The following is a 57,671-nucleotide window of genomic DNA, read 5'->3' as shown; positions in this document are numbered from 1 at the left end:
CAAACAACGGCGGCACAATCCGATTTAAAAGAGCCGGTATCTATGAGCTGGTGGCGAGAGTTACCGATGAAACAGGACGGGTATTTTTGTATGAAAGCAAGGACAGGTGCGAGGTGCTTCCCGTTCTGACCATTGACTTTGAGCTTCCCGCCTTTGCCTACACCGATACCGACCTTGACATCAGAACCCACGGCAACAACAATGTTCTGCCGGTAGAGTGGTCCGTCAGCAAGGACGGCAAAAATATTCCGCTCTCAGAGGCATTCAGCGGAAGTCTCACCCCGCAGGGAGGAAAAATTACTTTCCGAAGCGATGGCGAATATGTTCTAACCACCATGATGACCGATTATCTGAAACGCAGTTACTCCCACAGCGAAAGTATACGCATCCTGCCGGTGGTGCAGTATACATTCACCATGCCGCAGACCGTTCACTACGGTGCGGAGTTTGATGTTGTCGCAAAAGATGTTCAGCATATCGGCAGCTATACCGTAGTTTGGACGCTGCAAAAGGACGGCAATGCGGCACAGTATCAGGGAACGCTGGACAATGACGGCGGCAGGATCGCCATCCGTGACACCGGCGACTTTATCCTGACCGCTTCTGTCATAGACAGCAAAGGGCGTGTAACCACTCATTCGGAGAGCATCGCGGTAACCAATACTGCGCCGAATGCCCCTGTGGTAACGGCAATTCCCTCTCGTACCGCCAAGGACGGCAAGTTCCTTGTAGACATTACCGCCAGTGCCGACGATCCCGATGGCGATTCGGTGACATTGGAGTATGAGGGTACTGCGGCTGACAGCTACTATGCGCCGGGTACCCATACCATCCGTGTCAGAGCCAAAGATATCGCCGGAGCTTATTCCCCGTGGACGGAGAAAACCTTCACCGTGACCAATTCCGCTCCCACTGTTACCCTGACAGTTGAACCAACCCGCACGGTCAAGGACGGCAAATTCCTTGTCAATATCAGCGCTGCAGCCTCTGATGCGGATGGCGACCCAACCACGCTGGAATGGGAAAACAAGGCGGCGGACAATTATTACGCCGCAGGTACTCACACCGTGCGTGTCCGTGCAAAAGACATTGTCGGAGCTTATTCCCCCTGGGCAGAAAAGACATTTACCATCACCAGCTCTGCACCTGTTGTCACACTGACCGCAGCTCCCACCCGAACAGCGAATAACGGCAAGTTCCTTGTCGATATCAGCGCCGCAGCGTCCGATGCAGACGGCGATGCAACCACGCTGGAATGGGAAAATAAGGCGGCTGACAACTACTATGCCGTTGGTACTCACACCATCCGTGTCCGTGCCAAGGATGCAACCGGGCTATATTCGCAATGGGTATCCAAAACCTTTACCATCGCAAACTCTGCGCCGACTGCGCCGGTCATTACCAGAACGCCAAGCGGCAATAGCGTACCGCCGGGAACGCCAGTCACCATCAAAGCGACCAGCTCCGACCCCGACGGCGATCCTGTCACTCTCGTTTGGGAGGGCCGAAACGCAGAAACACAAACCTACCCGCTGGGAAGAAATGTGGTTCGTGTCAAGGCGGTGGATTCTGCGGGTGCTGAATCTTCCTGGTCTGCCATCGTGTTCTTTGTGGCGGACTCCAACGGCAGCGGCGGTATGACGCTCACCGGACCCGATTCGGTTATTCTCGAAAACGGACTTGAAGGCGCAACCATCACGGAGTATACCTTTACCGTACCTCCGGTCAGCGGTCACAGTGGCTCTGACTTTGGCAGAGTGCGCGGTTACAACAAGCTGACCAGCCAGTGGGATCAGCTTGACTATGGTACCACCTCAAATGGCATTACTTTCAAGAGGACGCTGGGCGCAGGCGTATACAGCAAGCTCGAATTTTATTACTACACCAACCATAATTGTATGTATAACAAATCCAACATCACCTACTCGGTGACCTACCACTTTGAATAGGAGGAAAATCCATGAAATATCTGTTTTGCAAGCTGAAAAGCAAGACTGCCACAGCCATCTCTAAAACTCATGGCATGCTTTCAAGCAATTGCGGGGAGGGCTATATTGACACGGCCATCAAAATTCTGCTGGCGGTTGTCATTGGCGCCCTGCTGCTGGCAGGGCTTTACGCACTGTTCGGAGAAACAGTGCTCCCGACATTGACCCAGCGCATCAAGGAAATGTTCAACTATGGAGGTTAACAACACCCTTCAAACGGTGCTTTTTTCTTTCCTGCTTATAGCAGCTTCTGTGTGGGATATCCGCAAACGGATCATCCCGGACAGTACCTGTATCTTGATTGCATTGACGGGGCTGATTGATTTCAGTCCCGTCAATTTTTTGGGAATCCTTGCGGCGCTTCCGTTTTTGACCGCTGCTTTATGTAAGCCTGACAGTATTGGAGGCGGGGATATAAAGTTCACTGCCGCCGCTGGCCTTGCCATCGGCTTTTGGGGATGCGTGGTCGGACTGATACTCGGTCTGACCGCCTCCCTCATTTTTTACATCTTAAATCAGGCTATCAGAAAGCTCAAAAAACTGGATCCGCAGAGAGCGTCACAGTTAACCCTGCCTATGGCACCGTTTTTATCCCTCGGCTTTCTTGCTGCAGCCATTATGAATATTGGAGGAACCATCCTATGAAAAAAATCCTTACCGATAGGAGGAAAATTTATGAGCCTATTTAAAAACCGCACGGTTGTCGGCGTAATCTGCATTCTTTTATCCCTTCTCATCTGTTTCGGAGTGACACCGCTATTCAATAAATCCATCAGCCAGAAAACAGAGATTGTCCGTGTAAAAAAGGAAATTAAAGCAGGTGATGAAATCACCAAAGACATGATTCAAACCGTGGAAGTGGGCGGCTTCGGACTTCCCGAAAATGTCATACGCCAGAGCGAAACAGTTATTGGCAAGTACGCTAAAGCCGACCTTTCCGTTGGTGACTATATTCTGAATACCAAATTGTCCGACACTCCCGCCGCTGAGAACGCCTATCTGTACAATCTGGACGGCACCAAACAAGCCATGTCGGTGACCATCAAGAGCTTTGCAAACGGCCTTTCCGGAAAGCTTCAGAGCGGCGATATCGTGTCGGTCATAGCACCTGACTATAAAAAGCAGGGTGCCACCGTTATCCCTGCCGAGTTGAAATATGTTGAAGTGATCAGCGTAACCGCATCCTCCGGCTATGACGCTAATACCGGGGAAGCTCCTGCAGGGGATGATGAACGGGAACTGCCCTCCACGGTGACCCTGCTTGTCTCTCCCGAACAAAGCAAGATACTGGCAGAGCTGGAGTCTGACGGCAAGCTCCACCTGTCCCTTGTTTACCGGGGCTCCCATGCCAACACCACCAAATTTTTAGAAGCACAGGACAAAGTGATCGCCGCCCTCTATCCTGCAGAACAGACAAAAGACAGCCCTTCTGACTCTCATGCCGAGGGAACGGAAGAAAACCCCGTATCCGAAGCGCCTGCAGAAAGCGAGGTGCAGTGATGCTGAACTTCAAGAAAAAGAGCATCTTCACACGACAATCTGCCGAGGAAGATATCACGCAGGAGATGGAACCTCAGAGCGGCATTCTTGCCGTTTGGGGCTCACCCGGCAGCGGCAAGACGACCGTGGCGGTCAAGCTGGCGAAGTATCTTGCCGACCGGAAGAAAAACGTGGTGCTTCTGCTGTGTGACATGACCGCACCCATGCTGCCCTGCATCTGTCCGCCCTCGGCGCTGGAATGCGAGCATTCACTGGGCAGCGTCCTTGCAGCGGCTCATGTGACGGATGCTCTCATCAAGCATAATCTGGTGACGCTAAAAAAGCACAGACATCTCACCATCCTCGGCATGAAAAAGGGTGAGAACGAATACACCTACCCGCCTTATGAGCAGGTACAGGTACTTGAACTGATGGATGGTCTGCGGAAAATTGCGCCATTTGTGGTGGTGGATTGCGGCAGCTATATTGCCAACGACATCCTCTCCGCCGTGGCGCTCATGGAAGCCGACAACGTTTTGCGACTTGCCAATGCCGACCTAAAATCGGTGAGCTATCTCTCCAGTCAGCTTCCTCTGCTTCGGGATTCCAAATGGGATGCGGATAAGCAATATAAGGTTGCAAGCAATGTAAAACCCCAGCAGGTCGGCGAGCAGATCGGACAGGCGCTGGGATCGGTGGCCTTTACCCTGACCCATTCGCAGGAATTGGAGGAACAGTATCTTGCAGGCAATCTGCTTGCCGATCTGTCCCTGAAGGACAGCCGTCAATTCCGCAGAGAAATTGAAAAAATTGCAAGGGAGGTGTTCGGATGTTAGGGAAAAAGAGAAATGCTCAGGCATTTTCCAAGAAGAATAAGCCGCAGGCCGAACAGAAAAAAACGGTCGAAACCCATTTATCCATAGCCCCTTTGACAAAACCTGCGGCTTTAAACAGCATCTCAGAGCAGGAACCCACGGTCAGACGCCCGGTAGATTTTGCAGGCGCGAACCGTGCGCATACGCTGTTCTTTACCCCTGAAGCCGAGGGAAAGAGCTTTTCATCAGTACTTGCCGATGTGCAGGAATATATTTCCGAAAACTACAGCACTCTCATCACAGCGGGCGGCGAGGATGCCAAAGCACAGCTTAAACGCTATATCGCCAAGTATGTACAGGATCACCGCATCTCGGTAAACGGCTTAAGCGGAAAAAAGCTTACAGATGCCCTCTACACCGAAATGGCGGAGTTTGGGTTTCTAACTAAATATATCTTTGGCACAGGCATTGAGGAAATCGACATCAACTCATGGCGGGATATTGAGGTACAGTATTCGGACGGACGAACCGTCAAGCTGGAGGAACGTTTTGAAAGCCCCCAGCACGCTGTCAATGTCATCCGAAGGATGCTTCACATCAGCGGGATGGTCTTAGACAACGCCAGCCCCATCGTGCTGGGACATTTGAGTAAGAATATCCGCATAGCCGTACTCAAAAGTCCCATTGTGGACGAGGATGTTGGCGTAGCAGCCTCCATCCGTATCGTAAACCCTCAGAGCATGAAGAAAGAGGACTTTGTCAAAAGCGGCACGGCAACAGATTCCATGCTGGATTTTTTATCTCTCTGTATCCGCTATGGCATATCAATCTGTGTGGCAGGCGCCACCAGCTCCGGCAAAACCACTGTGGCTGGCTGGGTGCTGACCACTGTCCCGGACAACAAGAGAATCTATACCATTGAAAACGGCTCCCGTGAGCTTGCACTGGTACGGGAAAAAGACGGTAAGGTGGTCAACTCGGTTATCCATACCCTGACCCGCGACAGCGACAATGACCGTCAGCGTATTGATCAGACCGATCTTTTAGACTATGCGCTCCGCTTTAATCCGGATATCATCGTGGTAGGAGAAATGCGCGGTGCAGAGGCGAATGCTGCGCAGGAAGCTGCCCGGACCGGCGTAGCGGTATTGACCACCATCCACTCTAATTCCTGCGAAGCCACTTACCGCCGCATGGTGTCTTTGTGCAAACGTGCCGTGGATATGTCCGACCAGACCCTCATGGACTATGTCACGGAGGCCTATCCGATTGTGGTGTTCTGCAAACAACTTGAAAACAAGCAGCGGCGCATGATGGAGATTCAGGAATGCGAAATTCTGCCGGACGGCACAAGACACTACCGCCCGCTCTTTCAGTATGTGATCACTGAAAACCGTATTGAGAACGGCAAATTTATCATCGAGGGACATCACGAACAGGTGAACACCATCTCAGACAGCCTTGCCAAACGACTGCTGGAGAACGGTATGCCTCAGGCACTCATTGAAAGTCTTCGAAAAAAGGAGGTGCGAAGTGCATGACAACAATACTTTTAATTGCTTGCATCGGAATGATTGCAGGCTTTTTTATTCTGTTCGGTCTTACGCCAATGGAATTTACTTCCGCCGTATTCACAAAGCTCACCGGCAGACCCAAATCCCTCCGTGATGAGTTGGACGAGTTCACCCGCAGAAAAAAGAAGTCTTATCTGCGCCGTGAAATAGACGAAGTGCAATCGATTCTTAGAGTAACCGGAAGGACGGAACGCTTTCCCATGCTCTGCGTCCTGTCCCTGTTATTTTTTGCCGTGGGCGCATCCATCGCCATCATGCTCTCAAACTTTTTTCTTATTCCTGTAATGGCGATAGGCTGTATGTTCCTGCCCTTCTGGTGGGTAAAGCTCACTGCCGGCCACTTCAAAAAGGACATTGCGGCGGAGCTTGAAACGGCACTTAGCATCATCACCACGGCCTACCTTAGAAACGAGGATATTCTGACGGCGGTGGAGGAAAATCTCCCATACCTGAACCCGCCTGTGCTGTCCGTATTCAAGGAATTTGTATCCCGTATTAAGTTAATAGACCCGGATATAACGGCGGCTCTCCATGATCTGAAAAGCCGGATTGACAACACTGTATATGCCGAGTGGTGCGATGCCCTCATTGCATGTCAGCATGACCGCAGTCTCAAAACCACCCTGACTCCCATCGTCAGCAAGCTCAGCGATATGCGTGTGGTCAACGCTGAGCTGGAAAACATGGTCTTTGAGCCCCGAAAGGAATTCATCGTCATGCAGGTTCTTGTCATCGGCAATATACCGCTCCTCCATTTTTTGAATCAGGACTGGTATCACACGCTGATGCACACACCATTGGGGCAGATTATCCTGACCATCTGTGCCGCCGTGATGTTTGTTTCCACAGCCTTTGTCATTAAGCTGACCCAGCCCATCGAATATCGAAGATAGGAGGACGCCTATGACAATCTATCTCTTTCTATTTGGAGTCCTCCTGTCGGCGGGGCTCTTTTTCATTGCCGCCGATCTGCTGCGGCTGCCCACTCTCGCCACCCAAAAGGCGATTCTGTCGTCAGGAAAGCAGACTAAGGAGAAGCCCAAAACCATCGATATGCTGCTGCGCAATGCAGCTATCCGGCTATGCCACTACATCCGTATGGATGAATATAAAAAAAGCCGAATGGCAAATGTCCTGTCGGCAGCAGGATTTTTCGACTCACCAGAACTGTTTATGGCAATGGCAATTGTCAAGGCGATGAGTATTGCGCTTTGCATCATTCCATGCCTTATCGTCCTGCCGCTGCTGGCCCCCATTGTGCTTTTTACTGCCATACTGGTCTACTTCAAGGAAGTCCGTAAGGCAGATGAAGCTCTGGCGGCCAAGCGAGGTAAAATCGAGCAGGAACTGCCACGCTTTGTTGCAACCATCACCCAGGAACTGAAAGCCAGCCGGGATGTGCTGTCCATATTGGAAAATTTCAAAAGAAATGCAGGCGAGGACTTTGCGGCAGAGCTTGATATTCTTACGGCAGACATGCGTTCCTCCAGCTATGAAGCGGCTCTGACTCGCTTTGAAGCAAGGTTTAATTCGGCAATGCTCTCGGATATTACAAGGGGGCTGATCGGTGTACTGCGCGGGGATGATGGAGTGATGTACTTTCAGATGCTTTCGCACGATATGAAGCAGTTGGAGCTCCAACGTCTGAAATCACAGGCTATGAAAATTCCGCCGAAAATCCGTGTGTTCACTTTTGCCATGCTCATGTGCTTCATCATGACCTACATGGCGATTATTGTCTATGAAATCATCACATCCCTCGGCGGAATGTTTTAAGTTGGAGGTGACCACGTGCTGAAAATCCTGAAAAGTAAGAATGGCGAGGGATATATCGATGTAGCGGTGCTGGTTTTATGTGCTATGCTGGTCATCGCCCTTGCCGTGAATGTGTTTCCTGTCTACATCCAAAAGCAGCAGATTGACACCTTTGCCGCAGAGCTCATTCGAGAAGCGGAAATTTCCGGCCAGGTCGGCAGTGAAACCGAACGCCGTGAACAGTATCTACGGGAAAAGACCGGTCTGAGCCCTACAGTGGCATGGTCGAAAACCGGAAGGATTCAGCTCAACGAGGAAGTCACGGTAACGGTCACCTATCAGACTAATATCGGACTGTTCGGAGGATTCGGCTCCTTCCCGATAACGCTCAGGGCTGATGCCGCAGGAAAATCGGAAGTCTATTGGAAGTAGGTGATGAGATGGAAAAAACCAAGCGTATCTTTAAAGATAAAAACGGCTCAGGCTTTCCGCTCATCATTGCCATAACCCTGTCGCTCTTGATTGTCTTTACCGGCATTTCGGAATATTTCCGGCTTATGATTGTTGCACAGGGTGTGCGGGATGCATTACAGGCTGCCGTCATCTCCACCGTCAACGACAACTATGACGATGTGTACCACGGTGTGCGGGAAGGCTACAGCGGAGCCTACCAGCCCATTGCGGAGGATTTTGAAGAAAGTCTCGATTACGGCGATATATATAACAGGCTGGACGGTATCCTCGGTCTTTCCTACAGTGGTGGCTATCATGAAAAACGCACTTCTGACGGAAAGCTGGAATTTAAAATATGGAATCTGGATGTGGATATTCGAAATGCTCCTTTCGCATCAAGTGACCAAGTCTCTGCCCGCTTTAAAGCTGACAGCACCATCATGCTGGAGGTTCCGGTATCCTTTGGAGGAAAACTGCTGCCGCCTATGCGTATCAAAGTCAAGACCAGTGCCGGGTATACGCCGAGATTTTAATTTTTTGTGAAAGTCTATTTTGTAAGGATAGACTTTTTGAAAAGTTCGTGGTAGGGTGTGACTTAACAAGGTAAATCTCAAAATTTTACAAATAGGAGGACACTCTTATGAATAATAAAATGAAGAAATGGCTGACTGTCATCGGTTGTCTCGCCATCTGTGCAGTATTGGTGGTACTGATTGGGCAGCAGTTCAAAAGTCCAAAACCGGTGGACAATCCGCACCCACCTCAAAGCTCCGATGTGAGCAATGTGACAGTAGACCCGAAGGTTCCGCAAAATACAGAGAAAGAAAAAGATGTCACCATAGCCCCTTCTGACACCACCCAGCCGACAAGCACCGACAATGGTGCGGTTTCCAGTGGTACCGAGCAGACTATCCAGGGTGATGTATCCAAGCCGGAATATACCGAGGAACAGCTCAAAAATCCTGAACAGAAGCCCAACGGCGATGAAGTTACGGAACAGGATAAGCCTGTCGACCATGATAAAGTGGAAAAGCCCAAGACTACTCCAAAAAGCGACGGCCAGCCGCATGGCGGCGATACCAAGGACGGTAAAATCTACGTGCCGGGTTTTGGATGGATTAATGATCAAGGCGGTGGTGGACAGGGTACCGTTGGTAAAAGCGATGGCGATATCAATAAGCAAGTTGGTACAATGGACTGAATAGCAGAGATCTAAAAGGCACGGTTGAAAGTTACCGTGCCTCAATTTTTGAAAAACAGGAGGACAGGATGAAAAAAGTAATTAGAATCACATTCATACTACTGCTGACACTGTCCATGCTTTTTCCCATAAATGCTTTTGCAGATACAGGCGGCAGTGGAAACATTGACGGCGGCGGAGGCGGGATGGGCAGCGGAACCAGCACAAACACATGGAGCCCCGGTAACGAAGGCGTTCGCATTACTGTGGTTCGAGCAAGTGATCATACTGTTGTGACAACTCCTATCGATTTAACAAACAAATCCCCCAATAATATTAAAGTGCATTTTGGAAAGACAAGCAAGCTGCAATATAATGCAGGGAGTGCTTTGACGGCCATGACAAGTAAATACCAATATATTAATCCGCCACAGGCTATGCCGCAAATTATCAGCACCAATGGTAGCAACAATATTGAAGCAATCAAGAAATACTTTTGTTCAGAATACATCGTACAGATGATTGCCAATCACACAGGCATGGATTATGACATCCTCATCGGCGGAGAGTATAAAATTCTTTTGGAACCCATCGCCTACTACAAATTTGAAGGTGTTATGATTGCCACCACCGCTACCGAAGCTGCGCTCTACGATGAGCAGACAAGCGGCCTTTTAAGGCGGCGTATGGTGTCCCTTACTCATAAGAATTTGCCCCTCGCCATGTTTCTTGAAGTAAGTGATCTCGGTTATCCCGCATGGGGAGGAAGCAGGACAAGCGCCGCTTCTAATGCGGACATCAAGTCCAGCCTTGGGCTTGGCATTGTCCGTTTTACAGAAAGGCCGGAGGAACCTCAGATTGACGCCTACGATTATGAGTACCGTGTGAATACGGATGTCATTACGGCAATCAGAGTCAGCGGCGGTCAATCCGACCCCGACAGGCCCACCCGTGTCAGCTTTAATATCGGTGGGCGAACCTACAACGTGGGTAATGTTTATTATCCTGAAGGAGACAGTCAGCTTGCGTGGGTAAAATGGAAAACCCCGGATACTGAGCAGACATTGACAATCCATGTGACGGTATCCGGTCCCGGAAGCACCGCCAAAACCACCCTCAATGTAAAAATCGTTGATCTTGACAAAAATTCTCCGCCTAATCCCGTAGCCGATGACCGCAACGACAGCTACCGTATCGCCGCTGTTCCGAACAGAGCGATAAAAAGCACGGCAAATTGGAGTGTTTGGCGGCCGTGGTGGCAAGAGTACTGGGTATGGCATGGGGATGATGAAGATGGATATTGGTGCGATCACGGATGGTGGGAATTTGACCTGGATCGCTACAGCGCCAGCCTGACCGCTGCCATGAGCATCAAGTGTGACAACCGTAACCCTACTGCCAGCGGAAGGACAATGAAATCAGGATACGGCATCAATCAGACAGTTATCGGAAGTGTCAGCTCCAACCAAAGCTCAGCAGTTACTCAGCCGCAGAATGCGGTCAGCTACTTCCCGGAGTTTGGTTATGAAACCTACTGGCGGCTTTTAGAACGTATGGGTTCGGGGCGGTTTGAATTTCAACGTAATCCTTATTCCACTTACAAAAATCGCACTCATTTCAGCCCGATTTGGATGCCTGATGGAGCCTATACCGTTAACACTTGGCTCATTGATGGGTGGACGCCGGATGGGATGCTGTCCGCCAACCTCACTGACTCCCTTACAATTCGCGGGAATTTGTGGAGCGACTGGCATGTCGCCCCCCTCAATCCTTAATAAAATATCAGAAAAAGAGCAAGGCTGCAGAAGTATTTCTGCGGTCTTTTCTTAACTTTGGAAAGGTGGTCTTTATGAAGAAATACAAGAAAACAGCTCTTGTTTTGACTTTTGCCCTCATGGTAGCCTTTGCGTTTAGTACGACAGCATACGCCGCTCCGACCGGGGATGTGGCAGGGGCTATTGAGGGTACTTGGCGGGACGCCTCCGGTCAGATCAAGACGGTTGTCAACAACGTGGTGTTTCCCGCCATTGACCTCATTTTGGCAGTGTTCTTCTTTGCCAAATTGGGGATGGCGTATTTTGATTATCGGAAGCATGGTCAGTTCGAATGGGCCGCACCGGCTATTCTGTTCGCCTGCCTTGTGTTCACGCTGACGGCTCCGCTATATATCTGGACTATACTTGGGATGTGACGGTGAAAATATAACGAGGACAGCCTTGCTCTATCAAGCAAGGCTGTCTCCAATTTCATACGGATATAATAACTATTCTGTTTAAGACAAATGTGTATCAATTTTCATTGTTAGATGGCAAAGTCTGCATCAGGGCAAAGAAATGTTCAGGCTTACCGTTACTGAAATAGTTATACCAAGCCTCCAGTGTATCTGATTGAAATACACCTAAATGCTCAATGATTTGCTTTGCCCACAATAAGCCTCCGGTAGAACCGGCGGTAATGAGGTTGTTATCGGCTACAGAAGAATCATCCATATAAAAACTCTGGCCTTTATAGCAGGGAGAAACCATTTCAAGAAAACCTTCTCCATTACTGGTGTGTGGACGCTTATCCAAAAGTCCAACATTGGCAAGCGCAGCAGTGGCTCCGCAGATTGCACCCACCAAGGCACCTACAGAAAGGAATTCACTTACTTTTTTGATAATAGTTCCATGCTTTGGGTCGCTCCAAGTATTTGCACCCGGCAATAGCAATACACTTGTTTCGTTCACAACCATATCGTCAATCAAGCAATCTGGGACAATAGTCAGTCCGCCCATTGTACGGATTGGCTCCTTAGAGCAGCTTACCGTTTTAAGGGATATACGCTGTGCATCCTTTTTGAAAAAGCGACCAGAATTCAGCTCCGAAGTTACATATCCCAATTCCCAGTCGGCTAAAGTATCAAGAATATAAATATATATTGTAATCATAACTTTCCTCCGCTTGTTTTGTAATATTGTTTTGTTTGTTTTTTTAGTGTATCATATAATTGTTGACAATAGTATGGCAACAATTAAAAGGGAGAATATTGGTTCAATGAAAATAGACAGACTTGTAAGTATGATTATGATACTTCTCGATAAAGAACGGATAGGTGCACAGGAATTGGCGGATATGTTTGAAGTTTCACCTCGCACAATTTACCGTGATATAGAGACAATCAATATGGCAGGTATTCCTGTCTGCTCCATATCGGGAGTGGGTGGCGGTTTTGAAATTATGCGGAACTATAAGCTTGATAAAAAGGTTTTTTCCACTGCTGATCTTTCTGCTCTCTTAATGGGGCTTTCCAGCCTTTCAAGCACAGTACGAGGTGATGAATTGGTAAATGCCCTTGCAAAAGTCAAGAGCTTTATTCCAGCCGATAAAGCGAAAGAGATAGAATTAAAAGCAAACCAAATCCATATAGATTTAAGCCCGTGGATAGGTAACAGAAATATAGGGCCGTATTTGGAAACAATCAAAACAGCATTACAGGAAAGTAAATTGGTTTCGTTCCAATACTCAGCTCACCACGGAAATAAGACTGCACGAATAGTTGAGCCGTATCAGCTTGTACTCAAAAATAGCCATTGGTACTTCCAAGGCTACTGCCATAAGAGGAGTGATTATCGCTTATTTAAACTATCTCGCATATCAAATCTTGAAATGCAAGTGGAAACTTTTATACCACGAGATTATCAGAGGCCGATTTTAGAATTTGCGGATACTTTAGAAACAATGCAAACAAAAATTAAAATCCGTATTCATAAAGCTGTGATAGATAGGATTCTTGATTATTGTGCTTATGAAGAATTGACTCCCGATGGCGATGAGCATTATATTGTGGAATTTCCTTTTATAGAGAACGATTATCATTTTGATATTCTTCTTAGTTTGGGAAATAAATGCGAGTGCTTAGAGCCGTTGCACATCCGTGCAGAAATAAAGCGTAGAATAAACGATATGGCTGTCTTATATGAAAAATAAAATATGTTAAGTCGAAATCCACTCGCCATCTTTATGCAAGCATTGACTGGACTATTCTTGGCATGTAGTAATAATGAGTAGGTCCAGTTCTGCAAGGAGCTGGGTCTGCTCATTTAGGTTCTCATTATGCTCATAATAAGAAATTCTGGTTATTCCTAACTGTTCATTAATATGCCAACACCTCATAACCAGTTTCGGTTACTAACACCTGTTTTTCCCATTGCGCAGAAGGCTTCCCATCAGCAGTGCGAATAGTCCAATTATCGCATTTATCTGTTACTATATTGGATTTTCCCATATTTATCATAGGCTCTACAGTAAAAACAAGTCCTGGGACTAAGAGCATTCCTGTTCCTTGCTTTGTCACATAACCGACCCAAGGATCTTCATGAAATTGTAGACCAATACCGTGGCCTCCGATTTCTCGAACGACAGAATATCCATTTTCCCTTGCATGGTCTTGAACAGCTTGCCCAACATCACCAAGAAATCCCCACGGTTTTACCTGTTCAATGCCCAGCTCCACACACTCTTTCGCAACATCAACCAGTTTTTGTTTCTCAGCGGAAACAGCACCAATGCAAAACATGCGTGAAGAATCTGAAAAAAATCCGTTATAAATTGTAGACACATCAATATTTACAATATCGCCGTTTCGCAGGAATATACGATCAGAGGGGATACCATGACATACAACATCATTAATTGAGATACACACGCTCTTAGGGTATCCGTCAAAATTGAGTGTTGCTGGAACGCCTCCCAGTTCCTTGGTTTTTTCGAAGATAAGCCGGTCAAGCTCTTCCGTGGTGATTCCATCAACCGCATAATTTGCAATGAAATCCAGTAAAGCGATGTTTCGTTTGCTGCTTTCCCGAATACCTTCAATCTGTTGTTTTGTTTTAAGCAATTTTCGATAAGGCACTTCATATCCCTTTAAGCGGTAGATTACAATTTGCTCATCAATAGGGCCATGACATTTCTTATATTTTCGACCGCTGCCACACCAGCAGAGATCATTTCTTCCAAACTTGTCAGACATTTTATCTCCTCGCATTTACAAATTCGGAGGGAGCAATACGCCCTATAGACTAAGGTGAGCTAAGAGAAACACCGGAAGTTTTCCGATATTGGCGTGGCGAGCATTGAAACGCTTGTGAAAAAGCTCTTGCAAACGCTTCAGATGACGAGTACCCATATCGAAAAGCAATATCGGTTATTCTGTCATTGGTTATGCAAAGATCATTAGCAGCAGCTTTTAATTTACATTGGGCAAGAAATTGTTTATATGTCATACCCATGTGCTCCCGAAACTTTGTAGAGCAGTAATACGGTGAATAACCAACATATGATGACATATCTTGCAGGCTTGGGCTTTCTGTTATGTTATTTTCTACCCACTTTGCCATTGTTTCTATTGTTTGAACAGACATTTGCTTCACTCCTTTCTCCAGTATATCAATTCTCACAGACAATTACCTGATATAAGTTGCACATATGAGATAAAGTGCTTGCCGATAATCTCCGTAATTTGGCTGCAGCAGGAGTTTACGGATGCCTTTAATTACTGTACAGATTATAAATAATTAGCAATTCAAATACTTGTTAAAAGTTATCGTACCATATGTTGCCGCAAATTTCCACTGTCCTTATGCAAGTATTGACTGGACGATACTGGGGATGTAACGGAGAATAGGAAAACGAGGCTGACAAACGCCAGCCTCGTTCTTTATAGTTTGTTGTCAGCGATTCGCTCTCTCAAATTCTCAATTTTAGAGCGGATTGCTTTTATAGTACGTTCAAAGTCCACATCGCTTTTGCCGGTTGGGTCATCTAACCCCCAATCCTCCCTGTGCATACAGGGCAAAAAAGGACACTGCACATTGCAGCCCATGGTCACCACGATATCCACTGGGGGAATCTCCTCCAGCAGCTTACTGCGCTGAGTTCGCTCCATGTCGATGCCATAAATCTGCTTCATCAGCCGCACAGCATCCTGATTGATTTGCGGCTTTACTTCCGTTCCGGCAGAATAGCTTTCAAAGACATCAGACGCAAGGTACTTGCCCAGTGCTTCGGCAATTTGGCTGCGGCAGGAGTTGTGTACGCAGATAAATGCTACTTTAGGTTTGCTCATACTGGAAACCATCCTTTCGTTTTGTTGGCGATTTTTACAAGCAACAGCATCACCGGCACCTCGGTCAGCACGCCAACTACGGTGGCAAGAGCCGCCGGTGAAGTAGTACCAAACAATGCAATCGCCACAGCGACCGACAGTTCAAAGAAGTTGGACGCGCCAATCATCCCCGCAGGGGCGGCAATATCATGGGGCAGCTTCAGCCATTTGCAAGCAAAATAAGCGATGAAGAAAATAAGGAAAGTTTGCAAAACAAGCGGCACAGCAATGAGTAGAATGTGCAGCGGATTATTCAAAATCACATCACCTTGGAAGGAAAACAGCAATACCAAAGTGAGCAGCAGACCAATGCTGGTGGCATTATCAAATTTATGGACAAAGGTGTTTTCAAAATACTCTGTGCCCTTGCGATTTGTCACCAGCACACGGGTCAGAATACCGCCCGCAAGCGGAATGACTACAAATAAAATGACCGATAAAATCAGCGTGTCCCATGGCACGGACACGTTGGAAACGCCCAGTAGGAATTTCACAATCGGCACAAAGGCAACCAGAATAATCAAATCGTTGGTTGCTACCTGTACTACGGTGTAGGCAGGGTTTCCTTTGGTGAGCGTGCTCCAGACGAACACCATCGCTGTGCAGGGTGCCGCACCCAAGAGTACTGCACCCGCCAGATACTCCTTGGCGAGGTCAGGGGCAATCAAGCCCTTAAAAACCACATAGAAAAATAGCGCGGCGATACCGTACATGGTGAACGGCTTGATGAGCCAGTTTGTCACCCATGTGACGAATAACCCCTTTGGGTTTTTCCCCACATTTTTGACGCTCTGGAAATTCACCTTCATCATCATGGGATAAATCATCACCCAAATGAGGATGGCGACCGGAATAGAAACTCTGGCATACTCAAAACGGCCTAAAAATGCAGGAACGGCAGGTAAAAGTTTACCAATTAAAACACCTGCCGTCATACAGAGAGCAACCCACACGGTCAGGTATTTTTGAAAGAAGCCAATGCTTTGTGATTTTTCCTTTGCCATAAATTTACCCCCGTACTTTTTGCAGGATTTTAACGACCTCGTCCTTTTTTAAAACCTTTCCAAAGGAAACGACCTTGCCGTCCACAACCAATGCAGGAGTTGTCATCACACCGTAAGCAGCGATCTGTGTAAAGTCTGTCACATGGTCAATGGTGGCATCCATGCCAAGCTCTTTGAGCGCTTCCAAGGTAGCCGCTTCCAGTTGATTGCACTTTGCACAGCCCGAGCCAAGCACCTTGACGGATGAACCGCTCACTTTTGCTTTTTCGGCTTCCGCAATCGTTTCTGTATTGCAGTCACCGCCACAGCAGCAACCGGAGTTTTTTGCTTTTGCTTCTTCGTCAGCTTTCTTTGCGGCAATTTCGGAGGGCTTGCACATTTCCCCGCAACCACACTGCACCAATTCTTCCTCTGCATTTTTCTTTTTACCAAAACCAAACAATGCCATAATAAAAACCTCCTTAAATTCATGATTAGAAACCTGAATATAACAAATAGAAACCGATGAGCAGGATCACCGCGCCCATGACGATTTTCAAAATAGCGCTGGCTTTTCCATACTTCTCGCTTTGGGAGAGCTTTTGGGCAAAGCCCATGGAAGGCTCCGCAATCACGGCGAGAATGCCGTGCCCAATGAAATAGAGCAGCAGTAGCAAAACACTCCATACAAGGCTGCCCGCCGTGGCCGCAAGGATACCCAAAACCGTAAAGGTCAATCTCGGCAATGACGGCGAAAATCAAAAGTGGAATAACTGTTTTTATATCCTTTGTTTACTCATCCGCAAGTACCTTCAGGGCAGCAACCGGTCTTCACAGCTTTTCCCTCAAAGAAGTTTTTGAGATTTTCTGGAAGTGAATACTCGCCGCAGTCACAAACGGGCTGCACCATGCCGAGCACAGCTCTTAGAATTCCTTCGGCCAGCATGGCTTTGGGCGGTACTTCATAGGCTTGACCTTTGTATGCAAAGGTACGACAGGTCACATCGGTTCCGCTGATTTCACCACAGCAGCCGCAGGTGTTTTCCGCAACAGGTCCGCAGATATCCTGCCCATTTACACGAATGGTGGGCGACGCAAGGAATCGGTAGTGCTCCGCCAGTTCTTTTGTGGCGATCTGTACCTTTTGAAGCCGCATGGTATATCCGGCAGCCTCCAGAGCGGGCGCGATACTGCCCAAAACTTCTTCCAGTACCGCATCGGCGCCGATACAGCGGTCACAGGTATTGAGATCAAGATAGAGATATTCCACAAGCACAGCCTTGGAGGAATCCTCCTCACAAGCCCCGCCGCGGCAGCAATCTACGCTTTTTTTTGCACTGCATTCGCCGTTTGGCGGTGTCCAGCCAGTATCGTCGCCTACATAGGAGATGGCGCCTGCCGGACACTTGTTGCCGCAGCCGTGGCAACGGTCAATGCAGTTTCCGGGTTGCATCACCACAGGGGACGGGGCTTTTGCTTTGTTATAAACACTGTGGGAGCAAAAATCCACGCAGGTTCCGCATTCAGTGCAAGCAAGATAATCGATGACTGGATACCAGTTTTTAGCCATTCTCTTTCCCTCCCATTAAACCAGTAGATACTGGAAAATATTAAACAGATAGCCAACAATGATAATGCCGATGGTGCAGATGGCAATAAATGTGCCCAACAGCTTCGGCTTTACCGCCTTGCGCAGCATGATGATGGAGGGCAGGGAAAGCGTTGTGACTGCCATCATAAAGGAGAGAACCGTACCAAGCTGCGCGCCTTTGTAGAGCAGCGCTTCGGCCACCGGAATCGTGCCGAAAATGTCAGCGTACATGGGAACGCCAAGCAGAGTTGCCAGCACTACCCCAAAAGGATTATTGCTGCCAAGCACCATCTCAATCCAGCTTTCAGGAATCCAGTTGTGGATGATAGCTCCGATGCCCACGCCAACCAGAATGTACGGCAGAACTTTTTTGAAGGTTGACACCACCTGATCCTTGGCGTAAATGACACGCTCTTTGCGGGTTAAGTCAGGCGATTCAATATCTACGCCGCTTGCCGAGCGAATGAATTCTTCCACATAGTTTTCCATGTGAAGTTTTTCAATCAGCGTACCGCCAACGACCGCGATAACCAGGCCCACAACGACATAGACGATAGCGACCTTTGTGCCAAAGATGCTCATGAGCAGAACGAGCGACCCGAGGTCTACCATGGGTGAGGAAATCAGAAAGGAAAAAGTCACGCCAAGGGGCAGTCCGGCACTGGTAAATCCAATGAACAGAGGTATGGAGGAGCAAGAGCAAAAAGGCGTTACCGTGCCAAGCAGTGCTGCCATGATATTTGCCCACACGCCGTGAAAGCGGCTCATAATTTTCTTGCTTCGTTCCGGCGGGAAGTAGCTTTGAATGTACGAGATGATGAAAATCAGCACGCAGAGCAGTACGGTGATTTTTAGTACATCATAGATAAAGAATTGAACGCTGCCACCAATTCGTCCTGTTACATCAAGACCGAACAACGAGAGCAGATTACCGATTAGGGCGTTGAGCCATTTCATTCCAAGCACTTGGTCTTGAAAGAACAGCCACGTATTTTGAAGGATCTCCATAGGGTAAGCGCCTCTCTTTCTTAAATTCAATAGTCATATCAAAAAAACTTGATATGTTGTGCCGAATAAAAGCCATCTTCCATCAGATGGCCGTTATTGATTGCAACAACGAGTATCTTCAGCGGTTGCATTGGGGGTGGTAATTGCTTTTAACAGGAGCATGGCCTCGTGGCTGCCCTGTTCACTGATTTTATAATGTGTCCATTTGCCTTCCTGTCTGCTTTCGACAATACCCGATTCACATAAAATCTTCATGTGATAGGACAAGGAGGACTGACCGATTTCCATTTGATCAATGAGCACGCAGGCGCATTTTTCACCGCTGCGCAGCAGTTCCAAAATGGCAAGCCGCTTTTCATCGCAAAATGCCTTAAATACATTAGCGTTCTTCTCCGGAGTAAGCTCCAACGTTTATCACCTCACATCAAATTATCTTGATATGATATAGTATATGCTTCACATCAAAAAATGTCAATATGAAAGGAAGCGCTGTTTATGAAAATTAAAATCCGTTCACCGACCTAATGCAAGGATACTCTGGACAATTCTCGGAATGTAGGAGGAACAGTATATGACTACATTTGAAAAAGAACTGCGAAAGCTCTTCGACCATGATGCGATTTTTTCCGATACAAGGTTTGTCGGAAGAACTTGCTACGGAAAAATCAGTGATAGTCTCCGCATCCGTGCAGAATTTGTCACCTTAGGACATGCCAATCATTACGAAGCACTCAAAGTATCGCTTATCAACCGGAACGAAGGTGTAGTAGACAGTACCCTCCTTCGTTTTCAGGAAATTCTGGGAACAAAACCAGTAAACAATCCGAACTTTAAGGAAGGAGTCAGTCCGCACTTATGGGTGTATCAAGGCAAGCTGGAATGGTATGCCTATCAGCCAACCCCCGCAGATTTTGAAAAGCTCGCTGACGCTGTAGGCAATTACCTGGAGGTTTTTCAGGAACCTACCCAGGATATGTCCAATGGTATGACGCAAACCATGGCGTGACAATGATTTTGTAGAATGCAAGATGGACGAACATACCGCAAGTAAAACTGCGGTATGTTTTTAATATTTCTTGAGGGAGGTGAACCTCAAATGTTCATATGGGATTTTGTTCTGGGAACCGTCATGGATCAAATCATTGAATGGCTCTACGGACAGGTGGTTGGCTTTCTTGCCGACTTTTTTGCACAAATGGGAAACATGGGTGTGGAGTTGTTCTCCATGGAATGGGTACAGTCCATCGTATTGTTTTTTTCTTATCTGGCTTGGGCGCTGTACGGAACCGGACTTGTAGTCTCGGTATTTGAAACCGGCATTGAATACCAGCACGGCCGTGGCAGCATAAAGGACACCGCCTTAAACGCCCTCAAAGGTTTTATGGCGGTGTCTCTTTTTACAATCCTGCCGGTGGAGCTGTTCAAGCTGTCGGTTAATCTCCAGAGCAGCCTCACGGCGGGAATCACCGGATATGGCACCAGCTTCAGCGACCTCGCCGGAAACATTATTGCAGAGCTTCGCGCTTCGCCGGACATCGGCGGCGCCATGGGTTCCGGTATCTTTGGAGGGATATCCGCTATTACAAGCCCTATCATGATGCTCTTTATGATTATCATGATGGGATATGCCGTGATTAAAGTGTTCTTTTCTAACTTAAAACGGGGAGGTATCTTGCTGATCCAGATTGCTGTGGGCAGCTTGTATATGTTCTCTGTTCCCCGTGGTTACATTGACGGATTTATCCAATGGTGCAAGCAGATTATCGGTCTGTGCCTGACAACCTTTTTGCAGGCGACCATCCTTGCCGCGGGGCTTATGGTTCTGAGAACCCATGCCTTGCTGGGGCTTGGACTGATGTTGTCCGCCGGTGAAGTGCCGAGAATTGCCGGAGCCTTTGGCCTGGATACCAGCACAAAGGCAAATCTGATGTCTGCCGTTTATACCGCACAGGCCGCTGTGAATACCACTCGAACCGTGGTACAGGCGGTAGCGCCGAAATAACTTTAGAAAGGAAAAGCCTATGAAATTAATCTATGTAGCGTCCCCTTATGCCGGGGACGTTGAAAGAAATACGGAATTTGCCAAGAAAGCGTGTCGCCATGTGATGAATGAGGGGCACGCTTTTTTTGCGCCCCACTTGCTGTATCCCGCAATTCTGGATGAACATCAGCCAAAACAGCGTCAGCTTGGACTGGATATGGGGCTGGCCATGCTATCCCGCTGCGACGAGCTGTGGTGCTACGGCGATCATATTTCACCGGGGATGTATCTCGAAATTGAGGAAGCGTCCAGACTTGGAATTCCGATACGCCGGGTAATGGAACAGGAAATCGGCTTCGCCGTAGGCAAAGTAAAAAACAGCGCACCGGTCAAGGCTCCTGCACAGACTATGGAGATGGTCTGATGCTGACCATGGGGAGCCTTTTCGATGGGATCGGAGGCTTCCCGCTGGCAGCGATACGCAACGGCATCACTCCTTTATGGGCAAGCGAGATTGAAGCCTTTCCCATCGAAGTAACAAAAATCCGATTTCCCGAAATGCACCATGTCGGCGATATCACAAAGCTGAACGGAGCGAAGCTCCCGCCTGTGGATATCATCTGCGGCGGCTCACCCTGTCAGGATTTATCGGTTGCCGGGCAGCGTGCCGGACTTGCAGGAGAACGTTCAGGTTTATTTATGGAGCAAACACGGATCACGAAGGAGATGAGAAACGCCGATGGACAACGAAACGTACCAGCTCACCTTATTCGACCTCGATACCTCGTTTGGGAAAACGTCCCAGGAGCCTTCAGTTCCGCAGGCGGCGAGGACTTCCGTGCGGTCATCGAGGAGATTGTCCGCATTAAGTACAGTACCTGTGATGTGCCTCGACCTGACTCCGGGCGCTGGGAATCTGCTGGGGCTGTCATTTTGGGAAATGAATTCAGCTTGGCTTGGCGCGTCTTGGACGCTCAATTCTGGGGAGTCGCCCAGCGCCGCCGTCGTATCTTCCTTGTCGCAGATTTTGGAGGAACAACCGCACCCGAAATATTATTTAAGCAAGACAGCCTGTTTGGGGATACTGCGGAGAGCCGAAGCCAGAGGCAAGGAACTTCCTCCTCAGCTAAAAGAGGCTCTGATGATTCAGGCGGGTCTTGCCTGACGCCATGGGATGTGCAAAGCCGCCGCATTTTCGAGGAAACAGGGATATGGCCCGCTCTCTATGGCGGTGAAGGCGGCGGGCATGGATATATACAGACAGAAGAAAAAGCAACAATAGCCTTTGCAGCCAACCAGCGTGACGAGGTTCGGGATCTCCACGATGTGGCCGGAGCCTTGGGTGCACAACCCGGTATGAAGCAGCAGACCTTTGTTGCAAAACCGCGGATCTGTCTGAACGACCATGGCGGGGAACGAATGGATATTACCGAGGAAGTGACACCCACGCTCCGCGCAGGCATGGGAGGACATCCTCCTCTCGTGCCCGTTCCCAACTGTCTGAATGGATGGGATACGCAGCAAAGCCGTGTGTTTACGCCAGATGGAACCAGTCCTACCCTTACCGGAGCCGACGGCGGCGGCGGAAGAAACCCGGCTGGGCTTGTGCTTGCGGCAGGAGTTGTCAGCAAAGGAAATGGCGATTGTTTTCTCACGCCGGAGGTCCATACATCCATTACCGGCGGCGGAGGGCAGGTAGGGCAAGGATATCCCTGTGTGCTTACCGCAGGATTCTGCGGCAACGCCGGCGCCGAAGCCAGAGGGATCGGCTATCAGGCAGAGTGTTCTCCTACCATTAAAACGGGCACAGCTCCATCGGTGTTTTGTCTTAACGACCAAGGCGGCAGCCAGATGCACTGCACCAAGGACATCACAGGTACGCTTCGGGCACAAGAACACGGACATCAACCGCTTATCATGGCTGCACAGCAAAGCGGCGCTGAAGCTGAAGGCACCTGCCCGACCATTCCACCAGCCGCAGCCACCTCCGTCAATAATCAGCCGATACTGTTTGACAATCACGCAAAGGACTGCAGATATACCGGACCATTGGAGGTGGCCCCTACCGTAACATCAACCTACGGTACCGGCGGCAACAATGTTCCGCTTGTAGGAGACCAAACCATCTGTATTGCCGGCAATATTATCGACCGGGAGCCTGAAAACGGCGGCAACGGACTCGGCTGTCAGGCTGATATCAGTTATACCATTACGACATCTGACCGCCATGCGGTATTCAGCCGCCAGCGAAGCGATAAATTTTCCGAAAACCATGTGATTGCTACGCAAAGTGCAAGACAGCATAAGGATGCGACCGATCTCGTTTGTCAGCCCGAAATATTCGGTCAATCGCAATATGGCAACTATGCAGAAGGCTGTGCTACCCTGTGTGCCCAAGGCGGTAACAATGGAGGCGGAAGTGAGAATCTTGTAAAAGGAAATGGTCGCAAGCTCATTCGCAGGCTCACTCCCTTGGAATGCGAACGGCTCCAAGGCTTCCCGGACGGCTGGACGCTGATACCGGGAACATCGGACAGCGCCCGTTATAAGGCGCTTGGCAATAGTGTGGCGATACCATGTGTGGATTTTGTCCTCCGCGGTATCGCCTATTTTTTGCGAAAATTCTATGAGGAACAGGAGGAATCGTCTTCATGTACATCTACCCCGACAACTTAAAATCAAAAGCTACCTTGTGGCTGTGGGAATTACGTGACATCGGCATCATAGGAATCGGTTGCCTGATTTCTGTCTTTGCTCTTTCCCAGCTCGGCTGGCTGCCCCCCATCGTGTTGACTGCACTCTATGCTTTTTTATCCATTCGTTTAGAGGATGTGAGTATTCTCGATTTTATCCGCTATGCCGCCGCTTTCTTTTTCGGAAAGCAGCAGACCTATGAATGGAGGGCGTGAATGTGAACAGAAAAAAGAAACAGGAGACACGGAAAAAAGCTTCCACCCGTCAACTCATGGGTATCGATGACATCACAGGCCACAGCCTTGTGACTCCCCACGGCGAGCTGGTATTTTTCATGATAAAACCCACCAACATCAGCGTCCTGTCCGATTCCAGCATCGGGGCAAGGATTTATGCCCTTATGAATGTGCTCAAGGGCATTTCGGATATTGAAATACTGTGCCTAAACAGCCGGGAAAACTTCGAGGACAACAAAGGCTATCTGAAAGCCAGGATGGACACCGAGCAGAATCCTGTCATCCGCAAACTGCTGGCACAGGATATGATTTCCCTTGACCGTATGCAAGTGCAGATGGCAACAGCGCGGGAATTTTTAATCATCATCCGTCTGCGGGGCGAAAAAGAAAAGGATGTCCAGCCCTACCTTTCCCGCATCGAAAAGAGCCTCAAGGATCAGGGCTTCACTGCGCGCAGAGCCGGTGAAACTGATATCAAGCGCCTGCTCGGAGTCTATTATGAGCAAAATGTTACTACCGAACTATATGAGGATTACGATGGGGAACGCTGGATCATTCTCGGCGAGTAAATAAAATTCAATCAACGGCCGTAGGGGGATACCTTACGCCTCAAAAGTATAGAACCTCCTACGGCAGAACAGGAGGTATTTTTTTATGCCTAAAGCCAGAAAAACAAAGGCTGATCTGTCAACTGCGGAACCTAAAATTAAGGACTTCCTTGACATGATCGCGCCGGGCATCATCAAGTTTAATACGGACCATTTCATCTGCGGCAACACCTATCGGTGTGTCTGGGCTCTCCGTGAATACCCGACTGCCACCGATGAGCAGGCCATCCTGCGGCACTTGGGAGAAAAGGACGGCGTGACCTTGCGTATTTATACCAGACAGGTAACGGCAACGGAAGAAAAGAAAATCATCCACAATGCCGCCAACAAAAACCGTATGGATAAAAGCAATACCAACGACATCCGGCAGACAGTCACCGCCGAAAGCAATCTGCAGGACGTTGTCACGCTGGTGTCCACTATGCACCGGAACCGGGAGCCTCTTCTGCACTGCGCTGTTTTCATTGAACTGACAGCGCACGATTTGGACGCGCTGAAGCTTTTGCAGACGGATGTTCTGACCGAACTGATTCGCTCAAAGCTCAATGTAGACAGGCTTATCCTTCGCCAGAGAGAAGGTTTTCTCTCGGTGGGTCCCGCAGGGCGGAATGTGTTTGGCAGTCAGTTTGAGCGTGTTCTGCCGGCAAGCTCGGTAGCGAATCTTTATCCTTTCAACTACAGCGGCAAGACCGATCCCAACGGATTTTATCTTGGCAGAGATAAGTTCGGCTCCAATATTATCGCGGATTTTGACAAGCGTGATGATGACAAGACGAATGCAAACGTGTTGATCTTGGGCAACTCCGGTCAGGGCAAGAGCTATCTCCTCAAGCTCATCCTCTGCAACATCCTCGAATCGGGTAAGGCCGTGCTGTGCCTTGATCCTGAGCACGAATATGTGGAGTTGGCTGAAAATCTCGGCGGCTGTTTCATCGACCTCATGTCAGGCCGGTATCTCATTAACCCTCTGGAGCCAAAAACCTGGGATGAAGGCGGCAGCCCGGAGGACGCTGATGCGCCCCAGGCATTCCGTCAGTCCACCAAACTCAGTCAGCACATCAGCTTTCTCAAGGATTTCTTTCGATGCTATAAGGATTTCTCTGACCGCCATATTGACGCCATTGAAATCATGCTGGGCAAGCTGTACGAAAAATTCGGCATCAGCGACCGTACCGATTTTCGAACTCTGACAGCCGCAGACTATCCCATTCTGTCCGACCTTTATGCCTTTATTGAGGACGAGTTCCGCAGCTATGACAAAACCGAATATCAACTCTACCCGTCGGAACTGCTACAGGAAATTCTGCTGGGGCTCCACTCCATGTGCATGGGTGCAGAGAGCCAATTCTTCAACGGCCACACCAATGTGACCTCTGACCGCTTTATTGTGTTCGGGGTAAAAGGCTTGCTTCAAGCCAGCCGGAACGTGAAAAACGCCCTGCTGTTCAACGTGCTGTCCTTTATGAGCGACAAGCTGCTGACCGAGGGCAACACGGCCGCATCGATTGATGAGCTGTATCTGTTCCTGACCAACCTGACCGCCATTGAGTATATCCGAAATTTCATGAAACGTGTGCGAAAGAAAGATTCGGCGGTTATTCTGGCCTCTCAGAACTTGGAGGACTTCAATATCGAGGGCATCCGGGAGCTGACCAAGCCGCTGTTTTCTATCCCGACCCACGCTTTTCTCTTCAACGCAGGCAATATCGATAAACAGTTCTACATCGACTCCCTGCAGCTTGAAGAAAGCGAATACAACCTCATCCGCTACCCGCAGCGCGGTGTCTGCCTTTACAAATGCGGCATTGAGAGGTATAACCTTGCGGTTCACGCCCCTGCTCACAAGGAGACGCTGTTTGGAAAGGCGGGCGGCAGATAATGAAGAAGGGAGAAAAAATCATGGATAAGCTTCAAAATCAGAAAGAAAACAAAGCAGGACTCCTTGAGGATATGCTGTCTTTTATCCGCTACACTCCCAACCGGGAAGCGGATATTCTGGCTTTTATGGAGAAATACCAGAAGGCGGACCATGAGGAACGCCCCGTCATACTGGAGCATCTGCGATGCTGCATGGACGGGAAGGAATACCCCAATCCCTATGCCGGCAGCTATCATTATACGCCGGAGGATGTGTCTCTCATGGGAAAAATCCTGGATGACTACATCGATGACTCATAGCAGCCGAGGGAGATCCTGCCGCTATTTCCGAATGTGTGCGGGAAACGGTTTTGAAAATCAATGCACTCAATGAGGAATGCGGACGGTATCTGATTGATACCTGGCGCAGGGAACGGCTCTGCAGTTTTATCAATTCCGCAGCGGAAACAGCGGGGCTTGCACAGGAAAAAGACCTCACCCTGCAGCACAGGATGTGGTAAAGGCGGTGGGTAAATGGAGATACAGGCTCAGGATTTCGGCATAGAAATTGAAATGACCGGGATAACAAGAAGCCGTGCTGCCGAAGTAATTGCCGAATATTTTGGAACCAGCAAGGAATATGAGGGCGGTTATTACGATGCCTATTATGCCTGTGACAGCCAGCGGCGCAAATGGAAAGTCATGAGCGACGGCAGCATTGACTGCCAAAAGAGAGACGGACGCAGGAAAATCAGTGCCGACAGGAATTACAGTGTGGAGCTGGTAAGCCCAATTTGCCAGTACCGGGATATCGAAACCGTGCAGGAACTGATCCGCAAGCTCCGGGAAGCCGGGGCTTTTGTAAATCCCTCCTGCGGTATTCATATTCACATCAATGCCGCTCCTTTTAACGCTCCGAAGCTCCGCAATCTGGTCAACATCATGGCGGCGAAAGAGGATATGATTTATAGGGCGCTACAGGTTTCCCGCGGCAGAGAAACCAGCTACTGTCAAAAGATTGATCCTCTGTTCTTGGAACGAATCAACCGTCAGAAACCCTCTACCATGGAACAGCTGAAACGAATCTGGTACAACGGCGGTGATGGCAGCCGGGAGCATTACCATCACAGCCGCTACCACTGTCTCAATCTTCACAGCGTGTTCCAGAAAGGCACGGTGGAATTCCGCGCTTTCAATGGCAATCTTCACGCCGGAAAAATCAAGGCATATATCCAATTCTGCCTTGCCATTACCGCGCAGGCACTCAACCAACGGTCGGCAAGTCCCGTCAAGACTCAATCTACCAATGAGAAGTACACCTTCCGTGTGTGGCTTCTGCGTCTTGGCATGATTGGAGATGAATTCAAAACAGCCCGTAAGCATCTGCTGGATCATCTGGAGGGCTGCATTGCGTGGAAAGACCCGGCCCAGGCAGAAAGGCAAAAAGAACGGCTGCGACAAAAGCGCGAAGCAGAGAGAGCTCAGGCGACGGCGCCGCCGGAACAAGCTGTACCGGAAACTATGATGGAAGCGGAGGATGAACAGTCCCCCGCTTTTACCATGTCAATGTAAAGGAGCTATTATGAAAAATAAACTGTATATTGCCTATGGCAGCAACCTCAATCTGACGCAAATGGCGAAACGATGCCCTACTGCCAAGGTGCTTGGGGCATCTGAGATAAAAGATTATGCCCTTGTGTTTCGAGGCGGAAGGCATGGAGCTGTGGCTACCATCGAGCCTTGCGAGGGCGCTTCTGTTCCTGTTTTGCTGTGGGAAATCACTTCGAAAGATGAAGCGGCCCTCGATGTTTACGAAGGCTTCCCCAGATTCTACGGTAAAGAAACCATGGAACTGACCCTGGACGGCAAAACGGTTTCGGCAATGGTTTATGTGATGACGCCGGGGCATCGGCTGGGGTACCCGTCCGACTATTACTACAATACCATCCGTGAAGGCTATAAAACCGCAGGGTTTGATACCGCTATTCTGGAACGGGCAATCGATTACACCGAGCAGCTCATGGAAAGCGAACCGGAACCGGAACAGCAGAACCTATTCGGTTTTGGTGACCTGAAATGGTGGTGACGGAATGGCTGATCCCGCTACTATTACAGCGATAGCCAAAGCTGCCGCTGCCGCACTTTCGGATGAACGCATGCGAAAAACCATCGGCTGGACTGTCGCCGCCGTCCTGTCACCGCTCATCTTAATGATTGTGCTGATCTGCTCTCTGCTCTCCGGAACGGCAAATCACAACAACACTGCCGTGGAGCTGTGTTTTCATGGCGGCACAATTCCGGGAAGTATGCCTGTGAATTACAGGGAGTACATCGGAGATATGCGAAACAGTTTCACATTGATCGATAGCGCCATATCCACCGTGAATGCACAGATGGAGGACGGCGACAGCCTTGACGCTTACCGTGTCAAGGCAATTTTTTATTCTCTGTTCTTTGGTGCGGAGTCCCCCTCCCGGTTGGAACACCGGAAATATGTAGACTGCTTTGTCGCCTATGAGGAACGCACCCGCACCGTGGAAAACGAGGATGATACAACTTCGGAAGAAACCTATACCGTTGCCGTTCCCATTACCTCTCTGCCTGCTATCTACAACAACATCAGGACACTCTTCGGAGAAGCCATCACCTATGAAGATCAAGCCAACGCTTCGGAAATCTATTACCGTGCCTTATACGGTACAGCGGCGCCCATCGAGAGTGACGATTCCGCTATGTGGGAGGACTGGATACCGGATCAGCTTGACGGCTTCTTTTCCGATTTGCCTGCCGGTGAAACGGGTGTTGAAGCAGTTCGCCTTGGACTTTCCCGCCTTGGCGATCCCTACTCTCAGGAGAAACGGGGGCAGGGAAGCTATACTGACTGCAGCTATCTGGTGCAGTGGGTGTACAAAAAGTTGGGGATAAACCTCCCCGGCACCGCTGCGGCACAGGGCAAATACTGCGTGGACAATGGGTTGACGATTTCCAAATCAAGCCTTGCTCCCGGCGATTTGGTGTTCTGGAGCCACAAGCCCAACGGCCGTTTCATGAACATTACGCATGTGGGAATCTATGCCGGAGACGGTAAGGTGGTGGACGCATCTTCCTCCAAAGGGCGGGTTGTTTACCGGGATTTGTTCGATTCCGACAAACAGGTTTTATATGCCAGACCTTATGCCGAAACGAAAAAAGCCTCTGCCGACGGCTTTATTTCACCTCTGGGCAAAGGATGGCGAGCGATGGTAACTTCTGAATTCGGAGGCAGAACAGACCCGCTCACCGGGAAGTGGGTGGGACATTCCGGTCTTGATCTTGGTGCTGCCAAAGGTACTTCCATCCGCTCTGCAAAAGCGGGAACGGTGAAAACCGTGGTTTATGGAAGCACCGGCTACGGCTATTATCTGACCATTGACCACGGAAATGGCATGGTCACTTTATACGGGCACTGCTCACAAATTCTCGTCCGGGAGGGGCAGACAGTCAAGGCCGGAGAAACCATTGCCAAGGTGGGTTCCACCGGGCGAAGCACCGGAAACCATCTGCATTTTGAAGTACGGATAAACGGCTCGGAGAAAAATCCGAGAAACTATCTGCCGTAAACGTGTTCTTCCCAAGACCTGTCACCTTGACTGTGGCAGGTCTGCCAATCTTTCCATGAATGGAGGAAATCTGTATGAGCACAACCGAACTGAAATTATCCTTCCCTACGGAGAAGCTGGAGGCGCTCCGCTTCTTCATGGACAAAAAGGAGCTTACCATCGAACAGGAGCTTCAAAATTATCTGGACAAAACCTATGAAAAGGCGGTTCCGGCCCAAGTACGGGAATATGTGGAGAGTCGCATGGAGCAGGCTCCCGCATCGCAGGAAACACAGGCGGCCCCCGCAGCCAGAGAACGCCCTGCGCGTCAGAACCGCCGCCAGAGGGAACAGGCTCCCGCAGAGCCGCAGACAGCCGCCCATCAGCCCGACGCACCTGCGGAGGACTCTCTGCAGGAAACGCAGGGCATGAGCATGAGTATGTAACAGCAGAAAAAGAACAAGGAGGTGTCGGCTATGATCAAGCTTGGCATAGACAACGGAAACTACAATACCAAATCCTCGGAGGGGATGCTTTACGCCTCCGGCTTCGCGGTCAGCGACCGGGAATTCATTACGCCGGAGCTGCAGCTCTATTATGAAGGCAACTATTACGCCATCGGGGAACGCCGTCTGCGCTTTCAGCAGGATAAAACCAGAGAGCAGGATACCTTTATTCTCACCCTGCCGGCCATTGCCGAGGCCATGAAGCGTTCCGGAGTGGCCAACGCGGATATTATGCTGGGGGTGGGGCTTCCCATTGACAGCTATGGCACGCAGAAGGAAGCGTTTCGGCGATATTTTTTGCGGGAAAATGTATCCTTTGTGTTCGAAGGAGCAGCCTACCGCTGTCGCATTGCAGACTGTAAGGTGTTCGCTCAGGGACATGCGGCTCTGTGCCGGTACTATCCCCGTCTGCAGGAATATCGCAGCATTACCCTCGTTGACATCGGCGGATACACGGTGGATGTTCTCACCGTCCACAATTTCAGGCTGGACAGGGCAAGCTGCGCCAGTCTGCGGATGGGCACGATCATTCTTTACAGCCGCATTCAGGATGCCCTGCAGAAAAGCGGCATTCTTCTTTCGGATGTGCTGATCACCGATGCTATTCGGGGCAAAATCCAGCATACTGACCGCAGGAAAATCGAAGAAGCTGTGGAGCAGGAGGTGTCCGCCTACTGCAAGGAGCTGCTGAACGCACTGCGGGAACGGGGCTTGGATTTAAGGCTTCCTACCGTGTTCGTGGGTGGCGGTGCGGAGCTTTTGGAATCCCGGCTGTGCGGGGATGGACTCAATACCGTGGCTGTACTGAACCGGTTTGCCAATGCGGACGGGTACAAGCTCCTGCTGGGGTAAGCCTATGAGGAAGCGATACTATCTGTCCTTTGACATGGACGATCCCAGGCACCGGGAGGCCGAGCGTCTGTTTTCGCAACAGGCCAACCGCCAGCGCACCGACTTTGTGGTGTCCAGTATTCTCGCCGCCGCACAAACAGAACGGCTGGAGCAGCTGGTTCGGCAAGCTGTTCGGGAAGAACTTCAAAACCTCCGGCTGGCGGAAGTCCCGCAGACACTGACGCCGGATACGGCTGTTCAGCTGAAGGAACTGCCCGGCAGCCTGATTCACGCACTGGAGGAATTGTAACCATGTTGGTTCACTTTTACTGAATGCTTCTATCAGAACACAGGCTGTCTGCACCAACATGGCTCACTTTCTGCTCGAAATCAACCAAAGGAGTGGAATTTTATGGAAAGGGAAACTATTTCTGTTCCGTTCAATACAGAGAAACTGGAGGCTCTCTATGAAAAGCATGTTCCCACTGATGTACGGAAACGCATTGAAGCAGCAGGCAGCGGCGGTGTGTAAAAAATGTGCACCACCCTTTTTTCTCTCTGAGGTTCGCGCTGCGAGCCTTGGAAAATTCGGCAATGGAGGAATCTGAATGAAAGAAAATTCGATGGAACAGGCAACTGGTCCGTTTCTGACCGCAGGCAGCCGGAAACTGACGGACAGCGATATCGCGTTTTCCGATGAAATCATGGAAACGGATGGCAGACTCAATTTTTATATAGATACCTTCTTCAACGTAGATGAGGTATTCGGAACCCATGTGGAAACGGTGGAGAACAATGACTGGATCAATGTTTATGCCAATTATGACATCGGCCAAGGGCAGGCATGCGATACGCTGGACATCGTCCTGAATCGCGGGGACGGCTCCTGCCAAGAACTGGTCTACCAGCTGGACGATCAGGAAAGAGAAATCCTGCTGAAAAAAATGCAGGACTACTGCATACATCAGGAAGGGCTGACGCTGGAGGATTACGGCCTCCGTCTGCAGGAGAAACCGGAGCCGCTGACGAGCCAGACAGTCCAACAGATGTGACGCGCCCGTGTTGCCGCCCGTGTGCCCCTGTGTGGGCTTATTCAGCGATAGGTGGCATAGTTCCCCGCCAAGCCAAGTAAAACCAATTGTGGGGGCTTTGTGCGGAGATGCCCGACTATCGCCATTCGGTCACAATATGCGTCGCCCTTGCACCGTCCTTGGGTCTAAAAAAGAGCAGGATAAAGGCGGGTGGTCGCAATCGCCCTCCCGCCACTCACTTCGCCCAGCAGTGCTGGGCGTTTTTTACCCATTCCCATGAGGTGGTCGGATTGCGGATTTGTCACGGTCAAAGTGGTCGAAATTGAATAAAAAGCAGAAAACAAAAGGGATTTGTACGGTCACCCCACAGGTGTACATCCATGAAACGGAGGCTTGTATATGAAAAACAATAAGGAACGGACAGCAGTCTGGCTGTATCCCGAAACCATGGAACGGCTGGACGGCTGGCTAAGCAAGGACAACTGCAAAAGCCGCAGCGAATTTATTGAAAAGGCACTTAGCTTTTACATGGGATACCTTGGAACAGAGGATATCTCCTCCTATCTTTCCAAGGCATTGCTTGCATCGATACAAGGCACATTGCAAAAAACTGAAAACCGGGTGGCAAATAATCTATTCCGGCTTTCGGTGGAAATCAGCATGATGATGCATCTGCTTGCGGTTACGCTGGAGATTACCGATGAGGAATTGCACCGGCTTCGTGGCCGATGCGTTGCCGAAGTCAAACGAACCAAAGGTAAAATCCGGCTGGAGGATGCAGTGGATTTCCAGAACAGTCCGGATGATGAAGAATAATGGCCCGTATCATTCTCAAATGCCCCTATCTTAAGGGCGGGGAAAAGACTGCAGCCCATCTGAATAATCTCGTAAAATACATTGCCACCCGCGATGGTGTAGAAAAGATGGAAAGCGGTCATAAGCTTTGGCACTCCACCAAGAAGCAAAAAGATGTGATTGCACAGATCCTCCGGGAGTTTCCCGATGCCAAGGATTTATTTGAATATGCAGACTACTGTGAAAATCCCAACCGGGGAAACGCTACAGAATTCATCACCATCGCGCTGGAACAGAACCTTGATAGAATCAGCGGCCGGGAAAAATACCTGGACTACATCGCAAACCGCCCCCGCGTCGAGAAGCTTGATCGCCACGGTCTGTTCACAGCCGGTGACGAGCCGCTGATCTTATCGCAGATTGCTGACGAGGTATCTTGTCATACCGGAAATGTGTGGACGCCCATTATTTCTCTGCGGCGGGAGGATGCGGCAAGGCTGGGATACGACAATGCTCTTGCATGGAAGGCTCTCCTTTCGGAAAAGGCAATGGAGCTTGCGGAGAATTTGAAAATCCATTCCGACCACCTCAGATGGTATGCCGCCTTTCACAACGAATCACATCATCCCCATGTCCACATGATCTGCTATAGCACCGATCCAAGAGAGGGCTACCTTACGAAACAAGGAATCAAAAAAATGAAGTCCTCACTGGCAAAGGAGATTTTTCGCCAGGAGCTTATTCCGCTCTACAGAGAAAAGACCCAGCACCGGGATATCCTGAAGGAACAGGCTGCCGAATCCATGCGTGAACTGATCCCTCAAATGAAAAACGGTGTTTTGCAAAACGACCGCATGGAACATCTGTTCATATACCTGGCGGAGAAGCTTCAAACTGTCGGCGGCAAAAAGCAGTATGGCTATCTCAAGGCAGATCTTAAAAACGTGGTGGATGAAATTGTGGATGAGCTTGCCAAGGACAGTCGAGTTGCTGAAGCCTATCGCTTGTGGTGGGAAGCCAAAGGCAGGATCGAATCCATCTACGCAGAAACTCCATCGGAACCTCCGCCCCTTTCCCGCTGCAATGATTTCAAGCCTATCCGCAACATGGTCATTCAGGAAGCTCTGCTGATTGGCAGCATAACCTTTGAGGAACCGGCATCCATGGAAACAGCTCTGCCGGATTCGGAGGACGATTTGGAGATACCCTCCTATGACATGGCAGAGGAAGAATTAGAAAGAACGGCATCCGCGGGAAATCCTCTTGCCTGCTGCCAGCTTGCGAGACTTATCCTTTCCGATGAAAAAGTGCAGCCGCAGGAGGCGGAAAAAGCCCTTGGCTATCTCAGAAAAGCGGCGGAAGCCAAAAATCCCTTTGCCGCATATTTTCTCGGCAAGCTCTATGAAAAGGGACACCACGTTCCACAGAATGCTGCTGAGACGGTACGGCTTTATACGCTTTCCGCAGAGCACGGAAATATCTTTGCCGCATACCGTCTGGGCAAGTTGTACCTTGGCGGTGATGGTGTTCTGAAGGATGTGGAGTCCGCCATTCGCTGGCTGACCTTTGCCGCAGACAGAAAAAATCCGTTTGCACAATATGCTCTCGGTATTGTATATCTCAAAGGAAGTGATGTTTCCAAGGATACTGACAAGAGCGTGGAGTATCTGAAACAGGCTGCCGATCAGGGAAACCAGCTTGCACAATACCGACTGGGCAAGATTTATCTCATGGATGAGGATATGCCCAAGGATATACAGACTGCGCTGCAATTCCTAACGGCTGCGGCTGAACATGGAAATCAGTATGCGCAGTATACTCTCGGCAAGCTGTATCTGATGGGGAAAGACGTCCCCAAAGACAAGGATGTCGCTGTCCGCTGGCTCACCCTATCGGCAGCGCAGGGCAATCTTTATGCCAAGTTTTTCCTTGACCATATCAAGGATTTCAAAGACCCTTCCGTTCTGCTAGCGGCAACACGGCTTCTGCATCACATGAGCCGTATTTTTGCAGACAACGCTCCGCCATTAAAACCGTACGAACAGAGGATCGACCGGAAGCTTCTTCGCAAGCTCCGGGAGAAAAAGAAGGCGCAGGGTCATGCGAGGGATGACCATGAGCAGACCATGTCATTATAGGCATTTGGTTTACTGGAAAAATAAAAGATTTTGAGCAGGTGCTCCGGGACTTGCAAATCATTATATCGATTGGAGGATAACCGTGAAAAAACAGAAAGATAAAATGAAACGGACATTTATCAAGAAAAAATTGCTTCAGAACCATTGCCATCCTGTAAAAAGGGCGGCTTTTTTTCATAGAATCGGCAATCGCCACAGGTAGGAGGTGCGACCATGGGCGTGTATGTGCATTTTACAGATGATCAAAAATGCCGTGCCAATAATGTGGACCTTGTGGATTTCCTCCAGCGGCACGGAGAAAAGCTGCTGCCCAGCGGCCGGGATAAAAGGCTGGCTTCCGATCACAGTATCACCATCCGTGGAAACGAGTGGTATGATCACTCCGCAGAGAAAGGCGGGTATGCCATTGACTTTGTGCGGCAGTTTTATGGGCTCTCTTTTCCCGAAGCCATGACTATGCTGTTGGGCGGTGAACAAGGCGAATCCTACCGTCCTGTCTCACAAAAGATACAGGAAACGAAAAAAACATTTTCGCTTCCGAGGCCCCACAGTGACATGCGCCGCGTCTATGCCTATCTGGTAAAAACCAGGTGCATTGACCGTGAAGTAGTCAATTACTTTGCCAAGGCAAAGCTCCTGTATGAGAGCTGCGAAAGATCCAAGGACGGTGCTAAAGAGTACCATAACGCTGTGTTTGTAGGTGTGGATGAAACTGGCACTGCCAGGCACGCTCATAAGCGCGGTCTCTATACCGAGGGCGTCAGCTTCAAAGGAAATGTGGATGGCAGCGATCCACGGTACAGCTTTCACTGGCTTGGAAAAAGCGATGACTTATACGTCTTTGAAGCGCCGGTGGATATGCTGTCCTACATTACGCTATGTCCAAAGGACTGGCAACGGCATAGCTATGTGGCTCTTTGCGGTGTCGGCTGTCAGGCAATGATGTGGATGCTGGAACAATGCCCGTATATATCCCATGTATCGTTTTGCTTGGATAACGATGAGGCCGGACACAAGGCAAGCGAACGGTTGAAAAATCAGCTTGCGGAAAAAGGATATGCATATGAGCGGCGTATCTCCCAGGGGAAAGATTGGAATGATGATTTGGTGTGTATGACGCAACAAAAACAGGGTGGATTTGAGATGAGGATGGCATAGCAAAAAGGCCAGCTATATACTGTCCCACCTGTCCTCAAAATCAGGTTTTCTCTTTTTCCTCTGTGGCAAACTCTTCCAGAACTTCGGAGCAAAGCTGAACGCATTCATTGCAGATCGCTTCATGAGTCCCGGCAATGATGCGATTCACCTCCTGCTGACTCTTGCCGCAGAAACTACAGCGTATATCCTCGCCATGCTCCTCATACCGGGCATCGTCGTATTTTTTTATGCGCTCAATTTGTCTTTTCAGAGGCTTTATATTCTGCAAAAGCGACCATACGCAGTCGTAGTGTACCACACAGTTTTGGTCAAAGTACTCTGCATCCAGCCAGGGGAACGATTTCAGACGCATCTTATAACGGCTCTCCAGGGTTGAGATGCCGACCTTTTTAATAGTGCGCTGAAAAAGGATAAATTTCAGTAGCAGTGCATCCCGAAGCGTTTCATTAGCCAGCATCGCTTCGTAGCTTACAATTTTATTTTGCTGCACAAATTTTTGAATGGATAATATTTGATCCGTAAGCTGTTTGTAAAGAAACAAGTGATAATCCAATTTGCTGTTAAGCAATAATAATTCTCTGTCCATTGTGAGTCTCCTTCATATATAACCCATAGTTTTCATGGTCTTTATTTTATCACGACTTACCATTAGAAGAAAGGAGTTTCCTGTGTCATCCCAAATCTATATTCTGATCGCAGCGACCGCCGTGATGTTTCTCGTCATCGGCGGTCTTTCACTTTTGGCGCATTATTACACACTCAACGGAATCAAGTCTCGCACGGTGGGCGATGGCCAGCACGGTACCGCACGTTTTGCCACTAAGCAGGAAGTCAAAGCGACATATCGGCACATCCCATTCCAGCCGGAACTGTGGCGGCAGGGGCAGTGTCTTCCCTCCATAGATGAGCAGGGCATCATCCTTGGCAGCACGGGAACGAAGAACAAAGTGACGGCACTGGTGGATACCGATGATGTCCACTGCCTTATGATTGGCGCATCCGGTGTGGGCAAGACAGCATTCTTTTTATATCCCAATTTGGAGTATGCCTGCGCTTCCGGTATGAGCTTTCTGACCACCGATACCAAGGGTGATCTCTATCGAAAATATGGCGCCATTGCCCATGACCACTATGGCTACCATGTGGCTGTTATTGATCTCAGAAACCCCACTCGTTCAGACGGCAACAATATGCTCCATTTGGTCAATACCTACATGGATCAATACCTTGCCGATGAAAAAAATCTCGTGGCAAAAGCGAAAGCCGAAAAATACGCAAAAATCATTGCCAAAACCATTATCAATGCCAGCGGTGAAAATTACGGACAAAATCAGTTCTTCTACGATGCAGCCGAGGGACTCCTGTCCTCGGTTATTCTCCTGATTGCCGAATATCTGCCGCCGGTTGAAATGGATGGTAAAAAGGTAGACTGCCGTCACATCATCAGTGTGTTCAAGCTGGTGCAGGATCTGCTTGCCCCAAGCAAGGTAAAGGGCAAGAGTCAGTTTCAGCTCCTCATGGATAAGCTGCCATCAAATCACAAAGCCCGCTGGTTTGCAGGCGCCGCCCTCAACTCTGCGGAACAGGCCATGGCATCGGTGCTCTCTACCGTACTTTCCCGGCTCAACTCATTTCTTGACAGTGAAATGGAGCAAATCCTTTGTTTTGAAACAGCCATTGATGCGGAAAAATTCTGTAATGAAAAGTCCGCACTTTTTATCGTCCTTCCGGAAGAAGATCTGACCAAATATTTTATGGTATCGCTTATGATTCAGCAGCTCTACCGAGAAATTCTTGCGGTTGCGGATGAAAACGGCGGGAAGCTGAAAAACCGCGTGATATTCTATTGCGACGAACTTGGAACGCTCCCGGCCATCGAGTCGCTGGAACTGATTTTTTCAGCCAGCCGTTCCCGCCGCCTTTCTATGGTGCCAATTATCCAGTCCTTCGGTCAGCTTGAAAAAAATTATGGCAAGGAGGGTTCGGAAATCATCGTAGATAACTGCCAGGATACCATCTTTGGTGGTTTCGCTCCCAACAGCCAGACCGCCGAAGTGCTGAGCAAGGCAATGGGTTCCAGAACCGTCATGAGCGGCTCCGTCAGCCGGGGCAAGAATGATCCCAGCCAGTCCCTGCAAATGATTGAGCGTCCGCTGATGACGCCGGATGAACTGAAATCTATTCCCAAAGGTAATTTTGTGGTCATGAAAACCGGTACCCATCCCATGCGGACTAAACTGCGGCTGTTTCGTGATTGGGGAATCCGTTTCGGTGAGGATTATACCGTAGAAGAAAAGGCGTACCGAAAGGTGGTATATGCCGACAAGCAGACGCTGGAGGAAAATATCGTCCGTAAGCACACAGCCTGTTTTACGGTGGATGAAGAAACCGGAGAAATATTAGAACCGCCAGCCGGAACAGGTACCCTTCATACGCCGGTGGCAGAACCTTCTGAAAGCACAATACGCCGCCGCTCCATCCTCAAAACGTAAAGGAGGTTCCCATGAGTTACTTTAACCACATTTACACAGCCTCGCCGGATGAGCTTCCACATCGGGCGAGGACAGTTTATATATACCTCTGTGACCGTGCCGGAAAAGGCTCGGACTGCTGGCCTGCAGTAAGGACTATTGCCTCAGATTTGCAGCTTTCCCGCAGTACTGTCAAGCGTGCTCTGCATGATCTGATCAAAGCCGGGCTGATTGAAAAAGAAGCACGCTTCCGTGAGAATGGCAGCAATACATCCAACCGATTTTTAATAAAATAGCAGCCTTTGGTATAGCGAAAGAACGAATTTCCCGCCAAGGGGATATTCTGTTCTTTCGCTGAACCGAGGTGGGGCTCACTGTGGACCCACCAGAACCTCTCACTCTAAGAAAAAGATCATTACAGAAAAAGAAGAAAGTGTATCTTTATATGTTTTTATGTAACATAGTGGGCGCTATTTGTGGAAACACTATTTTTGTAGACTAAGAATATACAAATAAAATTTTGATGTTACAAAAGAGAGGTGAGAATTGAATGCGGCAGGCATTGGGAAAAAGAATCAACCAATTGCGAAAAAGCAAGGGCTTAACCTCTGAACAGCTATCGGAACTGTGTGGAGTGAATGCAGTGCATATCCGCAGAATCGAAAGCGGCGGCAGCCTGCCCAGCTTTTCTCTTTTTCTGAAGATATGCAACGTACTGGGGACTTCGGCAGATTATCTGCTGGGAGATCTTCTGGAGCACCCTGTTATACCTGACAGCGTGGAGCAGCTCGGCAAGCAGCTAAAGCATTTGGAACCAGACCAGATTGATATGATCAATGAAATGGTGGAGGTAATGATCCGGCACACCACCACAAAGGAATAAAACCCAACAAACGAAGGGGAGTCCCTGAAAAGAGGCTCCTTTTCTTGTCCTGGTTGTCTTGCTTTTATCTCGTTTGTAGCTTATAATGATACATAAATAACTACATAGTTACATTACAAGGGGATAGAGATGACAACAAAAGAGGAAGCAAAACTGATTAAACAAGCAGGAAAATTATATACTTTAGGTTTGACAGTAGAAAAACGCAGAGAAAAACTTCGCCGGTTGGTAGAGAAAAAGGTTCCCTATGACTCACCTCAGATGAAGCAAGCCCTATCAGAATTTGAGACGGCAGATGAGGAATGGAAACGGCTGGAGCAGGAACATCTGGAATATCGAGCACAGCTTGGTATAGACAACAATACCAACTTGCCACAAAGCAACAATTTTTAAATTTAAAATCACAAGATACACATTTTGCTTAGGGGAAGATCATGGTAGATAACAAAAATTTTAATGAAAAACAACTCAAAGATAAAATTAAAAGCTACAATAGGCAGAGGATCGTCATAGCCATTCCTATCGTCATAATAACGGCAATTCTGCTGTTATTTCCGTCGCTTGGGAATGAAACTCTGCCCACGCGCTTTGCGGTGCTTTGTTCTGCACTCCTTATTTTATCTTCTTTACTGTTCGTGCTTCCGGGCAGAAATGCCGTGTTGCTGTTTTTTATGGCAACAGCCATCGTAACCGTGCAGTTCGTTTATAAACAAATACATCCTCAGTCATTTGTCATTCTTATTTTGATTAATACATGTGTACTTGGGGTCTCCAGAAAGATTGCCCACAATTTTATTCGGGCAGCTATCCATGAAATTGAGACGCTGAGCCATCTGGAGATTGAAGCGACTACTGATAATTTGACACAGCTCCTTAATCGAAACGGTCTGGAACAAGCATTGCCTACGGCTTGGGCATTTTGCAAACGCAAAAAGAAAAATGTCGGTTTTCTCTTAATAGATGTTGACTATTTCAAAAGCTACAATGACACACTGGGTCATTTGAAAGGCGATGACATTCTAAAACAAATTGCACACAGCATAAAAATATGTTTTAAAAGAGAAACCGATATTATAGGCCGAATCGGCGGGGATGAGTTCTTAATTTTCCTTCAGGATATAGATAACGACCATATTGTAGAAATGGCACAGAATCTCCTTTCATCACTTTCCAGCTTAAAAGTTAAGGCATGCCCAGGATCATATAAATGCTTATCCGTAAGCATAGGAATCGAAACTGGTATACCACAGACAGGCGATTCGCTAAAAGAGTTTTATAATCGTGCGGACATGGCTTTATATCATGCCAAAAAAAGCGGAAGAAACTGCATTTCATACGACAATGTCATTATCAAAAATCCAAATGAGCGTGTATGGCAAAATGAATCATCCGCTCTTAAAAACTTGGTTGCAGAATGTGCACGCAAATGAGAAATAGACTGTATATATACTATTCTTAAAATTGAAGCGATGGCCCGAGTGGATTTATGCAAAGGCCCCGCTTCGATTTTTTGTTTTGAAGTACCATAGCATGTCATGGCAATACCGATTGCACTGCAAAGCGAATTTCCTGGAATCCGCACTTGATCGAGCCGATTTTTTCAAGAGTCGGGATGGAAACCGTTCGTCTGTTTCCGAGCTTTTCGTTGATGATGTTGGTAGATACAACAAAAAGTCCACTGCTCTAATTTTAACGGAGTACATTTGGCATCATAATTATAATAACAAACACAAGCAAATATTATCAAACCAGTTGTAAACCTACAAATTTTATAGTATACTTGAATGTGAATTTTTATAGCTATCAGAAGCTCGATGAGGTGAAAAAATGAGCGATATTATCAATGACAATTGGATTAATATTGATGAAGCAGCTACCTATTTAGGGGTAAAGCCTGTTACAGTAAGGGACTGGATAAGAAAAGACAAAGGAATCCCTGCCCACAAAATAGGAAAGCAGTGGAAATTCAAGATCTCAGAGCTTGATAATTGGGTAAAAAGCGGAAAAAGTGCTATGGAATAAACACCATAGATTTGATGAAAACGTAAATCACACAAATTAGAATGGAGATTAAAAGAGGATTATGGCCGTGAAAAAATCAGAATTGTATTCCCTTTTGTGGGAGGCTTGCAATAAATTAAGGGGCGGCGTTGAACCAGCTCGGTATAAAGATTATGTGCTTGTGTTGTTGTTCTTTAAGTATGTATCGGACAGGTATAAAGGGCAGCCGTTTGCGGAGTTTAAAATCAGTAACGGTGCATCTTTTGATGATTTAGTCAAAGCAAAAGGAAAGAGTGATGTTGGAGAACGTGTAGACAAAATTATCCAGAGATTCTTGGAGGATAACAAGCTGCAAGGCTCACTTCCTGATGTCAGCTTTAATAATCCGGATGAGTTGGGTTCCGGCAAGGAATTGGTGGACAAGGTATCCGGCTTAATTGCCGTATTCCAGAATCAGGCGATCGACTTCAAGAATAACAGAGCGAGTGGCGATGATATCATCGGGGATGCTTATGAATACTTTATGATGAAATTTGCCCAGGAATCTGGCAAGAGCAAGGGGCAGTTCTACACGCCGAGTGAGGTTTCCCGTATTATTGCAAGACTGATCGGGATTGGCAACATCAAGCAGACACCAACAAAGAAATGGACCTTGTACGATCCTGCGGCAGGTAGCGGCAGCCTACTGATTCGTGCCGCAGATGAAGCGCCAGTAGATGAAAATGACGATTCAATTGTAACCATTTTCGGGCAAGAGAAAGATAACGCTACAGCGGGCTTAGCAAGAATGAATTTGATTCTCCACCAAAAAGGTACAGGTGAAATTAAAAAAGGCAACACCCTGGCTTCCCCCGCTTTTACAGACGATTTTGGAGAGCTCAAAAAGTTTGACTTTATTGTCATGAATCCCCCCTTCTCGGACAAATCATGGAGCGATGGTATCAAAACAACAGAAGATAAATATAAACGTTTTGACGGATACGGCATTCCTCCCGAAAAGAATGGAGACTATGCCTGGTTTTTACACGTTCTGAAATCACTTGACAGCAATGGCAAAGCAGGCATCATCATGCCTCACGGCATATTGTTCAGGGGTAATTCTGAAGAAACAATCCGTATTGCAATTCTTAAGAAACGATATATTAAAGGCATTGTCAGCCTTCCGGCAAACCTCTTTTACGGCACCGGCATCCCCGCCTGCATTGTTATCATTGACAAAGAGAATGCGGATACAAGAGAGGGAATCTTCCTAATAGACGCAAGCCGTGGTTTTAAGAAGGATGGTAATAAGAACAGACTGCGTGAGCAGGATATTGAGAAGATTGTCCGAACCTTTAATAACCAAGAAACAATCGAAGGCTATTCCCGTTTTGTGAAATACACAGATATTCTGGAGAAAAATGCCGGCAATTTGAATGTACCCCGTTACATACAAAAGATTGATGATACATTGCCGCAGAATATTGCTGCACACTTGAAAGGCGGTATTCCGGGAACGGATATTGACTCGCTTAAGAGACTTTGGAATATTTCTCCGGCTTTGAAGCAAAAAATCTTCATTTGCACGGACGAGCGGCAAAATATTTACCATCTTGCCCTCCCCACTGAAAATATAGAGGAAGCTATCCGGCAGGACGTCAATGTGCAAAACGAGAAAAGAAACGAAGTCGATACAATTTTTACACAATGGCGTGATGAAGTCAAAAGCATTCTGCTGAATATTGACAGTGAAACGAACCCTAAGCAACTTATTCGCACCATCTCCTCCATTCTTTTGGATGCATATAAACCAGCGCTGCTTCTTGACAATTATGACGTTTACGACTGCCTGATGAATTACTGGAATGCAAAGCTGCAGGATGATGTATATGCTATTAAAGCTGATGGCTATGAGGCCGGCAGAGAAATTGAATACGAGTATGCACAGAAAAAAATCAAAGACGAGAGCGGCGAAACTGTTTCCGTAGACGATACCTCCAAAGTGAAATCCTTTGATGGTGTTTTGATCCCAAGAGAAGTTATCGAGACAGTTTATTTTCCCGAAGAACTGGCTGCCATCAATGCTTTAAGGGAACAGTCTGCAACTCTGGAAGCCGAATTGGGTGAAATGCGTGAAGAAGAATCCGGCGACGACGGGTTGCTTAAGGAAGCGCTCAATGACAAGGGCGACAGCATCCCGAAGGCAAATCTTAATAAGCGGCTGAAGGAACTGGAAAGCAAGAAGACCTCCGTGGCTATGGATGCCATGACAAAGCTGGTGGCTCTCTTTGACAAAGGAAACATCGGCGAGATGGAGACGCTCATCAGCAAAACTCCGGCATTGGCTGAATTCGACATCAGGAACAAGAATGGTACTTTCGGAAAAGCCAAACTGAAAGTGGCATTAAAGCTTGCTATGGATTCCGCCGTTGTTCCCGATATTTATAAAGAAGAGTACGATGCTTTGCTTGCGTATCAGGCTAAAATGACAGAGAAAGAGGAAACTGACAAAGCTATAAAAGAAGCGCAAAAGGCCCTTGATGACAAAGTTCATGCCAAATACGGGGAACTTACTGTAGAAGAAATAAAATATCTGCTCTTTGACATGAAGTGGATGGCGAAACTCGAAGCGGATGTCAGAGGAGAGATTGAGCAGATGCTGAATATGCTGTCTTCCAAGGTACTTCTCATTGCCAAACGCTATGAGCATACGCTTAGAGAGATTGAGGACAGAACGGCAAAATCAAGAGAAGCGGTCATGACTGCTCTGGAAAGGATGGGGTACAAATGGTAACTTATCCGCAAGATTGGAAAGAGAAGTCTTTTAATAACTTCATGAAAATTAAGCGAGGTGCCTCCCCACGTCCGATTGAAAGCTATTTGACATCAAGTACTGACGGTGTGAATTGGATTAAAATCGGTGATGCACCAAGGTATGGAAAGTATATCGTCTCCACAAAAGAAAAAATAACACTGCAAGGTGCGGCACATTCTGTCAGCGTTTTCCCCGGAGATTTTATACTTTCAAATTCAATGAGTTTTGGAAGGCCTTATATTCTAAGCATTGACGGATGTATACATGACGGCTGGTTGCGCCTATATGATTTTCAAACGGAAGCCGATGACGAGTTTCTTTATTATTTGCTCTCCTCATCGTATGTGCAAAGGCAGTATGAGGCATTTGCTGCTGGAAGCGGCGTACAAAATCTGAATAAGGAAGTTGTGAAAAAGGTATCGGTGTTTCTGCCTTCTCTTCCGGAGCAAGAAGAAATCGCTCGAACCCTTTCACAGTTTGATGCCTACATTGATGACCTTTCCGATTTGATTGAAAAGAAAAAGAGCATCCGCGATGGTGCGCTGGAGGATTTGATTAGCGGCAGGACAAGGCTTGATGGATTTCATGATGATTGGGTAAAGGTGTGTTTCAATCAGGTTATTGTTCCTAAGGCAAGGATCGGGTGGCAAGGTCTCAAAAAGCATGAGTATTTGCGAAGTGGGTACAGCTATTTAATTAGTGGCACAGATTTTAAGGATGGGACAATTACCTTAAATAATATATCGTATGTTTCTAAAGAACGATATGATATGGATGTAAATATTCAAGTCACAGAGAATGATGTGCTTGTTACAAAAGATGGTACGATAGGAAAAGTCGCAATGGTCCCTGCCTTAAGCAAACCAGCTACATTGAATAGTGGGGTATTTGTTTTTAGAACGGAGCCGCAACTTGCACCTGCTTTCCTTTATAGGGTGCTTATATCGTCTGTATTCAAAGAGTTTATTGATATTCTGTCAGCAGGTTCCACTATAAAGCATTTGTACCAAAAGGATTTGAAGAACTTTAAGTTTGAGATGCCCAAAAATATTAAAGAGCAAAGAGCAATCTCCGCTGTACTGACAGCAATGGACAAAGAAATTGAACGCTTGGAAGCTGAACGAGAAAAAATGATACAAATCCGTGAGGGCGCAATGGACGATCTCTTAACAGGCCGCGTGCGCCTGACTGTATAAGGAGGAAACAAGATGGCAACGGTTGATGCTGAGAAAAAATTGCAGAATAGAGTTCTTCACTGGCTGGTTGATGACCTTGGCTACACCTATCTCGGCAATCTGGAGGATATCGATAACACACCTGTCAAGGAAGAGCTGCTGAAAGCGAATCTGAAAAAGCGCGGGTATGGCGATGACCAGATTAAGATTGCCATCAATGAACTCATAAGCAAGATCAATAACCAGGCTGATTCGCTTTATGAGATTAACCAGAAGGTTTATTCTCTCCTTCGCTACGGTCGGCAGGGAACGAAAGATGCCAATGGACATCGCCAGACCGTGCATTATATCGATTGGGATTTGGATCATATCGACAATAATGATTTTGCCGTAGCGGAGGAAGTGTCCGTCCTTCGATATGACAAAGTAACAAGAAAGCGGCCTGATTTGGTATTGTACGTTAACGGCATCGCTATGGGTGTATTTGAGTTGAAGAGTTCCTATGTCAGCTCGGGCAAGGGCATTCGACAAATGTTAACGAATCAGAAAAAGGAAAACATACTCAATTTTTTTGGCGCGGCACAGCTTTTATTTGCAGGAAATGAAGCTGAAGGATTGCTCTATGGTACGATCAACACACCAGAAAAGTACTACCTTAAATGGAAAGAAGATAAAAAGGCGACGGACGCCTTGTCTGAAAAAATTAAAATGCTGCAGCTTAAGGAAGTAAACCGTCTGAGAGATGGTATTATTTCACTTTGCCAAAAAGAACGCTTCTTATCTCTTATACATGATTTCGTGATTTTTGATGCCGGCATTAAGAAAATTGCTCGACATAACCAGTATTTTGCTAATATCGCTGCGAGAAAGAGCATTCTTGAGAAAAAGGGCGGTATCATTTGGAATACGCAGGGTTCCGGAAAATCTCTTATTATGGTATGGCTCACAAAATGGATTATAGAAAATGTTTCTGACAGCCGCGTTGTAATTATCACGGACAGAGATGAGCTGGATGACCAGATTGAGAGTCTTTTTATAGACGTAAACGAAAAAGTACGCAGAGCAAAAAGTTGTAAGGACCTTCGTGATATTTTGGACAAAAGCGAAGACCCGATTGTTTGCTCGCTCATTCATAAATATGGTCATAATGCAGGTAAACAGGCGGATATCGACCAATATCGTAAAGAACTTCTGAAGGATCTTCCGAAGGACTTTAAGGCAAAGGGAAACATCGTTGCTTTTATTGACGAATGCCATCGTACCAATTCCGGCAAGCTGCACGAAGCAGTAAAAACGCTGATGCCGGATGCAGTCTTAATTGGCTTTACAGGAACTCCATTGCTTAAGAAAGATAAGAAAACAAGCCTTGAAATCTTTGGCCCGTATATTCATACTTATAAATTTGATGAGGGTGTGGCTGATGGTGTTGTTTTGGACTTGCGGTATGAGGCAAGAGACATTGACCAGGATTTGTCCAGTCAAGATAAAGTTGACTTGTGGTTTGAACAGAAGACAAAAGGCTTGACAGAACGCGCAAAGCTCCAGCTCAAACAAAGCTGGACTTCCATCAATAAACTATACAGTTCAAAGCAACGCTTGGAAAAGATTGCGTCTGATATAGTCTTTGATATGAGCCTCAAACCGAGATTGAAAGAAGATCGCGGTACTGCTATGCTCGTTGCAAATAGCATCTACGAAGCCTGCAAGTATTGGGAAATCTTTATGAGCATGGGCTTCACAAAATGTGCCGTCGTAACTTCCTATGAGCCAACCACGCAAAGTGTGCGGACGGCCACTTCTGATCTTTCACAGGAAAGCGAAGAAGAATACAAGAAATCCATTTATGAGCGGATGCTTGGCGGCAAGAAGCTCTCGGAATTTGAAAAAGATGCGAAGAAGCAATTTAAAGAAAATCCAGCACAAATGAAGCTTCTTATTGTGGTTGATAAATTGCTGACGGGCTTTGACGCCCCAAGTGCCACTTATCTGTATATTGATAAATCCATGCGTGACCACGATCTTTTTCAGGCCATTTGTCGTGTCAACAGACCAGACGGCGAAGATAAGGACTATGGTTATATTGTGGATTACATGGATTTATTCCGTAATCTTCAGCTTGCCGTTTCTGATTATACGACAGAGGCATTTGATGGGTTTGACAAAGAGGATGTCGAAGGGCTTATTAAAAACCGCTATGATGAAGCAAAGTCAGAAATGGAAGGAACGCTTGCATCGCTGGAGGCATTATTCGAGAATGTTCCGGCACCAAAAGCTGATATCGACTTCATTGAGTATTTCTGCGGAGATGACAGCGATGGCGATGAAAAGACGGCGCGCAGGGACACGCTGTACACGTTAACTGCGGCGCTCTCTCGTTCTTTTGCGAATTGTTGTGACAAGCTTGTATCTGAGTATGGCTATTCAGAGAATGATGTCAATCATCTGCGCGAAGAGATTTCCGGATACAACAAAATTAAAGAAATGATCAAGCTGGCAAGCTGCGACTATATCGACCTCAAGCCTTATGAGGCGGATATGCGCTATATCCTTGACACTTACATCCGCGCTGAAGATTCCAGGGTTATCAGTGAGTTGGGGAATATGTCGATTGTCGAGTTGCTCCTAAAGGGCAAAACCACCACGCCTGTCGATTTAGTAAAAGATTTGCCTGGTACTGGCGAAGCAAAAGCAGAGATGATTGACAACAACTTACAGCATGAAATTGTCAAAAAAATGAGTTCAAACAGTGTGTATTACGGCAAACTGTCAGAGATGCTTAAGAAAATCATCCTGCAGCGCAAGACTGAAGCGATGAGTTATGAGGAATACCTCAGACAGGTCGTGGAGTTGGCAGAGGCTATTCTTCATCCGGAAACAACCAGCAACTATCCCGACGGGGTCAAAGATAGCGCAACAAGGCGTGCTCTGTATGATTATTTTGAAAATAATGTCGAACTGACAATTGATGTTGACAGTGCGATCCGCACTTCCATCCAGCCGGGTTGGAAAAGAAATTTTCAAAAACAGCAGCGGATTAGACTTGCTATTTATAAAAAATTATTGCTTCATATGTATACCGAAGACAGAGCCACGGAAGAAGCCAATAATGTCTTCGATATAGTACAAAGACAGGAAGAATACGATGCGTAATGAAGAAATGATAATCGGAGGATTACCGATTAAGATTATCAGAAAGAAAAATTTGAAAAATCTATATATCCGTGTAAATCCGCCAGAGGGTGATGTTACTGTCAGCACACCAGCCGGATTAAATGACGAGGATATCGAATTGTTTGTCCTTAGAAAACTGCCGGAGATCACTAAAGTCAGAGACAGGATGCTGGCACAGGAACGTCAAAGCAAGCGAGAATATGTTTCCGGAGAATCATATTATTTGTGGGGTAAGCCCTACCGTCTGCAGGTAGTATATGAGGAAACACGTCATAAAATTGTCAAGACGCCGACTAAAATAATCATGACAGTACCAGAAGGAACAAACACTAAGGCAAGAGAAAAACTGCTCATCGAATGGTACAGGCAGGAATTAAAGCGGATACTGGAGACTGTTGCAATAGACTGTGAGAAAAAGACGGGAATTCATGCCGAGGATTTCCGAATTAAAAACATGAGAACCAGGTGGGGCACATGCAATATTGATAAACGTAGGATATGGATTAACCTTCAGCTTGCTAAGAAACCAATGGAATGTCTTGAATATGTGGTGATTCATGAACTGGTACATTTAGTGGAGAAAAACCATACACACCGATTCCGCGCGCTTGTTGAAGAGTTTTGCCCGACTTGGAAAGAAGTAAAAAAGATTCTGGCTACCATGCCTCTTGACTATATGGAGAAAGAAGAGAAGGATACAGATGACGAGCAGACCGACATTGAGCGATATCTTTGATGTCAATAAAAAAACCGGTGCTTTAATTCTCGGAAAGAATCGCCTTGATGATTACGCAACAAAATACCTGACAAGGCATTGTAAAGAGGCTCTTGCAACGCCGATGCCGCTGCCCGTTGATAAGATTCTGCAGGAAGTCGGCCTTACAGTAAAGGAAGTATCCCTTTCCGGAAACTTGGACATTTTTGGATGCTGCTTATTGCTTGATGGTGAAGTTGAAGTCTACAACCGCGAGTCTGGTACATTTCATCCTACCTTCTTTCCTGCTGGGACTATATTAGTCGATCCCGATTCCGAAGCACTGTATGGCGAAGGCTCTAAGCGCAATACCCTAATTCACGAGGCATTGCATTGGGAGAAGGATAAAACTTATTTTGAAATTCTGGCACTCAAAAATGCTGAGGCTTCTGAAAAACTGTATCCGATTATGTGCCGCCAATCGGAAACATTCTACGAGCCGCCGGAAGGAAAAAAGACAAAGGAGAACGAAGTAAAATGGCTGGAATGGCAGGCACACAGGTTAGCTCCGAGAGTACTGATGCCATACGAACCGTTCAAGCAAAAAGCACTGGAACTGATTGATAGTTATAAGAATCCACAGAACGATATTGTCCCCTCCTGCGATGTTTTAATTGAAGACCTAAGTGAATTTTTTATTGTATCGAGGGCATCTGTAAAATATCGTCTTATTGAGGTAGGGATTCTCGGGAAAATTTCTGAATTTGAGGATTATGATGCAGTCTTTGCCGAAATTAATAACCGCAGAGAATTCGTTGCGTTGACTCCTGCAGAAGCGTATCAATTGCTGCGCGTGGACTCTTCTCTCCAAGAGTGGGTCAGCGGTGGGCGATTCGTATTTGCCGACGGTTATTTTGTACTGGCAGATCCTAAATACATAACAACAAAGAATGGAAACCTACACTTAACCACAAAAGCAAAGAAGAACTTGGCTCAATGTGCTATTAATATACATGAGCAAAAATATACGACCTATCGGAACATTCAAAAGGACTTCATGGGGTTTGCTGTCCTGTATAGCGTTACTGGAATTGATCAGCGGATGCTGACGTTCCATCCAAAATATCAGGCAACCTTCAATTATGAGCCGAAAGAGGTTTATGCAGCATTCCACAAACATATCTTATCCTATGATGAAAACGAAGAGATAGAGCTTGTCAAGAAATTAGGAGATCCGACCACCACGCTGTGTCAATGCTTGTGGTTTTTGATGGAGAACAGGAAATGGAAGTACCCTGAAATATTTAATGAAAAAACGCTGCTCCATAAGAACTACCATGGAAAAATCAAAAATGATAAATACAACAATATGGGTACGGATGTTTTGATGGCAATATGTGTCGGTTTAAGGCTGAATCTTCGTATTATTGAAAAAATATTTGAAAAGTCTGGCAACAAATTAGATTACTATAAAGACCCGGATAGAACATACATCCATATATTAGAGAATATGCCCGGGCTGTCGATACAAGATTTTAACAGTGTTTTGGAGCAGGCAGACATACCGCAATTAGGTAGCACAATAAAAATTGATGAGAATTAAAAACTTGATAACTCGTAGAGTTGGTTTTGGACCCCGAAAGGGGTCCTTTTTTATGCCCAAAAGCAAAAATTCCAATAATCCTCGCCATTTTTAAAGCTTTCAACCAACTCGCCGAGTTGGGCATGCAAATTTGAGAAATGTGATAATAGGGCACGGGAAGATAAAAATGGAATTAACCAGATGAAACCCAGTGAGAAAGAGCAATCAAATCAATAGCAGTGAGGAGGATTTATATGGTTGAAATCAGGAATCTGAATAAAAAGCGCATTGGCGATATGAGCGATGATGATCGTCTGTTTGTGATTAAAATAAAAGATTGTGTCACTCGAATCACAGTAACCCCCGACGGCGCATTAAACATAACGCACGAGCGTGTAGAACCTGTAGCATAGCCACACCCCAAGAACAGCTTAATACCTAAAATCCGCCAGAACGCAAGACGGCAGTGCGGAGGAACACCTCAACCGGGTGAACCTCGCCTGTCGTCTTTTCTATTTACCATGATGTACGGTGCGAGGTTCCCATAAAAAGGAGCAAACATCGTGATTACATACCTCTTGCACCTCTTCTTTGCAAATGGACGAGCCCCTCCGCTTCTGACATTTTGACTCACCATCAAGATTTCAGAAAATGGAGGACAAGCCATATGGCAGAAAAAAAGAAATATCAAATCAAGGTACAAGGTCAGCTTGTACCAGTCAGTAAAGAAGTCTACCTGACATATTACCGCATGAGGCGCCATGAGCGTCATCTGGAAGAAAAGGACATAGCACATGGCGTTTTTTACTACAGCGCTCTGGACACCGAGGAAACCAACGGTGAGGATGCGATTCCGGATCTCGGTTCACTCCGTGTGGAGGATATGGTCATGGACAAGCTTATGGCAGAAAAGATGCATCAGTGTCTCGCTCAGCTTGCCAAGGATGAGCGCAATTTGATCTATGCTCTGTACTTTCAAAGGAAAACACAGGTAGAGCTTGAAAAGGAGACGGGCATTAAACAGCAGACCATCAGCTATCGGGAGCGTCAAATTCGAATGAAACTCAAAAAAATGATGGAAAAGTAAAAATTCTTTTTGTAGACCCCCTCACGAAACCGGATTAGTAGTGAGGGGTTTCTTTATTCCCTCAAGGGTACTTTGAAAATTTCATATCCGATGATCTGAATACGTTAGCTGACGGCTCCCAAAAGGAACAGCGACTCCGGAGGATGCGCCAAGACCACCTGTAGGATGGTGATGAGAACAAGATGAATCAGCTTTTTCTTTCTGTTCATTACGTTTCTCTTCCCAGACTATCAAAGACGGCCCAATAAGGTGCAAAGCGGTACCCATCCGACCGGGAAACAGGCTGTGGCGGCCTGTTTCGCAATGACCCCGTCAGCCTATCATGATACTTCTGTCCAGTCACAGCCCCCACATATGGGGATTACGCAATGAGGGCAGCCGGCAGAGATCCTGGCGGGGGTGAAATTCCCATGATGCGGTGAAGCCAGCCGCAGTTCAGACCATCGCCTTTTGTGCTTGGGGAGTAGTGTCGAATTAAGCACCGTTATTACAGAAAATGACTTAATGTCAGAAGCAATGGGATCGCCCTGTTTTCAGCTGCTCTCACAGTGAAGCAACTACCCAAGGGCGATCCTATTTTTGTGCCATTAAGAATTTCAAAGGAGGATCGCAATTTTGAGAGATTATAAAAAGAACATACAACGTGGGGATATTTTCTATGCCGATTTAAGTCCCGTTGTGGGCTCCGAACAGGGCGGAATCCGTCCGGTACTTATTTTGCAAAACAATGTCGGAAATCGTCACAGCCCTACGGTCATTGTCTGTGCGATTACCGGCAAAACCGAGAAAAACAATATTCCTACCCATGTTTGCATCGGCACGGCCGGCGGCTGCTCCAAAGAGTCTTTTGCTCTCTTAGAGCAAATACGCACCATTGACCGCATACGCCTGAGAGAAAAGGTTGGCACTCTTTCCGGTCATGAAATGAAACAAATCAATCAGGCACTTTCCATCAGCGTTGGGCTTGACCCGGCGTTTTTTTAATGAAAGGGGATGTCATGATGAACGACAAAATCAAAATGTTTGAAAAGTACCCCGATGTAGTCGAGGTCGAACAATTAAGAGAAATGCTGGGCGGCATCAGCCGTAAATTGGCTTATAAACTGCTTGCGGAAAAGGAGATACATAGTGTTCGTATCGGACGAACCTATAAGATTCCGAAAGCATGCGTTATTGATTATCTGCTGGATGAAGAAATGTGCCATATCAAGCTCGGCTGATCCGGATTTTTGTCTACCATTGACAATAAGGCGTAGAAAAATCATGTGGATGATTTCAGCATAAAAGCATAGCTATCTCATGCTTTCTGTGGTATTGTGGTGCTGTCAATGGTAGGCAAATACGCTGTTATTTCGAAGGAGGATAGAAATGATAACAGGATGCCTACAGCAAAAAAATAATACTTATTACGCTGTCCTTTATACAAAAGTGGACGGCAAAAGAAAGACAAAGTGGATTCCCACCGGATTGCCGGTAGAGGGAACCAGTGAAAGAAAAGCCAAAAAAGCCTTTGACCAAATCCGTTTGGAATATGAACGGGAGCAGGAGGAAAAGGAGCGTCGGGCAGCGGAAGAACGGGCCAGAGAACTGATTGAAGGAAAAAGGAACCCGCAGGCGGATGTTCTCTTTATGGATTACCTTCAAAAATGGTTGATTCAAGCAAAACCCACCATATCCAAGACCACGTTTAAAGGCTACCGCACTATGCTGGACAGCCGAATCAGCCGGTACTTTAAAGAACTGAATATTACCTTAGCGGAAGTTACGCCGCAGCATATACAGGATTTTCATCAATCCATTTTTGATGAAGGGTATACGGCAAATACGGTAATTCACTATCATGCGGTGCTTCGCAGGGCTCTGCAGAACGCTGTAAAAAAGGGAATTATCAGCAGCAATCCTGCTGACAGGGTGGACAGGCCGAAAAAGAATGTGTATCAGGCACAGTTTTATTCGGCGGAGGAAATGATGGCGCTGTTCGATGCGGTATCAGATGATCCTTTGGAAGTCTGTGTAAAACTGGCCGCCTACTATGGGCTACGGAGAAGTGAAGTCCTTGGTTTGAAATGGGATGCGATCAACCTTGAACAAAAGACCATCTCCATCAAGCACAAGGTCATTGAGGACACGGTAGATGGCAAAGCGGTGGCTGTCGGCGAGGATGTGCTCAAAACCAAATCCAGCTTCCGCACACTTCCGCTGCTGCCATCCGTTGAAAAAATTCTGTGGGCGGAAAAAGAGAAGCAGGAAATGTACCGCAGAATGTTCAAGCGTTCTTACTGCCGGGACTATCTGGATTATATCTGCGTCGACCAAACCGGAAAGCTGATGCGTCCCAACTATGTAACGGAGCATTTTAGCTGGATACTCGAAAAAAACAACCTGAAGAAAATCAGGTTCCACGATTTAAGGCATTCATGCGCCAGCTTACTGCTCGCAAACGGGATATCCATGAAGCAAATCCAGATATGGCTTGGGCACAGCACGTTCTCGACCACGGCGGATATTTACTCGCATCTTGACTTCCATGCGCAGATCGAATCCGGGCTTGTCATGGATGGCATGTTTGAAAAATCCAAGCGGGAAGAACCTATCGGACTTGAAATGGCTGAGTGATTTTCTACGGACTGCTGAGTCGGAACACGGCAAAGCCTTGTAAAACAAGGACTTTTCAAGCATCCGTTTTCTACAAAAGCAGAAAAAATGCCCTCGAAAGAGGGCGTAGAAAAGAACCAAAAAAGGAAGAGCCTGTTGCGGGCATTGACCGCAAACAGGCTCATGGCGGAGGCGGTGAGATTCGAACTCACGTGCCGATTGCTCGACAACCTGATTTCGAGTCAGGCTCGTTATGACCACTTCGATACGCCTCCATATTCTATTTTAATACACCGAGCCTTTCGAAAAAGTCAAGGCAAAGTGTAGAAAAACCGTAGAAATTGGTAAAAAGCTAAATTTTCAAAATCCCGCAAACCCGCAGAAACTCAAGGGTTTCCCGCATTTTCAAAGCAACTGACCGAGTGGATTTCGAGTCAGGCTCGTTATGACCACTTCGATACGCCTCCATATTCTATTTTAATACACCGAGCCTTTCGAAAAAGTCAAGGCAAAGTGTAGAAAAACCGTAGAAATTGGTAAAAAGCTAAATTTTCAAAATCCCGCAAACCCGCAGAAACTCAAGGGTTTCCCGCATTTTCAAAGCAACTGACCGAGTGGATTTCGAGTCAAGCTCGTTATGACCACTTCGATACGCTTCCCAATGTATGTCAACTCACATGCCGCTCCTCTATCCGTGGATTTTGGAGAGATGTAGGAGAGAGATATTAAAGAAATTATTCAATTTGAACCTGCGGAAAACCGCATGGTTACAGGGCTTTTGCAATACTATCTACCATTCTGGACAGTCCATTTCGAGTCAGGCCCGTTATGACCACTTCGATACGCTTCCATGGATGCCAAACGTTACACAAAAAAGTGCTTGTCGTCCATGCCTATTTATTTTATAGAGAATGTCCGCAAAAGTCAAGCACTTTTATTGACTTAAAGTGATAGGAACGGTACAATAGCATTAAATCTCTGGAAAGGGGCAACAATTGTGAATCAAATTCAAGAGGCTGCGTGGAAAATGGCCTCGCTTTCTGTATATAGAGGCATTCTGGAAAGAAGCGTGCCGGTGGCATTTTTTCGTCTGCTGAACACGGCGCAGGGGGATCGGCCCGAAGCGTTTTTAACAGCCTGGGGAAATCTGATTGCTCTACTCGCACGAAAAAATGCTGACACAAACTTAGCGCAGGCGTTGACTGAGCCTGTTTTGTACGATGAAAACGCATTTTCGGTTGCCGCGGCATCCGGAAAAGAGGTTTCTTCCTTAGTCGAAGCGGCGGCGCTGCGCGATTTGAAAATTCTGGCGGAGCTTTCTGCCCTTACCCCACAGGAAATACTGGCCAAAAGCGCCTTTCCACAGGCGGCGGAGTTGGGCTTGCCCTGCTGGGAAAACGGACAGGTGATCTCGCAGCTGCAGCAAGAGCCGCAGACCTGCCTGACACAGTTGAAAGCCTTTTACGCACAGAACGGCTGCGGCCGATTTGCGCGCAACCGGGCGTTTATCTGGAGGAACGGGGTGCTGTCCCCCGTTCCACACCCCGATCCGATTTTGTTACAGGATTTGAAGGGCTACGAGCTGCAGCGCGGAATGGTCCTGGAAAACACGAGTTCCTTTGTGCAGGGCTTGCCGGCCAACAACTGCCTGCTGTACGGCGACCGCGGTACGGGGAAATCTTCCACCGTAAAAGCGCTGCTGCACGAATTTGCGGCGCTGCGCCTGATCGAGATGCCGAAAGCGGAAATCCCTCATTTTCCCGATCTGGTAGAGATTCTGGCAGGGCTGCCGATGAAGTTTATCGTGTTCATTGACGACCTCTCCTTCTCCCGGCAGGACGACACCTACGCCGCCCTGAAGGCGGTGCTGGAAGGCGGCCTGGCTGCCCGGCCGGAAAACACGCTGATCTACGCGACCTCCAACCGGCGGCATCTGCTGCGCGAAACCTTCTCGGACCGCGAGGGCGATGAAATCCACCGCGTCGACACGATTCAGGAGAGCCTTTCTCTGGCTGACCGCTTCGGTCTTTCCGTGCGCTTTATGCTGCCGGACAAGGCCCAATACCTGGATATTGTGGAGAAGCTTGCCCATCAGCACGGCCTTTCGGAGCATCTGCCGCAGCTTTTGATCGGCGCGGAACGTTTTGCACTCGAACGCGCCGGGCGCTCTCCCCGCTGCGCGCAGCAGTATGTCCGCCTGGCCGAATCCAGAATCCGTCAGGGGAAAAGCATCCTGTAAAATCACATCCTTTACGGCGGCTTCATAGTTTATTTATATTTTTATGTTAACATTTTGTAAAGTGAGGCGCTGATACTATGCTTCTGTAAAAATACAGAAGCATCTGACTTTTCACTCTTTTTTAACAGATGAAGATAAAAAATCAGGGAGGATTGTATGGGACAGTTGAAACGAATGATAGCCGGACTGCTGTCGGCGGTGCTGATTGTTTCCGCATTTACGGGGTGTTCCAGTAAGGGCGACATCAGCTCCGGCGCCGCGAAACAGGATTTTCCCGTGACAATCGGGACCGTGACTTTAAAAAGTGAACCGGCCGGTGTTGCCGTCTTTTCACCGAACCTCGCCGATGTGATTCTTGCGATGGGGTACGAAATCTCTCTGAAAGCAAAATCCAATGACTGTGATCAGGAGGATCTCTCTGTTCTTCCGAATGTGGATCCATCCGACCCCGCCGCGGTAAAGGCGACTGGCGCAACGCTGGCGCTGTTTGGAGCGAACCCGGGCGACGGGATCACCGCAGCGTTGCAGAAGGAGGGCATCCTTTCGCTGATCCTCCCCGCCGCCGCCAGCCGCTCCGACCTGGAACGCCTGTACTCCG

At 47.6% G+C, this 57,671-nt stretch carries 62 protein-coding genes and 1 tRNA gene (2 of these 63 cut by a window edge); 51 read left to right on the top strand and 12 right to left on the bottom strand.

The genetic code is table 11. The features are described 5' to 3' along the window. The 13 genes from G340_RS0106750 to G340_RS0106690 form a co-directional block, all read left to right on the top strand. On the top strand, positions 1-1,949 hold the 3' end of the coding sequence (locus G340_RS0106750) for an S-layer homology domain-containing protein (RefSeq protein ID WP_020072894.1). 1,990 nt of this gene lie to the left of the window's left edge; 1,949 of the gene's 3,939 nt are visible here — the last part of the coding sequence; the start codon falls outside the window, past its left edge; the stop codon is at positions 1,947-1,949. Positions 1,950-2,023: 74 nt separating this feature from the next. Then, on the top strand, positions 2,024-2,191 hold the full coding sequence (locus G340_RS0106745) for a DUF6133 family protein (RefSeq protein WP_432766947.1): 168 nt from the start codon (positions 2,024-2,026) through the stop codon (positions 2,189-2,191). Continuing rightward, entirely contained in the window at positions 2,181-2,633 is a 453-nt protein-coding gene (locus G340_RS0106740) for a prepilin peptidase (protein WP_020072892.1), read from the top strand. The genes G340_RS0106745 and G340_RS0106740 overlap by 11 nt, the downstream gene beginning before the upstream one ends. Before the next feature lie 30 nt (positions 2,634-2,663). Then, positions 2,664-3,488, top strand: a complete 825-nt coding sequence (gene cpaB / locus G340_RS0106735; protein ID WP_020072891.1) for a Flp pilus assembly protein CpaB — start codon at positions 2,664-2,666, stop codon at positions 3,486-3,488. Further along, positions 3,488-4,303, top strand: a complete 816-nt coding sequence (locus G340_RS0106730) for a nucleotide-binding protein (protein WP_020072890.1) — start codon at positions 3,488-3,490, stop codon at positions 4,301-4,303. Before cpaB ends, G340_RS0106730 begins: the two co-directional genes overlap by 1 nt. Further along, complete coding sequence (locus G340_RS0106725; protein WP_020072889.1) at positions 4,297-5,823, top strand: type II/IV secretion system ATPase subunit; 1,527 nt, start codon at positions 4,297-4,299, stop codon at positions 5,821-5,823. Before G340_RS0106730 ends, G340_RS0106725 begins: the two co-directional genes overlap by 7 nt. Continuing rightward, on the top strand, positions 5,820-6,749 hold the full coding sequence (locus G340_RS0106720) for a type II secretion system F family protein (protein ID WP_020072888.1): 930 nt from the start codon (positions 5,820-5,822) through the stop codon (positions 6,747-6,749). Before G340_RS0106725 ends, G340_RS0106720 begins: the two co-directional genes overlap by 4 nt. Positions 6,750-6,759: 10 nt before the next feature. Then, positions 6,760-7,632, top strand: coding sequence for a hypothetical protein (locus G340_RS0106715; RefSeq protein WP_020072887.1), 873 nt, complete (start codon positions 6,760-6,762; stop codon positions 7,630-7,632). A gap of 15 nt (positions 7,633-7,647) precedes the next feature. Continuing rightward, on the top strand, positions 7,648-8,043 hold the full coding sequence (locus tag G340_RS0106710) for a DUF4320 family protein (RefSeq protein WP_020072886.1): 396 nt from the start codon (positions 7,648-7,650) through the stop codon (positions 8,041-8,043). Positions 8,044-8,051: 8 nt separating this feature from the next. Next, positions 8,052-8,597, top strand: coding sequence for a hypothetical protein (locus G340_RS0106705; protein ID WP_020072885.1), 546 nt, complete (start codon positions 8,052-8,054; stop codon positions 8,595-8,597). A 107-nt stretch (positions 8,598-8,704) separates the two neighbouring features. Beyond that, complete coding sequence (locus G340_RS0106700) at positions 8,705-9,265, top strand: DUF6550 family protein (protein WP_020072884.1); 561 nt, start codon at positions 8,705-8,707, stop codon at positions 9,263-9,265. Between the two features lie 68 nt (positions 9,266-9,333). After that, positions 9,334-11,019, top strand: coding sequence for a hypothetical protein (locus tag G340_RS0106695; RefSeq protein ID WP_020072883.1), 1,686 nt, complete (start codon positions 9,334-9,336; stop codon positions 11,017-11,019). Between the two features lie 74 nt (positions 11,020-11,093). Then, positions 11,094-11,435, top strand: a complete 342-nt coding sequence (locus G340_RS0106690) for a DUF3852 domain-containing protein (protein ID WP_020072882.1) — start codon at positions 11,094-11,096, stop codon at positions 11,433-11,435. Positions 11,436-11,532: 97 nt separating this feature from the next. Here G340_RS0106690 and G340_RS0106685 read toward each other — a convergent pair whose 3' ends face one another. Beyond that, positions 11,533-12,171, bottom strand: a complete 639-nt coding sequence (locus G340_RS0106685) for a type 1 glutamine amidotransferase family protein (protein ID WP_020072881.1) — start codon at positions 12,169-12,171, stop codon at positions 11,533-11,535. Between the two features lie 106 nt (positions 12,172-12,277). On the opposite strand from G340_RS0106685, the gene G340_RS0106680 reads away from it, so the two are divergent. Further along, positions 12,278-13,210 carry a helix-turn-helix transcriptional regulator gene (locus G340_RS0106680; protein ID WP_020072880.1) on the top strand — a complete coding sequence of 311 codons (933 nt, stop codon included), beginning with the start codon at positions 12,278-12,280 and terminating at the stop codon, positions 13,208-13,210. Between the two features lie 166 nt (positions 13,211-13,376). On the opposite strand, the gene G340_RS0106675 is transcribed toward G340_RS0106680, so the two are convergent. From G340_RS0106675 to G340_RS0106640, 9 genes are all read right to left on the bottom strand, one after another. After that, a complete protein-coding gene (locus G340_RS0106675; RefSeq protein WP_020072879.1) occupies positions 13,377-14,252 on the bottom strand; it encodes a methionyl aminopeptidase in 876 nt (291 codons plus the stop codon). A 49-nt stretch (positions 14,253-14,301) separates the two neighbouring features. Next, entirely contained in the window at positions 14,302-14,643 is a 342-nt protein-coding gene (locus G340_RS17465) for a helix-turn-helix domain-containing protein (RefSeq protein ID WP_026184155.1), read from the bottom strand. A gap of 296 nt (positions 14,644-14,939) precedes the next feature. After that, positions 14,940-15,347 (bottom strand): arsenate reductase ArsC, encoded by a 408-nt coding sequence (locus G340_RS0106670; RefSeq protein WP_018213998.1) that lies wholly within the window; start codon positions 15,345-15,347, stop codon positions 14,940-14,942. Continuing rightward, complete coding sequence (arsB, locus tag G340_RS0106665; RefSeq protein ID WP_018213997.1) at positions 15,344-16,390, bottom strand: ACR3 family arsenite efflux transporter; 1,047 nt, start codon at positions 16,388-16,390, stop codon at positions 15,344-15,346. The genes G340_RS0106670 and arsB overlap by 4 nt, the downstream gene beginning before the upstream one ends. 4 nt (positions 16,391-16,394) lie before the next feature. Continuing rightward, positions 16,395-16,769: a thioredoxin family protein gene (locus G340_RS0106660; protein ID WP_312576926.1), complete on the bottom strand. Its 375-nt coding sequence runs from the start codon at positions 16,767-16,769 to the stop codon at positions 16,395-16,397. A gap of 94 nt (positions 16,770-16,863) precedes the next feature. Beyond that, positions 16,864-17,115 (bottom strand): hypothetical protein, encoded by a 252-nt coding sequence (locus tag G340_RS0106655; RefSeq protein WP_139104090.1) that lies wholly within the window; start codon positions 17,113-17,115, stop codon positions 16,864-16,866. Between the two features lie 50 nt (positions 17,116-17,165). Next, the gene (locus G340_RS0106650) at positions 17,166-17,939 is read right to left on the bottom strand and encodes a DUF2703 domain-containing protein (RefSeq protein WP_018213994.1); all 774 of its coding nucleotides are present in this window, start codon (positions 17,937-17,939) and stop codon (positions 17,166-17,168) included. A 15-nt stretch (positions 17,940-17,954) separates the two neighbouring features. Further along, a complete protein-coding gene (locus G340_RS0106645; RefSeq protein ID WP_020072878.1) occupies positions 17,955-18,968 on the bottom strand; it encodes a permease in 1,014 nt (337 codons plus the stop codon). 93 nt (positions 18,969-19,061) lie between these two features. Beyond that, entirely contained in the window at positions 19,062-19,376 is a 315-nt protein-coding gene (locus G340_RS0106640) for an ArsR/SmtB family transcription factor (RefSeq protein ID WP_018213992.1), read from the bottom strand. Positions 19,377-19,539: 163 nt separating this feature from the next. Between G340_RS0106640 and G340_RS0106635 the strand changes: the two genes are divergently transcribed. The 19 genes from G340_RS0106635 (at position 19,540) to G340_RS0106545 (ending at position 36,381) form a co-directional block, all read left to right on the top strand. Beyond that, positions 19,540-19,974: a hypothetical protein gene (locus tag G340_RS0106635; protein WP_020072877.1), complete on the top strand. Its 435-nt coding sequence runs from the start codon at positions 19,540-19,542 to the stop codon at positions 19,972-19,974. A gap of 90 nt (positions 19,975-20,064) precedes the next feature. Then, positions 20,065-20,970, top strand: coding sequence for a conjugal transfer protein TrbL family protein (locus G340_RS0106630; protein WP_020072876.1), 906 nt, complete (start codon positions 20,065-20,067; stop codon positions 20,968-20,970). Positions 20,971-20,989: 19 nt separating this feature from the next. Then, complete coding sequence (locus tag G340_RS0106625) at positions 20,990-21,373, top strand: DUF7768 domain-containing protein (RefSeq protein WP_020072875.1); 384 nt, start codon at positions 20,990-20,992, stop codon at positions 21,371-21,373. Beyond that, positions 21,373-23,625 carry a DNA cytosine methyltransferase gene (locus tag G340_RS0106620; protein ID WP_020072874.1) on the top strand — a complete coding sequence of 751 codons (2,253 nt, stop codon included), beginning with the start codon at positions 21,373-21,375 and terminating at the stop codon, positions 23,623-23,625. Before G340_RS0106625 ends, G340_RS0106620 begins: the two co-directional genes overlap by 1 nt. Further along, complete coding sequence (locus G340_RS0106615; protein ID WP_020072873.1) at positions 23,601-23,858, top strand: hypothetical protein; 258 nt, start codon at positions 23,601-23,603, stop codon at positions 23,856-23,858. The genes G340_RS0106620 and G340_RS0106615 overlap by 25 nt, the downstream gene beginning before the upstream one ends. After that, positions 23,846-24,448 (top strand): hypothetical protein, encoded by a 603-nt coding sequence (locus tag G340_RS0106610; RefSeq protein ID WP_020072872.1) that lies wholly within the window; start codon positions 23,846-23,848, stop codon positions 24,446-24,448. Before G340_RS0106615 ends, G340_RS0106610 begins: the two co-directional genes overlap by 13 nt. Before the next feature lie 85 nt (positions 24,449-24,533). Next, positions 24,534-26,366 carry a VirB4 family type IV secretion system protein gene (locus G340_RS0106605; protein ID WP_020072871.1) on the top strand — a complete coding sequence of 611 codons (1,833 nt, stop codon included), beginning with the start codon at positions 24,534-24,536 and terminating at the stop codon, positions 26,364-26,366. Positions 26,367-26,386: 20 nt separating this feature from the next. Beyond that, positions 26,387-26,665: a hypothetical protein gene (locus tag G340_RS18420; RefSeq protein ID WP_326522344.1), complete on the top strand. Its 279-nt coding sequence runs from the start codon at positions 26,387-26,389 to the stop codon at positions 26,663-26,665. Positions 26,666-26,715: 50 nt separating this feature from the next. After that, a complete protein-coding gene (locus G340_RS18415; RefSeq protein WP_326522343.1) occupies positions 26,716-26,865 on the top strand; it encodes a hypothetical protein in 150 nt (49 codons plus the stop codon). Positions 26,866-26,878: 13 nt separating this feature from the next. Then, complete coding sequence (locus G340_RS0106595; RefSeq protein ID WP_020072868.1) at positions 26,879-27,916, top strand: amidoligase family protein; 1,038 nt, start codon at positions 26,879-26,881, stop codon at positions 27,914-27,916. A gap of 10 nt (positions 27,917-27,926) precedes the next feature. Beyond that, positions 27,927-28,430 (top strand): gamma-glutamylcyclotransferase family protein, encoded by a 504-nt coding sequence (locus G340_RS0106590; RefSeq protein ID WP_020072867.1) that lies wholly within the window; start codon positions 27,927-27,929, stop codon positions 28,428-28,430. Between the two features lie 4 nt (positions 28,431-28,434). Then, positions 28,435-29,943, top strand: coding sequence for a peptidoglycan DD-metalloendopeptidase family protein (locus tag G340_RS0106585; protein ID WP_027103892.1), 1,509 nt, complete (start codon positions 28,435-28,437; stop codon positions 29,941-29,943). Between the two features lie 74 nt (positions 29,944-30,017). Beyond that, entirely contained in the window at positions 30,018-30,368 is a 351-nt protein-coding gene (locus tag G340_RS0106580; protein WP_020072865.1) for a DUF6103 family protein, read from the top strand. A 30-nt stretch (positions 30,369-30,398) separates the two neighbouring features. Then, on the top strand, positions 30,399-31,280 hold the full coding sequence (locus tag G340_RS0106575; protein WP_020072864.1) for a ParM/StbA family protein: 882 nt from the start codon (positions 30,399-30,401) through the stop codon (positions 31,278-31,280). Between the two features lie 4 nt (positions 31,281-31,284). After that, entirely contained in the window at positions 31,285-31,569 is a 285-nt protein-coding gene (locus G340_RS0106570) for a hypothetical protein (protein WP_027103891.1), read from the top strand. Between the two features lie 298 nt (positions 31,570-31,867). After that, positions 31,868-32,311, top strand: coding sequence for a hypothetical protein (locus G340_RS0106560; RefSeq protein ID WP_020072861.1), 444 nt, complete (start codon positions 31,868-31,870; stop codon positions 32,309-32,311). A 378-nt stretch (positions 32,312-32,689) separates the two neighbouring features. Then, positions 32,690-33,106: a hypothetical protein gene (locus tag G340_RS0106555; RefSeq protein WP_020072860.1), complete on the top strand. Its 417-nt coding sequence runs from the start codon at positions 32,690-32,692 to the stop codon at positions 33,104-33,106. After that, positions 33,106-35,223, top strand: coding sequence for a MobP3 family relaxase (gene mobP3, locus G340_RS0106550; protein WP_020072859.1), 2,118 nt, complete (start codon positions 33,106-33,108; stop codon positions 35,221-35,223). The genes G340_RS0106555 and mobP3 overlap by 1 nt, the downstream gene beginning before the upstream one ends. 213 nt (positions 35,224-35,436) lie before the next feature. Next, positions 35,437-36,381: a DUF3991 and toprim domain-containing protein gene (locus G340_RS0106545; RefSeq protein WP_020072858.1), complete on the top strand. Its 945-nt coding sequence runs from the start codon at positions 35,437-35,439 to the stop codon at positions 36,379-36,381. Positions 36,382-36,421: 40 nt separating this feature from the next. Here the strand turns inward: G340_RS0106545 and G340_RS0106540 are convergent, their stop codons facing one another. After that, positions 36,422-36,967 carry a ClpX C4-type zinc finger protein gene (locus tag G340_RS0106540; protein ID WP_020072857.1) on the bottom strand — a complete coding sequence of 182 codons (546 nt, stop codon included), beginning with the start codon at positions 36,965-36,967 and terminating at the stop codon, positions 36,422-36,424. Between the two features lie 82 nt (positions 36,968-37,049). Here G340_RS0106540 and G340_RS0106535 point away from each other — a divergent pair, with 82 nt between their 5' ends. The 16 genes from G340_RS0106535 to G340_RS0106455 all read left to right on the top strand — a co-directional run bounded on the left by G340_RS0106535 (position 37,050) and on the right by G340_RS0106455 (position 54,855). Continuing rightward, on the top strand, positions 37,050-38,873 hold the full coding sequence (locus G340_RS0106535; RefSeq protein ID WP_020072856.1) for a VirD4-like conjugal transfer protein, CD1115 family: 1,824 nt from the start codon (positions 37,050-37,052) through the stop codon (positions 38,871-38,873). Between the two features lie 11 nt (positions 38,874-38,884). Beyond that, positions 38,885-39,148 (top strand): helix-turn-helix domain-containing protein, encoded by a 264-nt coding sequence (locus G340_RS0106530; RefSeq protein WP_020072855.1) that lies wholly within the window; start codon positions 38,885-38,887, stop codon positions 39,146-39,148. Between the two features lie 254 nt (positions 39,149-39,402). Beyond that, positions 39,403-39,735 carry a helix-turn-helix domain-containing protein gene (locus tag G340_RS0106525; protein ID WP_020072854.1) on the top strand — a complete coding sequence of 111 codons (333 nt, stop codon included), beginning with the start codon at positions 39,403-39,405 and terminating at the stop codon, positions 39,733-39,735. Between the two features lie 129 nt (positions 39,736-39,864). Then, positions 39,865-40,128 (top strand): hypothetical protein, encoded by a 264-nt coding sequence (locus G340_RS0106520; RefSeq protein WP_020072853.1) that lies wholly within the window; start codon positions 39,865-39,867, stop codon positions 40,126-40,128. A 41-nt stretch (positions 40,129-40,169) separates the two neighbouring features. Then, positions 40,170-41,165 (top strand): GGDEF domain-containing protein, encoded by a 996-nt coding sequence (locus G340_RS0106515; protein WP_020072852.1) that lies wholly within the window; start codon positions 40,170-40,172, stop codon positions 41,163-41,165. Between the two features lie 397 nt (positions 41,166-41,562). Further along, positions 41,563-41,757, top strand: coding sequence for a helix-turn-helix domain-containing protein (locus tag G340_RS0106510; RefSeq protein ID WP_020072851.1), 195 nt, complete (start codon positions 41,563-41,565; stop codon positions 41,755-41,757). Positions 41,758-41,818: 61 nt separating this feature from the next. Continuing rightward, positions 41,819-44,509 carry an N-6 DNA methylase gene (locus tag G340_RS0106505; RefSeq protein WP_020072850.1) on the top strand — a complete coding sequence of 897 codons (2,691 nt, stop codon included), beginning with the start codon at positions 41,819-41,821 and terminating at the stop codon, positions 44,507-44,509. Then, positions 44,503-45,726: a restriction endonuclease subunit S gene (locus tag G340_RS17460; RefSeq protein WP_020072849.1), complete on the top strand. Its 1,224-nt coding sequence runs from the start codon at positions 44,503-44,505 to the stop codon at positions 45,724-45,726. The genes G340_RS0106505 and G340_RS17460 overlap by 7 nt, the downstream gene beginning before the upstream one ends. 12 nt (positions 45,727-45,738) lie before the next feature. Then, positions 45,739-48,855 carry a type I restriction endonuclease subunit R gene (locus G340_RS0106495; protein WP_020072848.1) on the top strand — a complete coding sequence of 1,039 codons (3,117 nt, stop codon included), beginning with the start codon at positions 45,739-45,741 and terminating at the stop codon, positions 48,853-48,855. Continuing rightward, entirely contained in the window at positions 48,848-49,612 is a 765-nt protein-coding gene (locus tag G340_RS0106490; RefSeq protein WP_020072847.1) for a M48 family metallopeptidase, read from the top strand. Before G340_RS0106495 ends, G340_RS0106490 begins: the two co-directional genes overlap by 8 nt. After that, positions 49,596-51,173 carry an ImmA/IrrE family metallo-endopeptidase gene (locus G340_RS0106485; RefSeq protein WP_326522342.1) on the top strand — a complete coding sequence of 526 codons (1,578 nt, stop codon included), beginning with the start codon at positions 49,596-49,598 and terminating at the stop codon, positions 51,171-51,173. The genes G340_RS0106490 and G340_RS0106485 overlap by 17 nt, the downstream gene beginning before the upstream one ends. Positions 51,174-51,406: 233 nt before the next feature. Then, positions 51,407-51,565 carry a hypothetical protein gene (locus G340_RS17845; RefSeq protein ID WP_020072845.1) on the top strand — a complete coding sequence of 53 codons (159 nt, stop codon included), beginning with the start codon at positions 51,407-51,409 and terminating at the stop codon, positions 51,563-51,565. Between the two features lie 254 nt (positions 51,566-51,819). Then, a complete protein-coding gene (locus G340_RS0106475) occupies positions 51,820-52,239 on the top strand; it encodes a sigma-70 family RNA polymerase sigma factor (protein ID WP_020072844.1) in 420 nt (139 codons plus the stop codon). Between the two features lie 615 nt (positions 52,240-52,854). Continuing rightward, a complete protein-coding gene (locus tag G340_RS0106465; RefSeq protein ID WP_020072842.1) occupies positions 52,855-53,223 on the top strand; it encodes a type II toxin-antitoxin system PemK/MazF family toxin in 369 nt (122 codons plus the stop codon). A 17-nt stretch (positions 53,224-53,240) separates the two neighbouring features. After that, entirely contained in the window at positions 53,241-53,459 is a 219-nt protein-coding gene (locus G340_RS0106460; RefSeq protein WP_020072841.1) for a helix-turn-helix domain-containing protein, read from the top strand. A 208-nt stretch (positions 53,460-53,667) separates the two neighbouring features. Continuing rightward, complete coding sequence (locus G340_RS0106455) at positions 53,668-54,855, top strand: tyrosine-type recombinase/integrase (protein ID WP_456151860.1); 1,188 nt, start codon at positions 53,668-53,670, stop codon at positions 54,853-54,855. Positions 54,856-55,018: 163 nt separating this feature from the next. Here the strand turns inward: G340_RS0106455 and G340_RS0106450 are convergent. Further along, positions 55,019-55,109: transfer RNA gene (locus G340_RS0106450), tRNA-Ser, on the bottom strand. 722 nt (positions 55,110-55,831) lie between these two features. Here G340_RS0106450 and G340_RS0106445 point away from each other — a divergent pair. Both G340_RS0106445 and G340_RS0106440 read left to right on the top strand, forming a co-directional pair. After that, on the top strand, positions 55,832-57,073 hold the full coding sequence (locus G340_RS0106445; protein WP_326522341.1) for an ATP-binding protein: 1,242 nt from the start codon (positions 55,832-55,834) through the stop codon (positions 57,071-57,073). 156 nt (positions 57,074-57,229) lie between these two features. Next, on the top strand, positions 57,230-57,671 hold the 5' end (the start) of the coding sequence (locus G340_RS0106440; protein WP_020072838.1) for a peptidoglycan-binding protein. It continues 827 nt past the right edge of the window; 442 of the gene's 1,269 nt are visible here — the first part of the coding sequence; it begins with the start codon at positions 57,230-57,232; its stop codon lies beyond the right edge, outside the window.

The organism is Faecalispora sporosphaeroides DSM 1294, from assembly GCA_000383295.1.
GTDB lineage: Bacteria > Bacillota > Clostridia > Oscillospirales > Acutalibacteraceae > Faecalispora > Faecalispora sporosphaeroides.
Note: the sequence above shows the minus strand (reverse complement) of the source record. Positions and strands in the feature narration are given on the sequence as shown.

Excerpts from the sequence above, each read along its gene's own strand:
- G340_RS0106745 (WP_432766947.1), top strand. The coding sequence starts at position 2,024 with ATGCTTTCAAGCAATTGCGGGGAGGGCTATATTGACACGGCCATCAAA.
- G340_RS0106740 (WP_020072892.1), top strand. The coding sequence starts at position 2,181 with ATGGAGGTTAACAACACCCTTCAAACGGTGCTTTTTTCTTTCCTGCTT.
- cpaB (WP_020072891.1), top strand. The coding sequence starts at position 2,664 with ATGAGCCTATTTAAAAACCGCACGGTTGTCGGCGTAATCTGCATTCTT.
- G340_RS0106730 (WP_020072890.1), top strand. The coding sequence starts at position 3,488 with ATGCTGAACTTCAAGAAAAAGAGCATCTTCACACGACAATCTGCCGAG.
- G340_RS0106725 (WP_020072889.1), top strand. The coding sequence starts at position 4,297 with ATGTTAGGGAAAAAGAGAAATGCTCAGGCATTTTCCAAGAAGAATAAG.
- G340_RS0106720 (WP_020072888.1), top strand. The coding sequence starts at position 5,820 with ATGACAACAATACTTTTAATTGCTTGCATCGGAATGATTGCAGGCTTT.
- G340_RS0106715 (WP_020072887.1), top strand. The coding sequence starts at position 6,760 with ATGACAATCTATCTCTTTCTATTTGGAGTCCTCCTGTCGGCGGGGCTC.
- G340_RS0106705 (WP_020072885.1), top strand. The coding sequence starts at position 8,052 with ATGGAAAAAACCAAGCGTATCTTTAAAGATAAAAACGGCTCAGGCTTT.
- G340_RS0106700 (WP_020072884.1), top strand. The coding sequence starts at position 8,705 with ATGAATAATAAAATGAAGAAATGGCTGACTGTCATCGGTTGTCTCGCC.
- G340_RS0106695 (WP_020072883.1), top strand. The coding sequence starts at position 9,334 with ATGAAAAAAGTAATTAGAATCACATTCATACTACTGCTGACACTGTCC.
- G340_RS0106690 (WP_020072882.1), top strand. The coding sequence starts at position 11,094 with ATGAAGAAATACAAGAAAACAGCTCTTGTTTTGACTTTTGCCCTCATG.
- G340_RS0106685 (WP_020072881.1), bottom strand. The coding sequence starts at position 12,171 with ATGATTACAATATATATTTATATTCTTGATACTTTAGCCGACTGGGAA.
- G340_RS0106680 (WP_020072880.1), top strand. The coding sequence starts at position 12,278 with ATGAAAATAGACAGACTTGTAAGTATGATTATGATACTTCTCGATAAA.
- G340_RS0106675 (WP_020072879.1), bottom strand. The coding sequence starts at position 14,252 with ATGTCTGACAAGTTTGGAAGAAATGATCTCTGCTGGTGTGGCAGCGGT.
- G340_RS17465 (WP_026184155.1), bottom strand. The coding sequence starts at position 14,643 with ATGTCTGTTCAAACAATAGAAACAATGGCAAAGTGGGTAGAAAATAAC.
- G340_RS0106670 (WP_018213998.1), bottom strand. The coding sequence starts at position 15,347 with ATGAGCAAACCTAAAGTAGCATTTATCTGCGTACACAACTCCTGCCGC.
- arsB (WP_018213997.1), bottom strand. The coding sequence starts at position 16,390 with ATGGCAAAGGAAAAATCACAAAGCATTGGCTTCTTTCAAAAATACCTG.
- G340_RS0106660 (WP_312576926.1), bottom strand. The coding sequence starts at position 16,769 with ATGTGCAAGCCCTCCGAAATTGCCGCAAAGAAAGCTGACGAAGAAGCA.
- G340_RS0106650 (WP_018213994.1), bottom strand. The coding sequence starts at position 17,939 with ATGGCTAAAAACTGGTATCCAGTCATCGATTATCTTGCTTGCACTGAA.
- G340_RS0106645 (WP_020072878.1), bottom strand. The coding sequence starts at position 18,968 with ATGGAGATCCTTCAAAATACGTGGCTGTTCTTTCAAGACCAAGTGCTT.
- G340_RS0106635 (WP_020072877.1), top strand. The coding sequence starts at position 19,540 with ATGACTACATTTGAAAAAGAACTGCGAAAGCTCTTCGACCATGATGCG.
- G340_RS0106630 (WP_020072876.1), top strand. The coding sequence starts at position 20,065 with ATGTTCATATGGGATTTTGTTCTGGGAACCGTCATGGATCAAATCATT.
- G340_RS0106625 (WP_020072875.1), top strand. The coding sequence starts at position 20,990 with ATGAAATTAATCTATGTAGCGTCCCCTTATGCCGGGGACGTTGAAAGA.
- G340_RS0106620 (WP_020072874.1), top strand. The coding sequence starts at position 21,373 with ATGCTGACCATGGGGAGCCTTTTCGATGGGATCGGAGGCTTCCCGCTG.
- G340_RS0106615 (WP_020072873.1), top strand. The coding sequence starts at position 23,601 with ATGTACATCTACCCCGACAACTTAAAATCAAAAGCTACCTTGTGGCTG.
- G340_RS0106610 (WP_020072872.1), top strand. The coding sequence starts at position 23,846 with ATGGAGGGCGTGAATGTGAACAGAAAAAAGAAACAGGAGACACGGAAA.
- G340_RS0106605 (WP_020072871.1), top strand. The coding sequence starts at position 24,534 with ATGCCTAAAGCCAGAAAAACAAAGGCTGATCTGTCAACTGCGGAACCT.
- G340_RS18420 (WP_326522344.1), top strand. The coding sequence starts at position 26,387 with ATGGATAAGCTTCAAAATCAGAAAGAAAACAAAGCAGGACTCCTTGAG.
- G340_RS0106595 (WP_020072868.1), top strand. The coding sequence starts at position 26,879 with ATGGAGATACAGGCTCAGGATTTCGGCATAGAAATTGAAATGACCGGG.
- G340_RS0106590 (WP_020072867.1), top strand. The coding sequence starts at position 27,927 with ATGAAAAATAAACTGTATATTGCCTATGGCAGCAACCTCAATCTGACG.
- G340_RS0106585 (WP_027103892.1), top strand. The coding sequence starts at position 28,435 with ATGGCTGATCCCGCTACTATTACAGCGATAGCCAAAGCTGCCGCTGCC.
- G340_RS0106580 (WP_020072865.1), top strand. The coding sequence starts at position 30,018 with ATGAGCACAACCGAACTGAAATTATCCTTCCCTACGGAGAAGCTGGAG.
- G340_RS0106575 (WP_020072864.1), top strand. The coding sequence starts at position 30,399 with ATGATCAAGCTTGGCATAGACAACGGAAACTACAATACCAAATCCTCG.
- G340_RS0106570 (WP_027103891.1), top strand. The coding sequence starts at position 31,285 with ATGAGGAAGCGATACTATCTGTCCTTTGACATGGACGATCCCAGGCAC.
- G340_RS0106560 (WP_020072861.1), top strand. The coding sequence starts at position 31,868 with ATGAAAGAAAATTCGATGGAACAGGCAACTGGTCCGTTTCTGACCGCA.
- G340_RS0106555 (WP_020072860.1), top strand. The coding sequence starts at position 32,690 with ATGAAAAACAATAAGGAACGGACAGCAGTCTGGCTGTATCCCGAAACC.
- mobP3 (WP_020072859.1), top strand. The coding sequence starts at position 33,106 with ATGGCCCGTATCATTCTCAAATGCCCCTATCTTAAGGGCGGGGAAAAG.
- G340_RS0106545 (WP_020072858.1), top strand. The coding sequence starts at position 35,437 with ATGGGCGTGTATGTGCATTTTACAGATGATCAAAAATGCCGTGCCAAT.
- G340_RS0106540 (WP_020072857.1), bottom strand. The coding sequence starts at position 36,967 with ATGGACAGAGAATTATTATTGCTTAACAGCAAATTGGATTATCACTTG.
- G340_RS0106530 (WP_020072855.1), top strand. The coding sequence starts at position 38,885 with ATGAGTTACTTTAACCACATTTACACAGCCTCGCCGGATGAGCTTCCA.
- G340_RS0106525 (WP_020072854.1), top strand. The coding sequence starts at position 39,403 with ATGCGGCAGGCATTGGGAAAAAGAATCAACCAATTGCGAAAAAGCAAG.
- G340_RS0106520 (WP_020072853.1), top strand. The coding sequence starts at position 39,865 with ATGACAACAAAAGAGGAAGCAAAACTGATTAAACAAGCAGGAAAATTA.
- G340_RS0106515 (WP_020072852.1), top strand. The coding sequence starts at position 40,170 with ATGGTAGATAACAAAAATTTTAATGAAAAACAACTCAAAGATAAAATT.
- G340_RS0106510 (WP_020072851.1), top strand. The coding sequence starts at position 41,563 with ATGAGCGATATTATCAATGACAATTGGATTAATATTGATGAAGCAGCT.
- G340_RS0106505 (WP_020072850.1), top strand. The coding sequence starts at position 41,819 with ATGGCCGTGAAAAAATCAGAATTGTATTCCCTTTTGTGGGAGGCTTGC.
- G340_RS17460 (WP_020072849.1), top strand. The coding sequence starts at position 44,503 with ATGGTAACTTATCCGCAAGATTGGAAAGAGAAGTCTTTTAATAACTTC.
- G340_RS0106495 (WP_020072848.1), top strand. The coding sequence starts at position 45,739 with ATGGCAACGGTTGATGCTGAGAAAAAATTGCAGAATAGAGTTCTTCAC.
- G340_RS0106490 (WP_020072847.1), top strand. The coding sequence starts at position 48,848 with ATGCGTAATGAAGAAATGATAATCGGAGGATTACCGATTAAGATTATC.
- G340_RS17845 (WP_020072845.1), top strand. The coding sequence starts at position 51,407 with ATGGTTGAAATCAGGAATCTGAATAAAAAGCGCATTGGCGATATGAGC.
- G340_RS0106475 (WP_020072844.1), top strand. The coding sequence starts at position 51,820 with ATGGCAGAAAAAAAGAAATATCAAATCAAGGTACAAGGTCAGCTTGTA.
- G340_RS0106460 (WP_020072841.1), top strand. The coding sequence starts at position 53,241 with ATGAACGACAAAATCAAAATGTTTGAAAAGTACCCCGATGTAGTCGAG.